Annotated in this window: 52 protein-coding genes, 2 tRNA genes and 1 pseudogene (2 of these 55 cut by a window edge); 29 read left to right on the forward strand and 26 right to left on the reverse strand. The window is 64.6% G+C overall.

Annotation, left to right across the window (positions count from 1 at the left end; translation table 11 throughout):
• Together CG51_RS06215 and CG51_RS06220 are read left to right on the forward strand one after the other, a co-directional pair.
• Positions 1-691: the 3' portion of a DUF1045 domain-containing protein gene (locus CG51_RS06215; RefSeq protein WP_035743289.1), read on the forward strand. It extends 11 nt beyond the left edge of the window; 691 of the gene's 702 nt are visible here — the last part of the coding sequence; its start codon lies beyond the left edge, outside the window; it ends in the stop codon at positions 689-691.
• Between the two features lie 62 nt (positions 692-753).
• On the forward strand, positions 754-1,239 hold the full coding sequence (locus CG51_RS06220) for a flavin reductase family protein (protein ID WP_035743191.1): 486 nt from the start codon (positions 754-756) through the stop codon (positions 1,237-1,239).
• A 6-nt stretch (positions 1,240-1,245) separates the two neighbouring features.
• Here CG51_RS06220 and CG51_RS06225 read toward each other — a convergent pair whose 3' ends face one another.
• Positions 1,246-2,493 carry a glycerate kinase type-2 family protein gene (locus CG51_RS06225; protein ID WP_051930129.1) on the reverse strand — a complete coding sequence of 416 codons (1,248 nt, stop codon included), beginning with the start codon at positions 2,491-2,493 and terminating at the stop codon, positions 1,246-1,248.
• A 101-nt stretch (positions 2,494-2,594) separates the two neighbouring features.
• Here CG51_RS06225 and CG51_RS06230 point away from each other — a divergent pair, with 101 nt between their 5' ends.
• A complete protein-coding gene (locus CG51_RS06230; RefSeq protein WP_051930130.1) occupies positions 2,595-2,891 on the forward strand; it encodes an ArsR/SmtB family transcription factor in 297 nt (98 codons plus the stop codon).
• Between the two features lie 786 nt (positions 2,892-3,677).
• On the opposite strand, the gene clpX is transcribed toward CG51_RS06230, so the two are convergent.
• The 3 genes from clpX to CG51_RS06245 form a co-directional block, all read right to left on the reverse strand.
• Positions 3,678-4,943: an ATP-dependent Clp protease ATP-binding subunit ClpX gene (gene clpX, locus CG51_RS06235; protein ID WP_035743193.1), complete on the reverse strand. Its 1,266-nt coding sequence runs from the start codon at positions 4,941-4,943 to the stop codon at positions 3,678-3,680.
• A 138-nt stretch (positions 4,944-5,081) separates the two neighbouring features.
• Positions 5,082-5,711 carry an ATP-dependent Clp protease proteolytic subunit gene (locus tag CG51_RS06240; RefSeq protein WP_035743195.1) on the reverse strand — a complete coding sequence of 210 codons (630 nt, stop codon included), beginning with the start codon at positions 5,709-5,711 and terminating at the stop codon, positions 5,082-5,084.
• Positions 5,712-5,903: 192 nt separating this feature from the next.
• Complete coding sequence (locus CG51_RS06245) at positions 5,904-8,015, reverse strand: TonB-dependent receptor domain-containing protein (RefSeq protein WP_051930132.1); 2,112 nt, start codon at positions 8,013-8,015, stop codon at positions 5,904-5,906.
• Between the two features lie 170 nt (positions 8,016-8,185).
• Between CG51_RS06245 and CG51_RS06250 the strand changes: the two genes are divergently transcribed.
• The 4 genes from CG51_RS06250 (at position 8,186) to CG51_RS06265 (ending at position 12,579) form a co-directional block, all read left to right on the forward strand.
• Positions 8,186-9,223, forward strand: a complete 1,038-nt coding sequence (locus CG51_RS06250; RefSeq protein WP_035743197.1) for a hemin-degrading factor — start codon at positions 8,186-8,188, stop codon at positions 9,221-9,223.
• A 614-nt stretch (positions 9,224-9,837) separates the two neighbouring features.
• On the forward strand, positions 9,838-10,734 hold the full coding sequence (locus CG51_RS06255; RefSeq protein WP_051930152.1) for a heme/hemin ABC transporter substrate-binding protein: 897 nt from the start codon (positions 9,838-9,840) through the stop codon (positions 10,732-10,734).
• A gap of 28 nt (positions 10,735-10,762) precedes the next feature.
• Positions 10,763-11,809, forward strand: coding sequence for a FecCD family ABC transporter permease (locus tag CG51_RS06260; RefSeq protein WP_051930154.1), 1,047 nt, complete (start codon positions 10,763-10,765; stop codon positions 11,807-11,809).
• Positions 11,806-12,579, forward strand: coding sequence for a heme ABC transporter ATP-binding protein (locus CG51_RS06265; protein WP_051930134.1), 774 nt, complete (start codon positions 11,806-11,808; stop codon positions 12,577-12,579). Before CG51_RS06260 ends, CG51_RS06265 begins: the two co-directional genes overlap by 4 nt.
• A gap of 1,321 nt (positions 12,580-13,900) precedes the next feature.
• On the opposite strand, the gene CG51_RS06270 is transcribed toward CG51_RS06265, so the two are convergent.
• A complete protein-coding gene (locus tag CG51_RS06270; protein WP_035743199.1) occupies positions 13,901-15,358 on the reverse strand; it encodes an amidase in 1,458 nt (485 codons plus the stop codon).
• A 188-nt stretch (positions 15,359-15,546) separates the two neighbouring features.
• Here CG51_RS06270 and CG51_RS06275 point away from each other — a divergent pair, with 188 nt between their 5' ends.
• The 11 genes and pseudogenes from CG51_RS06275 to typA all read left to right on the forward strand — a co-directional run bounded on the left by CG51_RS06275 (position 15,547) and on the right by typA (position 31,025).
• Positions 15,547-16,329 carry an adenosylcobinamide amidohydrolase gene (locus CG51_RS06275; protein ID WP_084695072.1) on the forward strand — a complete coding sequence of 261 codons (783 nt, stop codon included), beginning with the start codon at positions 15,547-15,549 and terminating at the stop codon, positions 16,327-16,329.
• Between the two features lie 440 nt (positions 16,330-16,769).
• Positions 16,770-17,489 (forward strand): purine-nucleoside phosphorylase, encoded by a 720-nt coding sequence (deoD, locus tag CG51_RS06280; protein WP_035743295.1) that lies wholly within the window; start codon positions 16,770-16,772, stop codon positions 17,487-17,489.
• A complete protein-coding gene (locus CG51_RS06285; protein WP_035743200.1) occupies positions 17,486-18,469 on the forward strand; it encodes an aldo/keto reductase in 984 nt (327 codons plus the stop codon). The genes deoD and CG51_RS06285 overlap by 4 nt, the downstream gene beginning before the upstream one ends.
• A 1,384-nt stretch (positions 18,470-19,853) precedes the next feature.
• Positions 19,854-22,949, forward strand: coding sequence for a formate dehydrogenase-N subunit alpha (gene fdnG / locus CG51_RS06295; RefSeq protein ID WP_088233401.1), 3,096 nt, complete (start codon positions 19,854-19,856; stop codon positions 22,947-22,949).
• Positions 22,946-23,932, forward strand: coding sequence for a formate dehydrogenase subunit beta (gene fdxH, locus CG51_RS06300; RefSeq protein ID WP_035743204.1), 987 nt, complete (start codon positions 22,946-22,948; stop codon positions 23,930-23,932). The genes fdnG and fdxH overlap by 4 nt, the downstream gene beginning before the upstream one ends.
• Before the next feature lie 67 nt (positions 23,933-23,999).
• Positions 24,000-24,695, forward strand: a complete 696-nt coding sequence (locus tag CG51_RS06305; protein WP_035743206.1) for a formate dehydrogenase subunit gamma — start codon at positions 24,000-24,002, stop codon at positions 24,693-24,695.
• Between the two features lie 55 nt (positions 24,696-24,750).
• A complete protein-coding gene (gene fdhE / locus CG51_RS06310) occupies positions 24,751-25,677 on the forward strand; it encodes a formate dehydrogenase accessory protein FdhE (RefSeq protein ID WP_035743208.1) in 927 nt (308 codons plus the stop codon).
• 9 nt (positions 25,678-25,686) lie between these two features.
• A complete protein-coding gene (gene selA / locus CG51_RS06315) occupies positions 25,687-27,060 on the forward strand; it encodes an L-seryl-tRNA(Sec) selenium transferase (protein ID WP_084695073.1) in 1,374 nt (457 codons plus the stop codon).
• A pseudogene (selB, locus tag CG51_RS19460) lies at positions 27,057-28,853 on the forward strand (selenocysteine-specific translation elongation factor); the annotation flags it as partial. The gene selA and the pseudogene selB, both read left to right, overlap by 4 nt.
• 144 nt (positions 28,854-28,997) lie before the next feature.
• A tRNA-Sec gene (locus CG51_RS06335) sits at positions 28,998-29,093 on the forward strand.
• Positions 29,094-29,207: 114 nt separating this feature from the next.
• Positions 29,208-31,025: a translational GTPase TypA gene (typA, locus tag CG51_RS06340; protein ID WP_035743296.1), complete on the forward strand. Its 1,818-nt coding sequence runs from the start codon at positions 29,208-29,210 to the stop codon at positions 31,023-31,025.
• Positions 31,026-31,207: 182 nt separating this feature from the next.
• On the opposite strand, the gene CG51_RS06345 is transcribed toward typA, so the two are convergent.
• Entirely contained in the window at positions 31,208-32,449 is a 1,242-nt protein-coding gene (locus tag CG51_RS06345; protein ID WP_051930138.1) for a TCR/Tet family MFS transporter, read from the reverse strand.
• 282 nt (positions 32,450-32,731) lie between these two features.
• Positions 32,732-35,221 (reverse strand): GcvT family protein, encoded by a 2,490-nt coding sequence (locus CG51_RS06350; protein ID WP_035743219.1) that lies wholly within the window; start codon positions 35,219-35,221, stop codon positions 32,732-32,734.
• A 277-nt stretch (positions 35,222-35,498) separates the two neighbouring features.
• Between CG51_RS06350 and infA the strand changes: the two genes are divergently transcribed.
• From infA to CG51_RS06380, 6 genes are all read left to right on the forward strand, one after another.
• Positions 35,499-35,717: a translation initiation factor IF-1 gene (infA, locus tag CG51_RS06355; RefSeq protein WP_035712727.1), complete on the forward strand. Its 219-nt coding sequence runs from the start codon at positions 35,499-35,501 to the stop codon at positions 35,715-35,717.
• Positions 35,717-36,292: a Maf family protein gene (locus CG51_RS06360; protein ID WP_035743221.1), complete on the forward strand. Its 576-nt coding sequence runs from the start codon at positions 35,717-35,719 to the stop codon at positions 36,290-36,292. Before infA ends, CG51_RS06360 begins: the two co-directional genes overlap by 1 nt.
• Positions 36,289-37,335, forward strand: coding sequence for a ribonuclease E/G (locus CG51_RS06365; protein ID WP_035743223.1), 1,047 nt, complete (start codon positions 36,289-36,291; stop codon positions 37,333-37,335). Before CG51_RS06360 ends, CG51_RS06365 begins: the two co-directional genes overlap by 4 nt.
• Positions 37,336-37,345: 10 nt before the next feature.
• Positions 37,346-37,537, forward strand: coding sequence for a DNA gyrase inhibitor YacG (locus CG51_RS06370; RefSeq protein ID WP_035743225.1), 192 nt, complete (start codon positions 37,346-37,348; stop codon positions 37,535-37,537).
• A gap of 76 nt (positions 37,538-37,613) precedes the next feature.
• Positions 37,614-37,689, forward strand: a tRNA-Phe gene (locus CG51_RS06375).
• A 292-nt stretch (positions 37,690-37,981) separates the two neighbouring features.
• Positions 37,982-38,464 (forward strand): thermonuclease family protein, encoded by a 483-nt coding sequence (locus CG51_RS06380; RefSeq protein WP_051930140.1) that lies wholly within the window; start codon positions 37,982-37,984, stop codon positions 38,462-38,464.
• A gap of 259 nt (positions 38,465-38,723) precedes the next feature.
• Here CG51_RS06380 and CG51_RS06385 read toward each other — a convergent pair whose 3' ends face one another.
• Genes CG51_RS06385 through CG51_RS06400 form a run of 4 tightly spaced genes read right to left on the reverse strand, consistent with a single transcriptional unit; the run spans position 38,724 to position 40,011 of the window.
• Positions 38,724-38,918 (reverse strand): hypothetical protein, encoded by a 195-nt coding sequence (locus CG51_RS06385; protein ID WP_035743227.1) that lies wholly within the window; start codon positions 38,916-38,918, stop codon positions 38,724-38,726.
• Complete coding sequence (locus CG51_RS19960) at positions 38,915-39,436, reverse strand: hypothetical protein (RefSeq protein WP_143412825.1); 522 nt, start codon at positions 39,434-39,436, stop codon at positions 38,915-38,917. The genes CG51_RS06385 and CG51_RS19960 overlap by 4 nt, the downstream gene beginning before the upstream one ends.
• The gene (locus CG51_RS06395) at positions 39,433-39,654 is read right to left on the reverse strand and encodes a hypothetical protein (protein ID WP_035743231.1); all 222 of its coding nucleotides are present in this window, start codon (positions 39,652-39,654) and stop codon (positions 39,433-39,435) included. The genes CG51_RS19960 and CG51_RS06395 overlap by 4 nt, the downstream gene beginning before the upstream one ends.
• A 54-nt stretch (positions 39,655-39,708) precedes the next feature.
• Positions 39,709-40,011, reverse strand: a complete 303-nt coding sequence (locus CG51_RS06400; RefSeq protein ID WP_035743233.1) for a hypothetical protein — start codon at positions 40,009-40,011, stop codon at positions 39,709-39,711.
• A gap of 104 nt (positions 40,012-40,115) precedes the next feature.
• Between CG51_RS06400 and CG51_RS06405 the strand changes: the two genes are divergently transcribed.
• From CG51_RS06405 to CG51_RS06415, 3 genes are all read left to right on the forward strand, one after another.
• On the forward strand, positions 40,116-40,352 hold the full coding sequence (locus CG51_RS06405) for a helix-turn-helix domain-containing protein (protein WP_035743235.1): 237 nt from the start codon (positions 40,116-40,118) through the stop codon (positions 40,350-40,352).
• Positions 40,352-41,257 (forward strand): hypothetical protein, encoded by a 906-nt coding sequence (locus tag CG51_RS19070; protein ID WP_143412824.1) that lies wholly within the window; start codon positions 40,352-40,354, stop codon positions 41,255-41,257. The genes CG51_RS06405 and CG51_RS19070 overlap by 1 nt, the downstream gene beginning before the upstream one ends.
• Positions 41,258-41,600: 343 nt before the next feature.
• Positions 41,601-42,386 carry a VPLPA-CTERM sorting domain-containing protein gene (locus CG51_RS06415; protein WP_035743236.1) on the forward strand — a complete coding sequence of 262 codons (786 nt, stop codon included), beginning with the start codon at positions 41,601-41,603 and terminating at the stop codon, positions 42,384-42,386.
• 80 nt (positions 42,387-42,466) lie between these two features.
• Here the strand turns inward: CG51_RS06415 and CG51_RS19075 are convergent, their stop codons facing one another.
• The 14 genes from CG51_RS19075 to CG51_RS06475 all read right to left on the reverse strand — a co-directional run bounded on the left by CG51_RS19075 (position 42,467) and on the right by CG51_RS06475 (position 53,341).
• On the reverse strand, positions 42,467-42,988 hold the full coding sequence (locus tag CG51_RS19075) for an HGGxSTG domain-containing protein (protein WP_051930144.1): 522 nt from the start codon (positions 42,986-42,988) through the stop codon (positions 42,467-42,469).
• Entirely contained in the window at positions 42,985-43,257 is a 273-nt protein-coding gene (locus CG51_RS06425; RefSeq protein ID WP_035743237.1) for a hypothetical protein, read from the reverse strand. The genes CG51_RS19075 and CG51_RS06425 overlap by 4 nt, the downstream gene beginning before the upstream one ends.
• A gap of 80 nt (positions 43,258-43,337) precedes the next feature.
• A complete protein-coding gene (locus tag CG51_RS06430; RefSeq protein WP_035743238.1) occupies positions 43,338-44,264 on the reverse strand; it encodes a helix-turn-helix domain-containing protein in 927 nt (308 codons plus the stop codon).
• A gap of 384 nt (positions 44,265-44,648) precedes the next feature.
• A complete protein-coding gene (locus CG51_RS06435) occupies positions 44,649-46,169 on the reverse strand; it encodes a YfjI family protein (RefSeq protein ID WP_035743239.1) in 1,521 nt (506 codons plus the stop codon).
• Positions 46,166-47,047: a DUF7146 domain-containing protein gene (locus CG51_RS06440; RefSeq protein WP_035743301.1), complete on the reverse strand. Its 882-nt coding sequence runs from the start codon at positions 47,045-47,047 to the stop codon at positions 46,166-46,168. The genes CG51_RS06435 and CG51_RS06440 overlap by 4 nt, the downstream gene beginning before the upstream one ends.
• Before the next feature lie 64 nt (positions 47,048-47,111).
• Positions 47,112-47,393: a hypothetical protein gene (locus CG51_RS06445; protein WP_035743240.1), complete on the reverse strand. Its 282-nt coding sequence runs from the start codon at positions 47,391-47,393 to the stop codon at positions 47,112-47,114.
• A complete protein-coding gene (locus CG51_RS06450) occupies positions 47,390-47,605 on the reverse strand; it encodes a transcriptional coactivator p15/PC4 family protein (RefSeq protein WP_035712759.1) in 216 nt (71 codons plus the stop codon). Before CG51_RS06450 ends, CG51_RS06445 begins: the two co-directional genes overlap by 4 nt.
• Positions 47,602-47,877 carry a winged helix domain-containing protein gene (locus CG51_RS06455; protein ID WP_035743241.1) on the reverse strand — a complete coding sequence of 92 codons (276 nt, stop codon included), beginning with the start codon at positions 47,875-47,877 and terminating at the stop codon, positions 47,602-47,604. The genes CG51_RS06450 and CG51_RS06455 overlap by 4 nt, the downstream gene beginning before the upstream one ends.
• A 107-nt stretch (positions 47,878-47,984) precedes the next feature.
• Positions 47,985-48,218, reverse strand: a complete 234-nt coding sequence (locus tag CG51_RS19465) for a helix-turn-helix transcriptional regulator (protein WP_084695070.1) — start codon at positions 48,216-48,218, stop codon at positions 47,985-47,987.
• A 107-nt stretch (positions 48,219-48,325) separates the two neighbouring features.
• Entirely contained in the window at positions 48,326-49,369 is a 1,044-nt protein-coding gene (locus CG51_RS19965) for a hypothetical protein (protein ID WP_143412822.1), read from the reverse strand.
• Positions 49,353-50,564 (reverse strand): tyrosine-type recombinase/integrase, encoded by a 1,212-nt coding sequence (locus CG51_RS06460; RefSeq protein ID WP_035743242.1) that lies wholly within the window; start codon positions 50,562-50,564, stop codon positions 49,353-49,355. Before CG51_RS06460 ends, CG51_RS19965 begins: the two co-directional genes overlap by 17 nt.
• A gap of 792 nt (positions 50,565-51,356) precedes the next feature.
• Positions 51,357-51,848 (reverse strand): pantetheine-phosphate adenylyltransferase, encoded by a 492-nt coding sequence (gene coaD, locus CG51_RS06465; RefSeq protein WP_035743243.1) that lies wholly within the window; start codon positions 51,846-51,848, stop codon positions 51,357-51,359.
• 99 nt (positions 51,849-51,947) lie between these two features.
• Positions 51,948-52,382 carry a CBS domain-containing protein gene (locus CG51_RS06470; protein ID WP_035743244.1) on the reverse strand — a complete coding sequence of 145 codons (435 nt, stop codon included), beginning with the start codon at positions 52,380-52,382 and terminating at the stop codon, positions 51,948-51,950.
• Positions 52,383-52,441: 59 nt separating this feature from the next.
• Positions 52,442-53,341 carry a LysR family transcriptional regulator gene (locus CG51_RS06475; protein WP_035743245.1) on the reverse strand — a complete coding sequence of 300 codons (900 nt, stop codon included), beginning with the start codon at positions 53,339-53,341 and terminating at the stop codon, positions 52,442-52,444.
• A 97-nt stretch (positions 53,342-53,438) separates the two neighbouring features.
• Here CG51_RS06475 and CG51_RS06480 point away from each other — a divergent pair, with 97 nt between their 5' ends.
• On the forward strand, positions 53,439-54,935 hold the full coding sequence (locus CG51_RS06480) for a CoA-acylating methylmalonate-semialdehyde dehydrogenase (RefSeq protein WP_035743246.1): 1,497 nt from the start codon (positions 53,439-53,441) through the stop codon (positions 54,933-54,935).
• A gap of 40 nt (positions 54,936-54,975) precedes the next feature.
• Here the strand turns inward: CG51_RS06480 and CG51_RS06485 are convergent, their stop codons facing one another.
• Complete coding sequence (locus tag CG51_RS06485) at positions 54,976-55,566, reverse strand: VPLPA-CTERM sorting domain-containing protein (protein ID WP_035743247.1); 591 nt, start codon at positions 55,564-55,566, stop codon at positions 54,976-54,978.
• 333 nt (positions 55,567-55,899) lie between these two features.
• Between CG51_RS06485 and CG51_RS06490 the strand changes: the two genes are divergently transcribed.
• On the forward strand, positions 55,900-56,719 hold the 5' portion of the coding sequence (locus CG51_RS06490; protein ID WP_035743248.1) for an acyl-CoA dehydrogenase family protein. 326 nt of this gene lie beyond the right edge of the window; only the first 820 of its 1,146 coding nucleotides appear in the window; it begins with the start codon at positions 55,900-55,902; the stop codon falls past the right edge of the window.

Consider the following 56,719-nt stretch of genomic DNA (forward strand, 5'->3'; position numbering starts at 1 on the left):
CAGGAAGCTTGCCATCTTTTACCTGCCGGGCCGCGGTGCGCTGGCGGATTTCGGAACGGCCTGGTCGGGTTGGGATCCTGTCGAGGCGATGGCGCTGCCACCCTTGGCAGTGCCGGGATTACCTCCATCGCTCGCAGAGCCCGGAGAGGCGCTGGGGAATTACGGGCTGCACGGCCGGATCACGGCACCGTTCCGGCTCATCGATGGAGTGCAGATTTCCACGATGATCGCCGCGCTGGATGCGTTGGCCGCAAGATTGGCCGCGGTGGAGGTCTCCAGCCTCGGCTTGGTGCGCGTGAACGGGATGTTCGCTCTCGCCCCCGCGCGGGAGGAGATCGCCCTTAACCTGCTTGCCGCCCGCATCGCACGAGAGGTCGACCACTTCCGCGCGCCTCTGTTGGTTGACGACGTGATTCGCCGCCACGCGGCGCGACTTTCGGGGTCGCAACGGTCATTGCTTGGCCAATGGGGCTATCCCTTCGCCTCGCCGGGCGAAGACGATGGCTTCCGTCTGCACCTGACCGGCAGCTTACCTGAGGATCTTTGCGATCAGGTGCAGGCGGTCCTGGAGCCACTCGTCCTGCCGCTGCTGCCGAAACCGTTCTGCTTCGACCGCCTGTCGCTCTGCGGCGAGGGAGAGGATGGACGCTTCCGCCTTATCCGCCAGTTTCCTCTTTCGGGGTCTGTCTGAGGGGTGGCATCGTCGCAGGGGACGTGCTTTGTGACGGGGTAGGATGACCAGAGGAACCCGCCATGCCGATCTTCACCCCCGACCGTGATCACGAACGCGACTTCCGGGATGCCCTCGGCAGATTTGCGACTGGCGTGACGGTGGTGACCACGAACACGGCGGCGGGTCCGATTGCCATCACCGCCAACAGCTTCGCCGCCGTTTCGCTCAATCCGCCGCTGGTGCTCTGGTCGCCCGCCCGAATGTCCAGCCGGTTCGAGGCTTTCGTCGGCGCCGAGCGGTTCGCGATCCATGTTCTGGCGGCGGGGCAGAACGAGATCGCACGCCACTTCACCAAGCAGGGCACCGATTTCACGGGCGTGCCGATAACGAACTCCCAAACGGGCATACCGCTGATCGAGGGCTGTCTCGCGCGTTTTGAATGCCGGCAGCACGCGATGCACGAAGGCGGTGATCACATCATCATCGTCGGAGAGGTGGAGCGTGCCGCCTATGATGACGGGGCACCGCTGGTTTTCCATGCGGGTCACTTCGGCAATTTCGTCTAAGGCAGGTCAGGAGCGGATCATCACCTGAAGATCCGCGACATTCGTGCCGGTCGACCCTGTAATCACAAGATCGCCCGACGCGGCGAGGGCAGGATTGCTGTCATTCCGGGCCAGCGCCTCCTCCGGATCAATTCCGGCGGCGCGCATCCGGGCGAGGCTCTCCCCGTCCACCAGCGCGCCTGCCGCCTCCGTCGGCCCATCGCGGCCATCGGTGCCCGCGGAGAGAAATACCCAGTCGTTCTTCCAGCCCGCCTGCTCCGCCAGAAGCGCGACACGAAGCGCCAGCTCCTGGTTGCGCCCGCCCTTGCCTTCTCCCCGTATCCGCACCGTCGTCTCGCCCCCCCAAAGCCAGACGCCGGACCCGTCCGCCTCCGCCATAATACGGGCGGCTGCTTCCGAGACATCACCGGTCAACGGCTCTCGCGCTAGGACAGCGTTGGCGGCAGCGCGGGCCATGGCCTCCCGCGAGAGGGTGTTCGAGCCGACCAGACGGTTGTCCACATGGTTGGACGCCGCCGCGGTCGGCTGATCCTCCCTTTCCAGGCAGGCCCGGATCGCAACCGGAAGATCCGGCCAGAGACCGCGCGCCCGGAGCCGCTCCCGCGCGTCTGAGCGTGTGCCGACAGGCGCCGCAGTCGGACCAGAGGCGATCACGGAAAGATCATCGCCGACGACATCCGACAGAATCAGTGCGACGACATCGGCAGGGGCCGCGGCGCGGGTCAGGCCGCCGCCTTTCAGCAGGCTGACCTGCTGACGAATGAGGTTCATCTCGCTGATATCGGCACCCGAGGCCAATAACAGGCGATTGAGCTCGCGCTTGTCGGCCAGCGTCACCCCGTCGGGTGGCGCAGGCAGCAACGCGGAACCACCCCCCGAAACCAGGACAAGCAGGTTCTGCCCGGCAGCAAGCGCGGACACCGCCTCCAACACCGCTCTGCCCGCCGCGAGGCCAACCTCATCGGGCACAGGATGCCCGGCTAGGAAAAGACGAACGCCCGGCGGAAGTTCGGCTTTCGCATTCTCCCGGTGCGTGATCACAATGGCCGGAACGGGCCCGAAGCGCGTCGCAGCAGCTCGCATCATGCCCGGCGCCGCTTTGCCCACTGCCACGATCAGATCAGGTTTGCGGTCAGGAAGCGTTTTCACAACCGCGGATTCGGGGTCCGCAGCGGCAACGCCCGCTTCAAAGAGGCGAAATGCCTCATCGCGCATGGCGGATACGGTAGGCGAACAACTTGTCCCTGACGGCATGGGCTCTACTTCCAGAAGATAGACGCGGCGCGATCCAAAAGCCGCGGGATTTCAGGCAAAAGTTGGGTATCGTGACGAGCAGGACCGCCGCGACGCAGGGAATGGACCCGTCGAAACTTGCGCCGCGCGCACCGTTCGCGGCCGCGCTGTTGAAGGCCTTTGGGCATGAGGGGCGGCTGATGATCCTTTGCCACCTCACGACGGGCGAAAAATCCGTAACGGAACTTGAGCAACTTCTGAACACCCGTCAGGCCGCGGTCAGCCAGCAGCTCGCGCGTCTGCGCATGGAAGGGCTGGTGGAGCCGCGGCGCGAGGGTAAGGCGATCTATTACTCGCTGGTTCCGGGGGAAATGGAGCATTATATCCGCGCTATCTGCAGGCTGTTCGCGATGGAGTGACAGCCACCTGTCCATGCGTTGGCGGTTCAACAGATCGAAGGAGCATCGTCCGGACATTCCATCTTGCGAGAAATCCAATGGTTGGGTGGTAATCTGGACGGCTTCGTGCCGGGTGGCAACGCTTTAACGGTTTCTCAAAAGGCTTTGAGGTCTATCAACGAAAATCGTCCGCAATCGCAAGAAGGTCAGCCGGGCCTCCACCCCTTCCCGCCATTCCCTATCATTTCGGAGCGGATTTCCGATATTGGCGCAGACCCGTGATCGTTAAATTCAGTGGATCGTCAATATAAGGCAATGGATCATGCATCTTGCATGTGAGGGAGCTACCGTTGCGGTAATCGCGCGCCAAGGGGGTCACGGCTTGTCCCATGCGGAGAATTTGGCAGGTGGCGTCTTTCGCCGCCAACAACTCCCGACTTGAAGCGCCCCGGTTTCCGCTTTTCAAACGAGCGTGCTTATCCGCGGCATGGGTATAATAACGAGGGGCATCATAACGGGCCTTGTCCGCTGAATGCCCGTGAATCCGTGGGACCGGTGTGTCCACCTTCGTGAAAGAGCGGAATCGGCCGAAGTCATGGAAGGCATGACTTTGAAGCCGGTTTCGCCTCGAGGGGTGAACGCGCAAAACTGGAAGGAAGGGAATCGATTGCCTTCAACACAGGATCGAAGGCGGTCCGGACGCGTTCGGAGCGAGGTGGGCACCCGAAGATTCTCGCGAAGATACGCGGTCTTGGAATGAAAAGGGGCGGATCCAAGGATCCGCCCCTTCTTCATTCTTAGCAGAAATCACCCGGCAGTGGCCGGTTCCTTCTTCGGCTCTGTATAGATGAGAAGCGGTTTCGCACCCGCGGTCACAGCTTCTTCATTCACCACGACCTCTTCCACGCCATTCATGCCCGGAAGTTCGAACATGGTATCGAGCAGGATATCCTCCATGATCGAGCGGAGACCGCGGGCACCTGTCTTGCGCTTGATCGCACGCGAGGCGATGGCTTTCAGAGCGTCTTCGGTGAAGGTGAGTTTCACCCCTTCGATGTCGAAAAGCCGTTGGTACTGTTTGACCAGCGCGTTCTTCGGCTCCGTCAGGATGGTGACCAGCGCCTCTTCATCGAGGTCGGACAGGGTGGCGATCACCGGAAGACGTCCGACGAACTCCGGGATGAGGCCGAATTTCAGCAGGTCTTCCGGCTCCAGCTCCCGGAACAACTCGCCTACGCCGCGTTCGTCGTTGGCCTTGACCTCGGCTCCGAAGCCGATGCCGGACCCCTTGTTCCGGTGGGCGATGATCCGGTCCAGCCCAGCGAAAGCGCCGCCGCAGATGAACAGGATATTCGTCGTGTCCACCTGCAGGAATTCCTGCTGCGGATGCTTGCGCCCGCCCTGAGGCGGCACGGAGGCGACGGTGCCCTCCATGATCTTCAGCAGCGCCTGCTGCACCCCCTCCCCGCTCACGTCGCGCGTGATGGAGGGGTTGTCGGATTTACGGGTGATCTTGTCGACCTCGTCGATATAGACGATTCCGCGCTGCGCCCGTTCCACGTTGTATTCAGACGCCTGAAGGAGCTTGAGGATGATATTCTCCACATCCTCCCCGACATAGCCCGCTTCGGTCAGCGTGGTCGCGTCCGCCATGGTGAACGGCACGTCGAGAATGCGGGCCAGCGTCTGCGCGAGCAGGGTCTTGCCCGTCCCCGTGGGACCGATCAGCAGGATGTTCGATTTCGAAAGCTCGATCTCGGACGACTTGGCCCCGTGGTTGAGCCGTTTGTAGTGGTTGTGCACGGCCACCGACAAAACGCGCTTCGCATGGATCTGGCCGATGACGTAATCGTCCAGAACCTTGCAGATCTCGCGCGGGGTCGGCACGCCGTCGGCGGATTTCAGGCCGGAGGTTTTCGTCTCCTCCCGGATGATGTCCATGCACAACTCGACGCATTCATCGCAGATGAACACAGTCGGGCCGGCGATCAGCTTGCGCACCTCATGCTGGCTCTTTCCGCAGAAGGAGCAGTAGAGCGTGTTCTTGCTGTCGCTGGAGGAGTTGTTCGCCATGTGATACCTCTGCGGCTCCTATGCCAAGACCCGGAGTAACGTCCCGGCTGGACGAGGGTTGCCCCAAAAGTCTAGGACAGCCCTGTTTTCTTCACAACGCCAAAATGGCTGCGGTGCAGCAATGTGCGCCGCTTCGCCTCATTTGCCGCTTTCCATCTTGCCCCGATCCGCCACGATCTCATCGATCAGGCCCCATTCCTTGGCATCTTCGGCCGACATGAAGCGGTCACGCTCCAGCGCATCCTCCACTTCCTTGAGGCTGCGCCCGGTATGCTTGACGTAGATCCCGTTCAGCCGGTCCTTCAGTTTCTGGGTTTCCTGGGCGTGGATCATGATGTCCGTCGCCTGACCCTGGAACCCGCCGGAGGGCTGGTGAACCATGATGCGGCTGTTCGGCAGGCTGAATCGCATCCCGTGCTCCCCGGCCGCGAGCAGGAGAGACCCCATGGAGGCCGCCTGCCCGATGCACACGGTGGACACCTTCGGCTTGATGTACTGCATCGTGTCGTAGATCGACAGGCCGGAGGTCACGACACCGCCGGGGCTGTTGATATACATCGAGATTTCCTTGTTCGGGTTGTCCGCCTCAAGGTACAGAAGCTGCGCCACGATCACCGTCGCCATGTCATCCTGCACGGGACCGGCGACGAAGATGATCCGCTCCTTCAGCAGACGGGAGAAGATGTCGTAGCGGATGGATCCGCGGGAGTTGGTTTCCTCCACGGTCGGGATGATGAAGTTGGTCCACGTGTCGATGGGGTCTCTCATTTTCCGCCCTGCCTTGGTCTGGAGGATTAATAGATCACGGATCTCTTTCTAGAGTCTTAGTCATGCGTTCGGACCCCCGCAAGGGCCGCGCTGCGAATGACGCGACTGCGGGTAATTCGAAAGGCCCCGGCGAGGGAACCCCGGGGCCTTCCGCCTGCCCGCCAGGCACCTCACCGGCGGCCGGGTTCGTGTCTACCAGTCGAACTGCTTGGTCATGGACAGCTTGAATGTGCGTCCGCGCCCGTTGTCCTGGTAGAGATTGTTTCGATAATCTTCGTCAAAGACGTTATCCACGGCGAAATCGACTGTGAATCCGGCGAGCGCGCCGGTATCCGGCTTCCAGCTCACGAACAGGCGGTGGACATCGTAGGAGGAGAAATGCCCCAGCGTCGTCGTGATGGAATCGACGTAGGTCGCGCGCCAGCCGTATTCAAGATTGTGCTCCGGCAACCGACCGCCGAGCGTGAGCGAGACCTGTTCCGCCGGAATGGTCGAAAGCGTCTCCCGCGTGTCCTTGTTCACGCCCTTGACCTGCGAATAGGCCAGCCTTCCGAACCACCGGTCCGCGGAATAGGCACCTTCCAGCTCCCCTCCCCAGATTTTCGCGTTGTCGATGTTGAGATACCGGGGAACCACTCCGTTCACGGACTGGTAACCGGTATTTGAAGCGATGAGGTTTTCGATATCGTTGTGGAAGAGCGTGCCCTTGAGCGCGAGGCTGTCATCCGCATCCAGCAGGCCCTGGGCAGAATAGGTCACGCCCACCTCCACCGTATCGGCCTTTTCCTTCGCCAGGTCGAGGCTCGGCACCCGGCGCGCGTCATGGGCGTAAAGCTCGTCCAGCGTCGGCATACGCTCCGTCCGTGCGTAGGAGGCGAAGATCCCCCATGCCTCCGTCAGCTTGTAGAGCGCCGCGATCTTCGGCGAGACGGCGGTGTCGGAGACATCTTCCGCCCCCGGAATGCCGGAGCCGGGTGAACGCTCGCCGAAATCGAAGCGGATCCCCGGCACGATGGCAAGACGATCCTGCCAGTTGAACTCCGCCTGCGCATAGACGCCGATCTTGTCGTCCGTGCCCTCCGGGTGGAAGTTCAGTGCACCGACGGCGCTGGTCGCCACGCGGTTCTGATGAGTGAACTGAAGCCCGGTCGTCAGGTAGTTCTGCCAGTCGCCAAAGGCGAATTCACTGACGTTTTCGACTTTCGCCAGCGTCGTTTCATAGGCGTATTCGCTGTCGCAGACCACGGCCAGCGTGCCGGGCATGCACGTCACGAAGCCGCCGGACGTATCGACGTGGTCGGACTGCTTCACCTGCGTCCTGGAGTAGGAGAGCTGCACCCTCAGGTCGAGCCAGGCGCTGTCCACGAAGGGGTTGGCATATTCGGCCACGATCGTGTCATCGGTCACGTCGCGGTTGATGTAGCCGAAGGTGTCGATGATCGGCGCCCCGCCGCCGGTCCGCACCAGGGGCGATTCGTTCATGTCGCTCTGCGTCCGCTGGTAGGAGAGGCGGACGGACTGGTCCAGATCCTGGCCGAAGTGATAGGTGCCCTTCACCAGCCCCGACCATGCCTCGGCGTCCGAGCCCTTCACCCTGTCGCCGTTGCCGTCCTTGTATTCATCCATCGTGCGGTAGTTGAGGTTGCCGATCACCTCGAACCGGTCATCGTATTTCTGCGCATAGATGACCGAGCCGAGCCAGCCCGAACCGTTCGAATCGTAGGATCCCTTGAACCGCAGCGCATGGGTGTTGCCGTCCGTCAGGAAGTCGGACGCATCCTTGGTCGTGAAGTTCACCACGCCGCCGATCGCGCCGGAACCATAGAGCGTGGAGCTGGCCGGGCCGCGCAGGACTTCCACCTGCTTGTAAAGCTCCACGTCCGAGAAGAACGATCCCATGCGGTACTGTTCGTAGAACTTCGGCACACCGTCCACATTGACGATGATTCGCGATTCGCTGGCCGTGGTTTCGGTGGCGCCGATCCCGCGGATGTTGAAGGCGAAGCCCAGCGGGTTGTCCGCCCCCGCGCCTTGAACGCCCGGCACATTGGCAAAGATCTGGTCGATGGAGCTGGCCTGCTCGCTGTCCAGATCCTGCTGATCGATGACGGTGACGGCCTGCGGCGTGTCTGTCGCCACTCTGGGTTGCCCTGCGCCGAGAACGATTCGGTCGAGCACGGTTGCCGGCTCTCCTGTCCGGGTCACTTCCGCCGCCTCCTGCGCGGGGGCGGGCAGCGCCAGAAGCGCGGCGACGGCCACGCTCATCATCAGGTCGCGCCTGAGGCGCCGGGGCAGAAGTCGCATCTTTGTCCTCTCGGAGATCGGCGAAAGGCTGGCTTCTGCTGGCAGCTCGCGTACGGCAATTCTTGACTTTATCGGTCAGGCATGTTGCCTCTAGAGTTGCTTATGATTTCTGTCAAGTATTACGACATCGTGATGGCCTTGCAGAAATGCCGATATCACAAGAGGTTGCCATGACCCTCCCCTCCGCCGAAACCATCCGCAAGGCGCGCGCAGACAATCCCAAGATGCGGGAGCGCGATCTCGCGGCCTCGCTTGGTATCAGCGAGGCTGCGCTGGTCGCCGCACATGTGGGCCATGGCGTCACCCGGATATCGCCGGTGCCCGGGCGACTGATCCCACTGGTCGAGTCGCTGGGAGAGGTCCTTGCCCTGACCCGGAACGAAAGCGCGGTGCATGAGCGCGTGGGCCGCTACACCGACTTCACCGACGGGCCGCATGCGGCGATGCTCACCGGGCCGGATATCGACCTGCGGATCTTCCCCTCCCGCTGGGTGCATGGATTCGCGGTGGAAAAGCCGACCGCGGAGGGGATCCGGCGCTCCGTTCAGGTGTTCGACGCCCATGGCGATGCGGTGCACAAGGTTCACCTGCGACCCGCTTCCGATGTCGCGGCCTTCGACCGGCTGGTTGCCGAATTGCGGGAGGAGGAGCAGGCTGACACGCTCTCCGCCACGCCACGCCCGCCCGTGGAGGGCCCGAAAGCGGACCCTTCCAAGGCGGATCGGCTGCGAGAGGAATGGATGCGCATGACCGACACGCATCAGTTCCTGTCGCTGACGCGGAAGCTCAAGATGAACCGGCTCGGCGCCTATCGCACCGTGGGCGCGCCTCAGGCGGTGCGGCTGGCCGATGACGCAGTCACGGTCACGCTGAAGGCAGCCTCGGCCAGCAAGACAGGCGTGATGGTATTCGTCGGCAATGAGGGCTGCATCCAGATCCACTCCGGGCCGGTCGACAATATCGTCGCCATGGGGCCGTGGATCAACGTGCTGGACCCGCTGTTCGACCTCCACCTGCGCACCGACCACGTGACCGAGGTCTGGCTGGTGGAGAAGCCCACCCGCCACGGCAAGGCGGTTTCCGTCGAGGCGTTCGACAAGGAGGGCTACCTGATCCTCCAGATCTTCGGACGGAGGGGAGAGGAGAATGCCCGCGCATGGGAGAGGCTCGTCGCCACCCTGCCGCGCGCCGAAACGGTGACGGCATGAGCAAAGGGCGAAACGGGCCGGAGAGGCGGGATCGGGAGCAGGCGCTGGCTCGCACTCAGGCTGCGCCCCAGACTCCGCCCCGTGCGCCTTTCCATTCTGGCGGAAACAGATATGCGCGCGGTTCCGAAGGCACGACGTGTCCCCAGGCACCGCAGGGCGCGTCCGGCTGGGGGATTGGCCCCGGAACTGACCCCGGGACTGACGCCCCGATTCGCCCCGTGACCGGTCCCGGGACTGGCCGGGTGATTGGAGCCGCGACTGACCCCGCGATTGGCCCGGTAACTGGACCCACGATTGGCCGGGTGATTGACCCCATGATCGGCTCCTTGACTGGCCGCATGACCGGCGGGCTGACCGGCCGAATGACTGTCCGAAAGAGTGCCGGAGCGACTGGCGGGGCGACTGGCGGGGAAACTCTCCGGGTGACTGATCCCCATCCTGCCCCGGGGAATGACGGCGCGGGAGCGGGCAACACGCCGGCGTGGTCTATGGACCCGCCCATCGCGCGCGGCAGCCCGGAGCGGGACCGCTTGTTTCACTGGGGCGCAATCCCCGTGCGGCCCGGAGGACTGAACCGGGGCGCCCTGCCCGCCGCCCCGCAGTCGGGAGCCCTGATGCCGAAGCCCGCAGCCCTGCGGCGGATCGCGGCTACGGCTCTCCTGGTGGTGGCGATGCCGCTGGCGCTCACGGTGATGACGGCGCCTCCGGCAAGCGCGGCGGAGACGGCACAGCGCATCGTTTCCGTCGGCGGTTCTGTGACGGAGGTGATCTATGCGCTCGGTGCTCAGGACCGTGTGATCGCGCGCGATTCGACGTCCACCTTCCCGCCGGAGGTGATGGACCTGCCCGACGTGGGCTATGTCCGTGCCCTGTCGCCCGAAGGGCTGCTGGCCGTGAACCCCGACCTGATCCTTGCCGAGGACGGGGCCGGCCCGCCGGAGACCGTCGCCCAGCTAAAGGCCGCCGCCGTTCCCTTCGTCACCGTTCCGAATGGCTGGACGGCCGAAGCCGTGGGCGCAAAGATCCGGGCCGTGGGGGCGGCGCTGGGTCTGGAGAGCCGGGCGGAGACGCTGGCTGCCGATGTCACGCATCAGATTGCCGCCGCATCTGATGCCGCCCTCGCCCGTCCCGGCCCGAAGCCCCGCGCGCTGTTCGTTCTGTCCACACAGGGCGGTCGCATCATGGTCTCGGGCACCGGGACTCAGGCGGCGGGGATGCTGGCGCTGGCGGGGGCGGAGAATGCCGTCACGGAGTTTCCGGGCTACAAGCCGCTGACTGACGAGGCGATCATCGCCGCCGCCCCCGATGTCATCGTGATGATGGACCGGGGCGGCGACCACGGCGCGACGGCGGAGACGCTCTTCGCCCTGCCGGCCATGGCGCTGACCCCCGCCGGCAAGACGCGGGCGCTGGTGCGGATGGATGGGCTATACCTGCTGGGCTTCGGTCCGCGGACGGGCGCGGCGGTGGAGGAATTGTCCCGCGCGCTTCACGCAGCGACGGAGGGCTGAGGTGGTCGTGGTGGGCGAGACGCGCCCGATGCGCGCCGATGGGGACCGGGGCCTGCGGGCGCGGCGGGTGTTCATGCTGCTCCTTCTGGCGCTCGCTGCGGCGGCGACGCTCGGGCTGACGCAGGGCGCGACAGCGGCCTCTCTGCCCGCCGTGCTGCGCGACTGGCTGGGAGGAGACGCCGCTCCGCTCCGCGACATGACGATCCTCCGCGACATCCGCCTGCCGCGCCTGATGCTGGGGATGCTGGTGGGCGCCTCGCTCGCCGTGTCCGGCGCGGTGATGCAGGGGCTGTTCCGCAATCCGCTGGCCGATCCGGGGCTGGTCGGCGTCTCCTCCGGCGCGGGTCTTGGCGCGATCGCGGCCATCGTTCTGCCCGGCGGGCTGGGAATTGCCCTGCCGGCGGTGCTGGGCTTCTATCTCGTGCCGCTCGCCGCCTTCTGCGGGGGCTGGGCGATGACCGTCGCGCTCTATGCCATCGCCACGCGGCAGGGGCGGACATCGGTCGCCACCATGCTGCTTGCCGGAATCGCTCTTGGCGCGATGGCGGGCGCCGTCTCGGGGCTGATCGTGTTTCGCGCGAACGACCAGCAGCTTCGTGATCTGACGTTCTGGGGTCTTGGCTCCCTGTCCGGGGCCACATGGTCCAAGGTGCTGGCGGCGGGGCCGATCATCCTCCTCGCGCTCGCCGCCGCCCCGTTTCTGGCGCGCGGGCTGAACCGGCTGACGCTGGGCGAGGCGGCAGCGCTGCACATGGGGACGCCGGTGCAGCGGGTGAAGCGGGCAGCGATACTGTCCGTCGCGGCGGCGACCGGCGCATCGGTGGCCGTATCGGGCGGGATCGGCTTCGTCGGCATCGTGGTGCCGCATCTCCTCCGGCTGGCCATCGGGCCGGATCACCGCTGGCTCCTGCCCTGCTCAGCCCTTCTGGGCGCGGCGCTGCTGGTGCTTGCCGACGTGGTGAGCCGGACGGTCATCGCGCCCGCGGAACTGCCCATCGGCATCGTTACCGCCGCGATGGGCGCGCCGTTCTTCTTGTGGATCCTGCTCCGCCAACGGGGAGTGATAGACCTGTGACCCTGACCGCGACCGACATCACGCTGCGCGCCGGGCGGCGTGTCATACTCGACCGGGTGAGCCTTTCCGCCCCCGCAGGCGCGTTGACGGCCATCGTCGGTCCGAACGGCTCCGGCAAGACCACGCTCATCCGCGCGCTGACGGGAGAGGTCCGTCATGACGGGCGGGTGGCGCTCGACGGGCAGGATATCGCGGGCCTTTCGCCTGCCGTGCTGGCGGGGTTGCGGGGGGTGCTGCCGCAGGCGAGCCTGCTGTCCTTCCCCTTCACGGTGCGGGAGGTCGTGCGGCTGGGCTGCGACGCGGCCATGACCCGGCCGCCTTCGGTGGAGACGGCGCTTGCCTCCGTCGGCCTGCCGGGGTTCGAGGGGCGGTTCTATCAGGAACTGTCGGGTGGAGAGCAGCAGCGGGTGCAGCTTGCCCGCGTTCTGGCGCAGGTGTGGGAACCGGTGCTGAACGGACGCCCGCGCTGGCTGTTCCTCGATGAGCCGGTGGCGAGCCTCGACATAGGCCATCAGCTCACCGTCATGCGGCTCGCGCACGATTATGCGCGCCGTGGCGGCGGCGTGGTGGCGGTGATGCACGATCTGAACCTCACCGCGCTTTTCGCCGACAAGGTCGTGCTGCTGCATGAGGGGCGGATCCTCGCGGCGGATACACCGAGGGTCGTGCTGACCAGCGAGGCGCTTTCCGCAGCCTACGGCTGCCACCTCCGGGTGGGAGAGACGCCCCCGCCAGGCGTTCCCTTCATATTGCCTCAGACTGCGGCATGACCGGCTTACCACGCGGCTGAAAAAGTCCTGAAACGTCATGCCCATGTAACGGAAATGGGAAAATCGGCGCGGAAATGCCCGGAAGCACGTCGATTTCCGGCTGGATTTCGTCAGATGGCAAACGATTTCCGCTTCGACACAGTCAAAAAAGTCTTTTCTCAGCAGCCTGTTAAAGGGCGTCGGCGGAAGGGGCAGCGGCAGGAAAATCCCCCGCCCACGACCACCGCCACGGAGATACGCCAACCCCAAAACCCGTCAGGCTCCAAAACCCATCGGACCCGGAATCGTAGGCACTAGAAGTCATAGGCCCCAGAATCGTTTGCCCGAAAAAATCGGGGGCCAAAAAATCCGTCATGTCCAAGTGAGATCGCCGCAGGCGGGCTGGCCCAAGATAGACTGACCCCAGCCAGGCTCACCCGCGTCAGGCTCCATGCGGCGGTCAGCGTGCCCCGCATGGAGTGGGGGCGGCCTGTCAGCAATCGGATGAGCAGATCATCTTCATTCCAAATAAGCTGTTAGGCATATTCTAGGAGCGTAAAGTCAGCCCATGACCCTCCTTCCAGAAAAGACGTCTGACTTCCTTGTGCGCGGGCGTCAGGTTCCGCTGCATCGTTCAACCTTATCCTCCATCTGCGGGACTGTGGATTTTCGCTAGCCTCCGTCGCATCGCAAAAGCTCCACCCCCAACGCGGGGACCGTCACATCGAGATGCGCGGCCCTCCGTCCGTGCCCACGAGAGACTGGCAGGTCACTGCAGGGGACTCGCCTTGCCTGTCACCTACGGGCCTGCGGGGGAGCGCCCCCAGTGAGGGTCGGCCTTCCGCGGGTCAGATGTAGGTGAAGTCGGCCAGCCACCGTTCTCGGCGATGACCGACCGTTCGCCGTCGTCCTTCGGCTTTCCACGGCGTCTCGGCCATAACCGTAAAGCATGATCCGCAGCATCAGCCGTTCGATCCGGTGAAGGCCGCTGGCTCGCCCCTCTTGCAAACATCGCCAGACGCGGCGCGCGCTACATGTCCGGTCACTGGCCTTGAAGTCCGTCTCGATCACTGTGAAGGCACCGCGAGGGTCGCGAGACCTCCCTGTTGCGGAGAGCGGGTTGCGTTTGTGTCAACAAAACCGGCAGCGCAGCTGGCACGGCACCTCGGGAGCCGGAGACGACATGGGGGTGGTCTCCCGACTGCTTTCGCCTTGGAGGCTCGGGCAGACCGGATCTCAAGGCCCGTCATTCTGCGCCGATTGGACTAAAGCTGTAGGCATGAGAGCGGGGAATATCCCGCTCCACAGGTGCCTTTCTCTGGCAGGTGCCCGGCCCCGACGGTCATCTCCCTGCGATCCCGGCGAGCGTGACGGGGGGGCGGCGATTGAACCACGGGCGCGCGGTTTCCAGTTCTGCGCAGAGGGAGATGAGCCGCTCGTCCTGCCCGAAGGCCGCCGCAAGCTGCACGCCGACCGGAAGCCCCTCCGGCGTCCAGTAGAGTGGGACAGAGGCCGCGGGTTGGCCGGAGGCGTTGAAGGAAACGGTGAAGGGCGAATAGGCGAAGATCCCGTCCGGCCCGGTGCGATAGCCCACGTAATCCTCCGTCGCATGGGAGAAGCGCCCGATCCGCGCGGGAGGCTCCGCCAGCGTGGGGGTGAGCAGGATGTCCCAGTCGAGGAAGAACCCCGCCATCTGCCGCCCATAAGCGTGGACGGTTTCCAGCGCCTCCAGATAGTCCTCCCCCGTGAGTGTGGCGGCGAAGGCCATGGCACCCCTGCTCACGCCCTCCACCTCCTCCGGCTCCAGCGCATGGCCCCGTGCGGCGACAGTCTGGCGGATGGAGAGCGCGGTGCCACAGGCCACGATGCGGGTCCACGCCTCCATCATCGCGGGCGTATCGGCGCGCGGCAGCGCGGGCTCGACGTGATGGCCAAGGTCCGTGAGCAGCCTTGCCGCGTCCTGCACGGCGGCGCGGGCCTCCGGGTGGATAGGCTCCCCCGTCAAGGTGGTATCGCAAAACGCGATGCGGAGCCGCTCCGGTGGGCGGGAGATGGCGTCGCGATATCCGGCGCCGAGCGGCGGCGGGAAGTAGGGCGCGCCGAGGTCCGGCCCTTCGCAGGCATCAAGCAGGACAGCCGTGTCCCGCACGCTCCGGGTCAGGAAACCGTCAATCGCCATCCCACCCCACGCCTCGCCGGAGGCGGGGCCATCCGGTAGCCGCGCCCGCGTGGCCTTGAAGCCGAACAGCCCGCAGGAGGAGGCGGGAATACGCACCGAGCCGCCTCCGTCAGAACCATGCGCGGCAGGCACGATCCCCGCCGCGACAGACGCCGCCGCACCGCCCGAGGATCCCCCCGGCGTGTGGTCGAGGCTCCATGGGTTCCGCGTAGGCCCACCATAGACCACCGCTTCCGTCGCGGCCCCGATCGCCCCTTCCGGCACGGTCGTCCGCCCGAAGGTGACAAGCCCGGTGCCCCTCAGACGCAGATAGATCTCCGAATCGTAGTCGTAGCTTGTGCCGCGATGGAGCCGGGAGCCGAGATGAGTCGGAAAATCCACGGCCTCCGCGCCCAGATCCTTCAGCAGGAACGGGACACCGGCGAATGGCCCGGAAGGCAGGCCCGCGCGGATCGACCGCCGCGCCGTTTCTTCCTGCACAAGCGTCACCGCGTTCAGGAGCGGGTTCAGCGCCTCCACCCGCGCGAGCGCCGCGTCCAGCAGTTCATCCGCCGAAACGGCTTTCCGCGCAACCAGACCTGCCAGCCCCACCGCGTCGTAATCCTCATATTCCGCGAACATCCCGCCCCCTGCACTGCCGGTTCTGCCCGAAGGTGGCTTCGATGCCGCGGCGGCGCAAGCATCCTATGCGCCTGCTTGACAGCGGCGGCGGCCCGGCTATCCCCAACTCCAGCCTCCTCCCTCGCGGGTTGCCCATGTCCTTTCCTCCTCCCGGCCCCCTTCACGGCCCCGACGCGGGTCCGCGGCTGATGACCGTGACCCTCGACCGGCCGTGGCTGCGCTGCGACCTCGGACGGATGCGCCGGGTGCTGAGCTGGTCATTGAACCGGCCGGGATTCGTCAGCGCGCGGCATATTCTGTGGCGGGAAGTGCGGGACGCGGACCTGACAACCGATCTGGACACCGGGCGCTGGTTCACCGGCGAACTCGCCCGGAGCGGAGATACGGAGGCGGTGGGCCTGCTCACCTCCCGCGATGTTGGCACCTGGCGCGGAGCCTCGGCGGAGGTGGAGGGAATCCGCGCGCAGGCGGTGGTGACGGCCGGCCTCTCCAACGCGGAACGCGTGGGCCGCAGGCGACCGGTCACGCCAGACTACAGGGCGGCAGGCGGGGTGGCGGGCACTGTCTCGACATCCGGTGTCACGGGAGGCGGTATCGCCGAGAGCGGCGTCGGGGCAGCGCGCTTCTCGACACCGGGTGCCATGACATCTGGCCTCGCGGCGGGCGGCCTCGCGGCAGGGGGATATGGCACGATCAACATCGCCGTCGCGGTGTCGGAGGGGCTGAGCGACGGGGCGATGGTGGAGGCGCTTTCCATCGTGGCGGAAGCCAGGACCGCCGCCGTGCTGGAAGCCGGTCTGGTCCTTGTCACCGGAACGGCCACCGGGACCGGAACGGATTGCATCGCGCTCGCCGCCGATCCCGGAGAGGCACGGCATGCGGGGCTGCACACACCTGCGGGCGAGGTTCTGGGCCGCGTGGTGATGGAGGCTACGGCAGCGGCCATCGCGGACTGGATGGCACTGTCCTAGGCTGCCTCCGGCAGCGCGGGGGACGCCCCCCGCGACCCCCGGCGGCGCCGTCGCGGCAGACCCGACACGTCTACAGAGCGGGCGGCCAGCAGGCTGCTGAAGAAGTCTTGAAGTGCCATGCTAAACCCCGGAAATCCGAAAAAATCGGCCCGGACATATCTGGATTTCGTCTGTAGGTGGCGAACGATTTCCACTCCAAAAACGCAAAACAACACAGGCAAAAGAGCCTTTTTCAGCGGCCTGCTAAAAGGCCAGGCACCGACAAACCCGTGTCCCTGGACCTGAGCCCCGCACGAGTGCCCCCGAAGCCGTGCCCACAGTCTCGCACCCACAGACCGGTGCCGACAGAGCTGCATCCGCCGGTTACAGCAACCGGGTTGCGGAGAGGCCCCTTTGCCATGCTAGACAGGGACGACAGCCTCCCCCGAACGGAAATCCACATGACCATCCACATCGGTGCCGCACCCGGAGACATCGCCGAAACCGTGCTGCTTCCCGGCGACCCCTACCGGGCCCGCTGGGCCGCCGAAACCTTCCTGGACAGCCCCCGGCTCGTCAACGACGTTCGCGGCATGCTGGGCTACACCGGCACATGGCGGGGGCATCCGGTGACCATACAGGGATCGGGCATGGGAATGCCCTCACTCTCCATCTATGTGAACGAGCTGATCCGGGACTATGGCGCACGGACGCTGATCCGCATCGGCTCTGCTGGCGCGATGCAGAAGCGCGTCAATCTGCGGGATCTGGTGCTGGCCCTGTCGGCCTCCAGCCTGTCCACCCCGTCGCGCGGCATCTTCCGGGAACTGAACTACGCGCCCACGCCGGACTGGGGCCTTCTCCATGCCGCATGGCAGGCGGCAAGCGCGCGCGGGCTGCCCACCCATGCGGGCGGTATCTATTCGGCGGATGTGTTCTATGACGAACGCCCCGACCTCAACGAGCAGATGACCCGTCACGGCATCCTTTGCGTGGAGATGGAGGCAGCGGAGCTTTACACGCTCGCCGCGCGCTACGGCGTGCGGGCGCTGGCCATCCTGACCATATCCGACCACCTGCTCCGCAAGGAGGCGCTGCCCGCCGCCGACCGGGAGAAGAGCTTCGGCGAGATGGTCGAAGTCGCGCTCGCAGCCGCTTTCGCCGGGGAGGACGCACGATGATCCGCCGCAGGCTGGGCCGGAACGGGCCAGAGGTTTCCGCCATCGGGCTTGGCTGCATGAGCTTCGCGGGCTTCTATGGTGCCACCGACCGGGAGGAGAGCTTCCGCTGTCTGGACGCGGCGCGCGATCTGGGGATCGACTTTCTCGACACGGCAGAGCTTTACGGGATGGGCCTCTCGGAGGAGGTGATCGGCGCCTATATGGCGGACCGGAAGGCTACCTTCCAGATCGCCACCAAGGGCGGAATCATCCCGAAGCCTACGCGGCATTTCAACAATTCTCCCAGTTACTTCCGGGATGCTCTTGAGAAGTCGCTGAAACGTCTCGGGGTGGAGCGGATCGCCCTTTACTACGCGCATCGCCACGATGCGGAAGTGCCGGTGGAAGAGGTCGCGGGAACCCTCTCCCGCTTCGTGGAGGAGGGCAAGATCGACGGGATCGGCTTTTCCGAGATCGCGCCCGCCACCCTTCGCCGCGCCCACGCCGCCCACCCGGTGACCGCGATCCAGAACGAATACTCGCTTTGGACGCGGCAACCGGAACTGGGAATGCTGCAGGCGACAGAGGAGTTGGGTGTGGCATTCGTCGCCTTCTCGCCGCTGGGGCGGGGTATATTCGCCGAAACACCACCTGACCCCACCCACTTTGCGGAAACCGACTTCCGGCGCGGCAATCCCCGCTTTCAGGAGCCGAACTGGAGCGCGAACCTAGGCTGGGTGGAGGGCTTCCGCAGCTTTTGCCACGCGCGCGGCTGGTCTGTTCCCGCCACGGCAGTGGCCTGGACTCTGGACCGCGCGCCGCACGTGCTCTCCATCCCCGGCACACGCTCGGCCGCGCATCTCGAAGAGATTGCCGGAGCAGCGACAATCGCATTCACCGAGGAGGACCGGCACGACATCGCGCGGCTGATGCCGCCCGGTTTCGCACACGGCCCCCGTTATTCCGAGGCGCAGCACAAGGGCGTGCCGATCTACGGCTGAAAGGCGCTTCCGCCAGTGGCGGCCGCCGCTTGTCTACGACGCAAGACCCCCGTTCCTGCACCCGGGCGCCGGGACGGTAAGGAGTTGCGAACCATGCCCGGATCGGCTGGCGGATATCCTATGACCGCCTGAATAGTGGTGTATGGCCCTGGCAAACAGCGACGCATCCAGCCGCGCCCCCCCGGGTGGGCGCACTCAAGGCAGGCGAAGGATCGGGTTGTTATCCCATGGTTTGCTGCGGTCCATACCTGGGAATGGAAGGCTGGCCTGCGGGACAAGGTTCGTCGCGGCGGCGCCCCAACCACATACGCCGTCCGACCTCCAATCCTTTGATCGTATACTTCGACCCGCGTTCAGCGGGGAACATCAACCCGAAACAGTCGCGAGGCGGCGAACCCGAGCAACGGTCCAGGATCTGACGAACGGGATTGGAAACCAGATTCGATGGTTCTTTCCGATGTCGAAGAGATGATCGTCTTGGCGGTCCAGCAACACACGCTGCTGCCAGTGGAATGGTTTTATGCCTTGCAGATCACCCGGCCGCAGCTGATGCGATCAGTGCAGCAGCGGTGTTTAAAGCGACATAGACGCTCGCGTCTCTTCACGAGGCCCACATCGATACTCCGGATACGGCTTCAAAACCGTACCGCAACAGGTCGATGGGCCAAAGCTGCGCGTCCGAGCAGAGAGGCTAGTGGCCATTTCAGAAAAGCCTGCCTTTTCTTCCGTTTTCAAACCACGAACTCCCCCCAGCCTGCCTGGGCGAATGGTGTTTCCAACACATCCTCAGCGGAACGCGAATTACCCCAGCCTTCGAACTATCCCACCCTGTTATCGCGGCTTGCGGAAATGCGTGGCGGGCCGAAAATCCACCATTCGACCAGGCCTCCCCGCCCGTAAAGAGCCACCTCAAGAGGAAATACGCTTTCGGCAAGGCTGGGCTGCGCCAGTCCTTGGGTAGGTTGCTCCAGTACCGGCTACAGAAGGCAGTGCTCCCAAACTGCCATGCGAGCGACGCGGGCTGGTGCTCACGACCGGGATGTCCGCAGCGCGGAAGGAGTGTGGCTTTGCCTGAAAGGTTGAACAGAGGTCGCTTCGCGCAGCCGCTACGGCGGAAGATGCTTCCCCAAAGGGGCCTCCACCCCAATTCGGGGAGCTTCGGGTAATTTCCGGGCAGATTTCCCGTGTTTCGACAGAAAACCTGCCGTTCCGCCACCGTGATCGGGCGCATCGCACCCGCAATCCGGAAAACGACGCCTTCGCGGTCGCGCCGCAGTGTCTCATCACAAACCCTCGCTCTTTCGGGCTTTTCCTTGACAGCCCCCATAGGCCGCTCCATCCTTCCATCACCCATCTTTACGGACAGGCAGAGGAGGAGGACCTCATGAACCTCGACCTCTCGCGCCGGGGCTTTCTCAAGCTGGCGGGCGCGGGTGTGGCGGCAACATCTCTCGGGGCATTGGGCTTCGGAGAAGCGGAAGCGGCGGTACGGGCGCATGTGCGACCCTTCAAGCTCGCTACGCTGACGGAGGTGCGAAATACCTGCACCTATTGTTCGGTGGCCTGCGGCATCCTGATCTATGCGAAGGGCGACGTCCGCAAGGGCGAGGCATCGGAAGTCATCCATATCGAGGGCGACGCCGACCATCCCACCAATCGTGGCACGCTCTGCCCGAAGGGTGCGGCGCTCAAGGATATCGTGAAGGCGCCGACCCGCCTGACCGAGCCGAAAATCCGCCGCCCGGGCTCGGATCGATTCGAGCCGATAAGCTGGAACGAGGCTCTCGACCGCATCGCCCGCGCGATGAAGGATGATCGGGACGCCAACATGGTCCTGACCAACGAGGTGGGCACTCCGGTCAATCGCTGGACGACGACCGGCTTTCTCGCCGCCTCCGCCACCACGAACGAAACCGCCTGGGCGACGCTGAAGGTCGTCAAGGGCTTGGGTATTGCAGGATTCGACAACCAGGCACGCGTCTGACACGGCCCCACGGTGTCCAGTTTGGGCCCAACATTCGGCCGTGGCGCGATGACCAACTCCTGGACGGACATCCGCAATACCGACCTCGTGGTCGTCATGGGCGGCAACGCCGCTGAAGCGCATCCGTGTGGCTTCAAATGGGTGACCGAAGCCAAGGCGCATCGCGGCGCCAAGCTGATCGTCGTCGATCCGCGCTATACACGCACGGCCTCCGTGTCGGACTATTACGCGCCGATCCGGCCGGGCAGCGACATCGCCTTCCTGATGGGTTTGATCCGCTGGTGCATCGAGAACGACAAGGTCCAGTGGGAATATGTCCGCAACTTCACCAACTCCGCCTATCTGGTGAAGGAGGAGTTCGGCTGGTCCGAGGGACTTTTCACAGGCTATGACGAGGAAAAGCGGGATTACGACCGCTCGAGCTGGGATTACCAGATCGGGGATGACGGCTTCGCGCTGACCGATCCGACACTTCAGCATCCGCGCTCGGTCTGGCAGCTGCTCAAGGCGCATGTGGAGCCCTACACCCCGGAAATGGTGGAGCGGATCTGCGGTACGCCGAAGGAGCGGTTCCTTCACATCGCGGAAATGATCGGCGAGTGTTCCTCTCCCACCAAGACGATGACGTCGATGTATGCGCTCGGGTGGACGCAACATGCCAAGGGGTCGCAGAACATCCGCGGCATGGCGATGCTGCAATTAATCCTGGGTAATATCGGGGTGCGCGGCGGCGGGATGAATGCGCTTCGCGGCCATTCCAACATTCAGGGTCTGACAGACATTGGGCTGATGTCCCACCTGCTGCCGGGCTATCTGAACATGCCGACGGAGAAGGAGGCAGACCTCGCCACATACATGTCCACGCGGGGCTTCAAGCCGCTCCGCCCCGGACAGACGAGCTATTGGCAGAACTACCGGAAATTCTTCGTCAGCCTCATGAAATCCATGTATGGCGATGCGGCGACGGCGGAGAACGAATGGGGCTACCAATGGCTGCCGAAGCTCGACGTGCCCTCTTACGATATCCTGCGGATGTTCGAGCTGATGAACGACGGGCGGGTGAACATCTATTTCTGTCAGGGGTTCAACCCGATCCTCGCCTTCCCCAACCGTGGCAAGACGACATCGGCACTCTCGAAGCTCAAGCTGCTCGTGACCATGGATCCCCTGGAGACGGAAACGTCGAGGTTTTGGGAAAACCATGGCGATTTCAATGATGTGGATACGGCATCCATCCAGACGGAGGTAATTCAGCTTCCCAGTTCCTGCTTTGCAGAGGATGAGGGCTCGCTGACGAACTCCGGACGCTGGCTGCAATGGCACTGGCCGGCCCAGCAACCGCCCGGACAGGCCAAGCACGATACCTGGATTCTGGCGCAGCTCTACATCCGCATCCGGGATCTCTATCGCGCGGAGGGTGGTGTCCTGCCGGAGCCGATCCTCAACCTGGACTGGCGCTATGCCGATCCGGGAGCACCGACGGCGGAAGAACTGGCCCGCGAAATGAATGGGCGGGCGCTGGTGGATCTTGCCGATCCGGCGGACCCGACCAAGATTCTCGTCCGGGCTGGGCAGCAGGTGCTGAACTTCAGCCAGCTCCGCGATGATGGGTCGACCTCGTCGGCGTGCTGGATCTATTCCGGTTGCTGGAACGAGCAGGGCAACAACATGGCCCGGCGCGACAATTCCGACCCGGATGCCACCGGCACCTATCTGAACTGGTCCTTTGCCTGGCCGCTGAACCGCCGAACGCTCTATAACCGCGCCTCGGCGGACATGCAGGGCAAGCCCTGGGATCCCACGCGCAAGATCATCGAATGGGATGGGGCGAAATGGTCGGGCTACGACATACCGGATATCGGCGTCACGGCTGATCCTTCCATCGTGGGACCTTTCATCATGAACCCGGAGGGATCGGCGCGGCTGTTCACCCGCGGGATGATGCGGGACGGGCCGTTCCCCACGCATATGGAGCCGTTTGAATCCCCGATCCCGAACGTGTTCAACGCGCGGATGCGGGGCAACCCGGTGGCGCGGGTGTTCCAGAACGACGTGGCGACCTTCGGCACGTCGGACGAGTTCCCCTTCGTCGCGACTTCCTACCGGCTGACGGAGCATTTCCACTACTGGACGAAGCACAACCGGATCAACGCCGCGTTGCAGCCCCAGTTCTTCGTGGAAATCTCTCAGCAGCTTGCCGACGAACGCGGGATCCGTGCGGGAGGCTGGGTGCGGGTGTGGTCCAAGCGGGGCGAGGTGAAAGCCAAGGCGCTGGTGACCAAGCGGATCAAGCCCCTGATCTGTGATGGCAAGACAGTGCATGTGGTCGGCATACCACTGCACTGGGGCTTTACCGGCGCGGCGCGCAAGGGCTTCGGCCCGAACTCGCTGACGCCATTCGTGGGGGATGCGAATGTCGAGACGCCGGAATTCAAGGCGTTCCTCGTGAATATCGAGCCCTCGACTGCTCCGGTGGATGGGAGACCCATGACATGACCGACAGTCCGAGAACCGCCGTCTCCAACCCGCCGGTGCAGCCAATGGAAGCGAACCTCGGTCCGGGCGACGTGATCCGCCGCTCGGCCACCCCCGCCTCCGACCTGCCGCCGCCGACACGCCAGCTCACGCCCGTGGCCAAGCTCATCGACGTGTCGAAATGCATCGGCTGCAAGGCCTGCCAGTCCGCCTGCGCGGAATGGAATGACACTCACCCAGAGATCGAGGAAAACACCGGCCACTACGAAAACCCGCATGACCTGACGCCCGAGATGTTCACGCTCATGCGCTTCACGGAGTGGGAAAATCCCGCGACGAATGAGTTGGAATGGCTGATCCGAAAGGATGGCTGCATGCATTGCGCCGACCCGGGGTGCCTGAAGGCCTGCCCCGCCCCCGGCGCGATCGTACAATATTCCAATGGCATCGTGGATTTCATTCACGACAACTGCATTGGCTGCGGCTACTGCGTCACGGGATGCCCGTTCAACATCCCCCGGATCTCCAAGACCGACCACCGCTCCTACAAATGCACGCTGTGTTCGGACCGGGTGGCGGTTGGACAGGGCCCTGCCTGCGCCAAGGCCTGCCCGACGCAGGCCATCGTCTTTGGCACGAAGGATGACATGGTTGCCCATGCGGAGGAGCGGATCGAGGATCTGAAATCCCGGGGCTACGACAATGCGGGTCTTTATGATCCGCAGGGTGTAGGCGGAACCCATGTGATGTATGTGCTCCACCATGCCGATCAGCCCTCGATCTATTCCAACCTCCCGACGGATCCGCAGATCTCTCCGGTGGTGAGCGGATGGAAGGGTCCGGCCAAGACAGCCGGCCTTGCCGTCATGGGGTTGGCGGCGGCGGGTGCGGCGCTGCACGGCCTGTTCGGCAAGGCGAACAAGGTCCACCCTGAGGATGAGGCGGAGGCAGAACGGCTGGTAAGAACGGGCACCACGCCTGCCGCGCCGGAGGAGCGGGGATGACCGTGTCACGCTTGCCGAGCTGGAGCAGGATCCTGGGCAGTTCGAAGTTGGCCGGGGAGGGTCGGCGATGAGGAAGCCAAGGCGCGTCTATTCGCAATCCGGCGACCGCATCGAGGAGATCGGCCCTCCGGTGGAGGTCCGCCGCTATGGACCGGTCACCCGCGCGAACCACTGGATTACCGCGCTGTCGCTGATCCTGCTGCTGCTCTCAGGGCTGGCTCTGTTCCACCCGTCGCTGTTCTTCCTGACCGGGCTGTTCGGCGGCGGGCAGACGACACGCTGGATTCATCCGATCATCGGCATCATCCTGTTCGTGAGCTTCTTCATCCTGTTCTTTCGGCTCGTCCGGCTGAACCTGCCCCGGCGGGAGGATGTGGTCTGGGTCAGCCACATCAACGACCTGCTGAAGGACGAGGAGGAGAAGCTGCCGGAGCTTGGCAAATACAACGCCGGGCAGAAATTCATCTTCTGGGCGATGTCGGGCCTGATCGTGGTGCTGATCGTCACCGGCCTGATGATGTGGGAGCAATATACCGCGCATTTCGTCTCCATCCCTGTGCGGCGGGTCGCGACTCTGGTTCACGCGGTGGCGGCCGTTCTCATCATCTGTGTCTTCATCCTGCACGTTTATGCGGCCTTCTGGACGCGCGGCACGCTTTCCGCCATGACGCGTGGCACGGTGACCGGCGGATGGAGCTGGAAGCACCACCGCAAATGGCTGAAGGAGCTGGCTCGACGGAGGCAGAGCGATCCGGCAGAGTAAACAGAGTAGAAGTAAACATATGTGAAGCCGTGGCCGGTCCGGCCCGGGAGGTAGAATGTCCGACCCCAGCCTGAAACCTGACCCCTCCGTCATCGGGGGGATCAGCGTAGCCGCGTTCGTCCGCCCTCTGGATCCGGTGGCGGAGTTCCGTAAACGGGCGGAACGTTTTGCCTTCCTTGCGCAGTCCAGCGATCTGGGGGCGTTTCTCGATTTCCTTGCCGGTCTGACCGTTGTGCAGGCGGAGGTGGCAGAGCGTCTGCCCGCGCAGAAACCGCTGCCCGCCGAAGATATCGCCCGCGCCCGGCAGGCGGCGATGCCACCGATCGACCGGCTCGCCCTCATCGACAGTCCCGAGCTGGCGGAAACGCTGGAGGCGACGCTCACCGCGCTCCGCGACGTGGCGATGCCAGAGCAGGCCCGCGTGGCGCTGGAGGCCGTGATCGAGGCCGATGCCGATGCACGGCGCTGGCTCATCGCGAATGTGATGGCGGAGACAATACCGGAGGAAGCGGCGGCACCCCTTCTGCTGGTGGCCGTCGGTGTGCAGGTGCATCTTGCAAGACTGGCCGCAACGCTGGACGGCGCGGCGCTGGTGCCGATCCGTACAGGCGTCTGCCCTGCCTGCGGCGGACGGCCCAACATCTCCACCGTGGTGGGCACGCCCGGGGCGGAGAATACACGCTATGCCCATTGCGCAAGCTGTGCGACGGCCTGGAACGAAGTGCGGGTGAAGTGCCTGTGCTGCGGGTCCACCAAGGGAATCGGCTACCGCACACTGGATGAGGGCGGCAAGACGGAGAAGGCATCCGTCCGGGCAGAGGTCTGCGACGAATGTCACCGCTGGGTGAAGATCCTCTATCAGACGCTGAACCCGACGCTCGACCCGGTGGCGGATGATGTGGCGAGCCTCGGTCTCGACATCGCCCTTCAGGACAGCGAATGGCGGCGGGGTGCGTTCAACCCGCTGCTGTCCGGGTTCTGAGCCATGGACATGCGCGGGCTGCGGGCCCTGCCCTCTGTCGATCGTCTGTTGGCCACCGCCACCGGCCGCGCCTTGCAAAAGGAGCACGGGCGGCAGCCGGTGACGGACGCGCTGCGCGCCCTGCTGGGTGAGGCGCGGGAGGCCGCCCTGCACGGGGCAGAAGTGCCTGCGGCGGAGGCGCTGCTGGACACGCTCGCCGAGCGGCTCCACGCGGCGGGGCGGAGCGCGCTCCGCCCGGTGCTGAACCTGACGGGGACGGTGCTGCACACCAATCTCGGCCGTGCCCTGCTGGCGGAGGAAGCGGTTCAGGCAGCGGCAGAGGCGATGCGGGCGCCCGCGGCGCTGGAACTCGACCTCTCCACCGGCAGACGGGGCGAGCGGGATGCGCATCTGCGACAGATGCTCTGTGAGCTGACCGGGGCGGAAGATGCGACCGTCGTCAACAATAATGCCGCCGCCGTGCTCATCACGCTCAACACGCTGGGTGCGGGGCGGGAGGCGATCGTGTCACGCGGGGAGCTGATCGAGATCGGCGGGGCCTTCCGCATGCCGGACATCATGGAAAGCGCGGGCGTCCGGCTGCGCGAGGTGGGCACGACCAACCGCACGCATCTGCGGGATTACGAGCGCGCCATCACCGAGGCTGCGGGCATTGTGCTGAAGGTGCATCCCTCGAACTACCGCATCGAAGGGTTCACCGCCTCCGTCGCCGCAGCGGAGCTTGCCCCGCTGGCCCGGCGATCAGGTATGCCGCTGGTCAATGACCTTGGCTCTGGCACGTTGATCGACATGGCGCGGCTCGGCCTGCCGCCGGAACCGACCGTGCGGGAGGCGGTGGCGGAGGGCGCGGATATCGTCACCTTCTCGGGCGACAAGCTGCTGGGCGGGCCGCAGGCGGGGTTCATTGTCGGGCGGGCCGATCTGATCGAGCGGATCAATCGCAACCCGCTGAAACGCGCACTCCGGCTCGACAAGATACGCATTGCCGCGCTGGCGGCGACCCTTCGGCTTTATAGCGACAGCGCGCGCGCTGTGGAGCGGTTGCCGACCCTGCGCCTCCTGCGGCGAGGCGAGGCGGAAATCCGGGCGCAGGCGGAGCGGCTCTGCCCGCAGGTCGCGGCCTTTCTGCCCGAGGGGTTTCAGGCGGCGGTGACGGGGTGCGAGAGCCAGATCGGCTCCGGCGCCCTGCCCGTCGAGACGCTGGCCTCCGCCGGGTTGCGGCTCACCGGGCCGGACGGCAAGGCGCCGGAACGGCTGGCCGCGGCGCTCCGCGCGCTGGATCGGCCCGTGCTGGGCCGGATCGCCGACGGGGCGCTGATCCTCGATCTGCGCTGTCTGGAGGATGACGGCGCGCTGACCGACGCCATGGCGGGTCTGCGATGATCGTTGGCACGGCGGGTCATATCGACCATGGCAAGACCGCGCTCGTCCGCGCTCTGACCGGCGTCGATACCGACCGGCTGAAGGAGGAGAAGGCCCGCGGCATCACCATAGACCTCGGTTTCGCCTATGCCGATCTGGGCGCGGGCGTCACGGGATTCGTCGATGTGCCGGGACATGAGCGGTTCGTTCATACGATGGTGGCGGGTGCCGGGGGCATCGACATGGCCCTGCTTGTCATCGCCGCGGATGACGGGATCATGCCGCAGACGCGGGAGCATCTGGCGATCCTCGACCTGCTGGGCATCCGGCGCGGCATCGTGGCGATCAGCAAATGCGACCTGGCGGAGGAGCCGCTGCTTGCCGCGCGACGGGCGGAGATCACCGCCCTGCTCGCACCCAGCGGGCTGGCGGGCGCGCAGATCCTCGCCGTATCGGCCCTGACCGGCAGCGGGATGGAGGAGTTGCGCCACGCGCTCATCCTTGCCGAAGCGGAAACGCAGACGCGCGCGGCGGAGGGGCGGTTCCGCATGACGGTGGACCGGAGCTTCACCCTGACCGGCGCGGGAACGGTGGTAACGGGAACCGTCCTGTCGGGCCGCGTGGCGCCGGGCGATACCGTCACGATCAGCCCCGCCGGCCTGTCCGGGCGGGTGCGGGGTGTCCATGCCCAGAACCGCGCGGCGGCAGAGGGGCGCGCGGGCCAGCGGTGCGCGGTGAACATCGCGGGCGACGGCATCTCACGCGAAGCGATCCACCGGGGGGACATGCTGATCGCCCCGGCCCTGCACGCGCCGACCCAGCGGATCGATGCCCGGATCCGCGTGCTGGGGGAGGAGCCGAAGCCGCTCGGCACATGGTTCCCCGCCCGCTTCCACTCCGGCGCGGCGGAGGCGGATGCGCGTATCGTCCCGCTCGATGGCCCCCTGCTGCCGGGAGCGTCCGGTCTGTGCCAGATCGTGCTCGACCGGCCGGTGGCGGCGACGGTGGGCGACAGCTTCATCCTGCGGGACGTGTCCGCGCGGCGGACAATCGGCGGCGGCAGGCTTCTCGACCCGCGCGCGCCGCAACGGCGGCGGAGCACGCCAGAGCGGCTGGCGTTGATCCGGGCGGCGGAAGCGGCGGATCCACTGGCGGCCATGCTGCTGACCGAGCCGGGGTTCGTCGCGGCGGAGACGTTCTTTCGGGACCGCGCCCTGCTGCCGGCGGAGACGGAGGCCGTGACAATCGGCAGCGGCGAGACGCGTGTCCTGATGCACCGCGAGCGGCGGGAGGCGCTTGTTACCGGGCTGATCGCGACGCTCGACGCATGGCACGCCGAGAACCCGGAGGCGCAGGGCATGGGGCGCGAGCGGCTGCGCCTCGCCCTGCCCGTCCGTTTGCCGAAGGAGCCGTTCCTTGCCTTTCTGCGGGACGAGGCGGAGGCAGGGCGTATCGTGCAGGACGGCGCTTTCCTGCGGCTTCCCGGCCATGAGATCCGGCTTGACCCCGCGGATGCGGAGCTGCTGGAGCGGTGTCTGGCGGAACTGACGGGGCCTGCCCGCTTCCGCCCGCCCCGCGTCCGCGACCTTGCGGCGCAGTTCGGACTGGATGAGAGGGAAGTGCGGCGCGTCCTGAAGCTCGGCCAGAAGACCGGTCGTGTGGATCAGGTAGCTCATGATCACTTCTTCACGCGTGAGACGGTGGCCGAAATGGTCGCCATTGCGCAGGATGTGAGTGCCGCGTCACCCGACGGTTTCATCGCAGCGGCCTTCCGCGACCGGATGGACAATGGCCGAAAGGTCGCAATCCAGATACTCGATTTCCTCGACCGGCACGGGGTCACCTTGCGGCGGGGTGATCTGCGACGTATCAATCCGCACAGGCTCGATCTTTTCGGGCCCCTGCCTGACAGACTGCCTGACAGACTGCCGGGCACGCCGCCGCAGGCGCCGGAACGCGGAGGAGCATCGTCCCCGGTGGGGCGGCCGGACTTCAACTCCGGTTGGGGCAGCGAGCCTGTCCCGGGTGGGTTCGACTCCCATTCTCCTCCGCCATCCGACCGGACCTGAGCGTCACGTCGCGCAACGTTATTTCCCGCGGCTGTCCTTTGGGCTGGCGTTTTCCACAGGGAAGCGGTAATGCCGCCGCGATATTTCCGGGAAATGTACATGGACCTTCGCAACATCGCGATCATCGCGCACGTTGACCACGGCAAGACGACGCTGGTGGACGAGCTTCTCAAACAATCCGGGGCCTTCCGAGAGAACCAGGCCGTCGCTGAACGGGCGATGGACTCGAACGACATCGAACGCGAGCGGGGGATCACCATTCTCGCCAAGGCGACGAGCGTCGAATGGAAAGGCATCCGCATCAACATCGTGGACACGCCCGGCCACGCCGACTTCGGCGGCGAGGTGGAGCGGATCCTGAACATGGTGGACGGTGTCGTGCTGCTGGTGGACGCAGCCGAAGGACCGATGCCGCAGACGAAATTCGTCACCTCCAAGGCGCTGGCGCTGGGGCTGAAACCCATCGTCGTGCTGAACAAGGTGGACAAACCCGACGCCGAACCGGACCGGGCGCATAACGAGGTGTTCGACCTTTTCGCCGCGCTGGACGCGACCGACGAACAGCTCGACTTCCCCACCATGTATGCCTCCGGCCGTGCTGGCTGGGCGGACATGGGGCTGAACGGGCCGCGCAAGGATCTCTCCGCGCTGTTCGACCTGATCGTGGCGCATGTGCCCGCGCCCGCACAGGTCGCGCGGCGGGACGAGCCATTCCGCATGTTGGCCACCACGCTGGGTTCCGACCCGTTCATCGGGCGCATCCTGACGGGCCGGGTCGAGTCCGGCACACTGAAGGCGGGCGATACGATCAAGGCGCTCTCCCGCACGAACGAGCGGATCGAACAGTTCCGCGTTTCCAAAATCCTAGCGTTCCGGGGCCTTTCGCAACAGCCGATCGACCTCGCGGAAGCAGGTGACATCGTCACCATCGCGGGCATGTCCAAGGCCACGGTGGCCGATACGCTCTGCGCGCTGGAGGTGGAAACCGCACTCCCCGCCCAGCCCATCGACCCGCCGACAATCTCGGTCACCTTCGGCATCAACGACAGCCCTCTTGCGGGCCGCGACGGCAGCAAGGTGCAGTCCCGCGTCATCCGTGAGCGGCTGATGAAGGAAGCCGAGCAGAATGTCGCGATCAAGGTCGAGGACACGCCGGGCGGCGAGAGCTTCGTGGTATCCGGCCGTGGCGAGCTTCAGATGGGCGTGCTCATCGAGAACATGCGCCGTGAGGGCTTCGAGCTTTCCATCTCCCGCCCCCGCGTCATCCTGCGCGAGGAAGGCGGCGAGCGGCTGGAGCCGATCGAGGAAGTCATCATCGACGTCGATGACGACTACACCGGCGCGGTGATCGACAAGCTGACCGGCACCCGCAAGGGTGATCTGGTGGAGATGCGTCCCGCAGGGGCCGGCAAGACGCGGATCGTGGCTCACGTGCCGTCGCGCGGGCTGATCGGCTATCAGGGCGAATTCCTGACCGACACGCGCGGCACCGGGGTTCTCAACCGCATTTTCCACAGCTGGGCTCCTTACAAGGGCGCGATTCAGGGCCGCCGTCAGGGCGTGCTGATCTCCATGGAGAACGGCACCTCCGTGGCCTACGCACTCTGGAACCTGGAGGAGCGCGGCAAGCTGTTCATCGGCGCGCAGGAAGCGGTTTACGAGGGCATGATCATCGGCGAACACAGCCGGGACAATGACCTTGAGGTGAACCCGCTGAAAGGCAAGAAACTCACCAACGTTCGGGCCTCCGGCACGGATGAGGCGGTGCGTCTGACCACGCCGGTGACGATGAGCCTTGAACAGTCCATCGCCTATATCGACGATGACGAACTGGTTGAAGTCACGCCGAAGATCATCCGCCTGCGGAAACGCTATCTCGATCCGCATGAGCGCAAGCGCCAAGCGCGAAGCGAGTGAGTGATAGAAAAGCCCCGCTTCTGCGGGGCTTTTTGCTATTTGGACCATCGCGCCGGCCCGGGGCACAAGTGACCGGAAGGATCAGCGCGGGCAGTTCGGATATATGCCCGATGCCGGCTCAAGGCTGACGGACCAGCACCCTTTGCGACCCGATTATTTGCCTCCTTCTGTCCAGCGCCAGTCTAGGATTCTCTGCCACCGTGCCGGGCGCGGTCCCCCGACGGCAACAACCGCGTCCGCGTGGTGAACAGAAGGACACATACCACCATCAGCGCGGCCGCCAGCAGGAAGGGCGCGCCCGGCAGATGGACGGATGTCCGCCCGGAGGTGAAATGCGCAAAGACCTGCGTCATCACCAGCGGTGAAATAACCATGTTGAGCGCGTTGAGACTGGCCAGAACGCCCTGTAGCTCCCCCTGCTGATCGTCGCGGGCCCGGCGGGACATCACGGCGGTCAGCGCCGGCCCCACCACGCCGCCGAGCGCGGTCAGCGGCGTCAGCGCCAGCGCCAGCGTGCCGCTGGTAATGAAACCGAGCGCCACGAAGGAGGCCACGTCTATGCACATGCCGATGACGACGGTCCGCCCGTCCCCGAAACGGCGGATCATCGGCGCGATCAGAAAGCCCTGCACCACCGCCATGCCGACCCCGAAAACGGCGAGAGAGATACCCACCATCCGGCTGTTCCAGCCGAACTGCGCCTCGCCAAAGAAGGGCCAGACGGCGGGATAGGAAAAGAGCGCGATGCAGTAGAGCAGATAGACGATCAGGAAGCGCGGCAGGCCCGGCAGTCGCCCGATGGCCCGGAACGCTCCGAACGGATTGGCGCGGCGGATGTCGAAGGGGCGGCGGATGCGGTCCGTCACCGTCTCGGGCAACACGAAATACCCGATCACCGCATTGAGCGCCGCGAGCGCCGCCGCGGCCCAGAAGGGCGCGCGTGTGCCGAACTCCGCCAGCCCTGCCCCGGCCAGCGGACCGAGCACGAAACCCAGACCAAAGGCCGCGTTGATGAGGCCGAAGTTCCGGGCCTTGTTCTCCGGCGCGGAGACATCGGCCATATAGGCCGCTGCCGTCGCATGGGTGGCGGAGGCCAGCCCCCCGATCGCCCGCCCGATGATGAGCAGCGTCAGCGTATGAGCCAGCGCCATCAGCATGTAGTCGAGCGCCACCACCAGCAGTGAAACCAGCAACACCGGTCGCCGACCGTAGCGATCCGACAGGGAGCCGAGCACTGGGCCGAACAGGAACTGCATCACCGCAAAGAGCGCGGCAAGCACACCGCCCCAGATCGCGGCATTGGCAAGCCCCTCGTGCGTTACCTCCCGCAGAAGCGCGGGGGTGACGGGAAGGATCAAGCCGATCCCGATCGCATCGATCAGGATGGTCACGCAGATTACCATGACCGGAAGGCGCGACGGCATGCCTGTCCCCGAATTGCCTCACCCACTCGGCCAAGGCCGATCACTCAGGCTTCTATGCGCGGGAGCAGGGACAAGCAAATGCCAGCATGGCGATTGCGCCCCGTTTGCGCGGAATGTGACCATCCGGTGCCGCTTCCAAAGGGAAAGGCATCAGCTCGCGGATATGGCGGGGGCACGAGGCAGGCATGATCCGCCCGCCTTCAGGTTTCATGCCCCTCCGGCAGATGTCGCTCACCGCTGCCTGGCGGCAACCGTCACCTCCAGCGGAAATGCCTCACACCATCAACCGTCGGCACGGATACGTGCGTTCGTCGGGTCGTAGGGACTGTCCTGCGTCACTTCGGCGGGCCAGAGCCTGCCCCCCATCCGTACTTCCAGCCGGGTACCGGGTGTGGCGAGAGCCGGCTCCACATATCCCATGCCGATGGATTTCCCGAAGGCCACCGACCAGCCGCCGGAGGTGAGTCGCCCCACAACCCTACCGTCCAGCCAGAGCGCCTCGCGCCCCCAAGGGTCCGCATCCTCCGGCCGGTCGATCAGAAGGGTGACGCAAGTGGCACGCAGAGGGGCTGCCTCCATCGCCTGCCTGCCCTGAAACTGCTTGGAGAGATCGACGAAACGCTCCACCCCGGCCTCAAGCGGTGTCGCGTCGCGACCGAGTTCCGTTCCGAAAGCGCGGTAGGATTTCTCCTGCCGGAGCCAGTTCTGGGCCCGGGCGCCGACCAGCTTCATCCCGTGCGGCTCGCCCGCCTCCATCAGCCTGTCCCAGAGGTAGGTCTGCATCTCGATCGGATGGTGAAGCTCCCACCCAAGCTCTCCGGTATAGGCCACCCGGATCGCGCGGACGGGGCACATGCCCAGCTCCACCTCTCGCATGGAAAGCCACGGGAACCTCTTGTTAGAAAGCGCGGTTTCCGGCTCCGCATCACGGATCAGGGTCTTGAGAATGTCGCGCGATGCAGGCCCCGCCAGCGCGAAGACACCCCATTGCGTCGTGATATCGTGAATGTCGATCCAGCCGAACTCCGCCCTCCTGTCCTCGGCGCATTTGCGCAGCCAGTCGCCGTCATACGCCGCCCAAGCCCCGGCAGAAACGAGGTAATAGGCATCCTCCGCAAGCCGCACGATGGTGTATTCCGACCGGACGGTGCCCGTGGGGGTGAGCGCGTAGGTCAGCCCGATCCGCCCCACCTTCGGCAGGCGGTTGGTGGTGAACCAGTCGAGAAACGCTGTCGCGCCGGGACCACGGACCAGATGCTTTGCAAAGGCGCTCGCGTCGATCAGCCCGGCGGCCGAGCGAATCGCCTCCGCCTCAGCTCTTGCATACTGCCACCAGCCTCCGCGACGGAAACTGCGCGCGGCATGATCGTCGAAACCGGGGGGCGCGTAGTAGTTCGGCCGCTCCCAGCCGTTGACCTGACCGAACTGCGCACCCGCCGCCTTCTGCCGGTCATAGGCCGGGGCGGTGCGCAGCGGACGGGCAGCTTCCCGTTCCTCATCGGGATGATGAAGGACGAAGACATGCTCATAGCATTCTTCGTTCTTGCGGACGGCATACTCGGTGGTCATCCAATCGCCGTAGCGTCGCGGATCGAGGCTCGCCATATCGATCTCCGCCTCCCCCGCCGTCATCATCTGGGCGAGGTAATGGCCCGTGCCGCCCGCCGCCGTGATCCCGAAAGAGAAGCCCTCCGCCAGCCACATGTTGCGCAGGCCCGGCGCGGGACCGACCAGCGGGTTGCCGTCGGGCGTGTAGCAGATGGGTCCGTTGAAGTCGTCCTTCAGCCCCGCCGCCTCGGACGAGGGAATACGGTGGAGCATGGCGGCGTATTCCTCCTCGATCCGGTCGAGGGCGAGCGGGAACAGGTCTGCCCGAAAGCTTTCCGGCACACCGTAGGCGAACCGCGCGGGGGCACCCCGCTCATAGGGGCCGAGGATCCAGCCGCCGCGTTCCTCCCGCACATACCATTTCGCATCCGCGTCGCGCAGGACGGGATGCTCCGGGTTGCCCGCCTTCCGCCACTCCACCAGCGCGCGGTCTGGCTCCGTCACGATATACTGATGCTCAACCGGAATCGCGGGGATCTTGATGCCGAGGAGCCGCGCCGTACGCTGCGCATGGTTGCCGGTCGCCGTCACCACATGTTCGGCGGTGATCTCCACCCGCTCCTCCGAGGGGATGAGGTTCCCGCCCCGCTCCACCATCTTCGTGGCGGTGACCACCCATTCCCGCCCCGTCCAGCGATAGCCGTCCACCTGCCAGCGCCGCTCGATCGTCGCGCCGTGCAGCCGCGCGCCCCGCGCCATGGCCTGCGTGACATCGGCAGGATTGATGTAGCCGTCCGTCGGGTGGAAGAGCGCGCCTTTCAGATCCTCCGCACGGACCAGCGGCCAACGCTCCGCGATCTGCTGCGGGGTCAGGAACACGTGTTCGATACCGACCGCCTCCGCCGTGGCAGAGTAGAGTCGGTATTCATCCATCCGCGCCTCCGTCTGCGCCATGCGCAGGTTGCCGACGATGGCGAAGCCGGGGTTCAGGCCCGTCTCCGCCTCCAGCGTCTTGTAGAAGCGGACGGAGTAGTCGTGGATATGGCTGGTCGCGTAGCCCATGTTGAAAAGCGGCAGAAGCCCCGCCGCGTGCCAGGTTGAGCCGGACGTCAGTTCATCCCGCTCCAGCAACATTGTGTCCCATCCCGCGCGGGCGAGGTGATAGGTGATGGCTGTGCCGACGGCGCCACCACCGACGACAAGGGCTCTGACATGGGTCTTCATGATACGCGTCCTGTGCGGGAAGATTCTGGCACCATGCGATGCCGCCGCGCGGACTGATGCCGTCGTCCCGACGCTTCTCGGTGGGAAAGCGACACTGCGCCGCCACGGGGCTGTTGACCGGCCGGCATCCTCCCGGCATCCTGACCCGAAATGCGCCGCTTCCGTGGGAAGCCGGTTTCTTTTCGCCTTGCCGCAACTCCCGGCTTGAAATCCGTCGCGAATGAGCGCATCTAAACCCTGCCCGCGATTTGTGCGGGCGATCCCCATTGGAGTGAACATGGCCAAGGAAGAACTGCTCGAATTTCCCGGCGTCGTGAAGGAACTCCTGCCGAATGCGACGTTTAGGGTCGAGCTGGAAAACGGCCATGAAATCATCGCGCATACGGCAGGCAAGATGCGCAAGAACCGGATCCGCGTCCTTGCGGGCGACCGCGTTCAGGTAGAGATGACGCCCTACGATCTGTCCAAGGGCCGGATCAACTACCGCTTCAAGTAATGCGCCTGATCCTCGGATCGGCCAGCCCGCGCCGGAAGGAACTTCTGGCGCAGCTCGGGCTTCGCCCCGATGCGATCCTGCCCCCCGACATCGACGAGACCCCTCGTGCGCGCGAACTGCCGCGGCCCTACTGCGCCCGGATGGCGCGCGAAAAGGTCATGGCCGTGACCGCCGCGCCGGAGGATGTCGTGCTCTGCGCGGATACCACTGTGGCGCTGGGCCGGCGAATCCTTGGCAAGCCCGCCGATGCGGCGGAAGCGGCGGCCTTTCTGGTCGCCCTTGCCGGGCGCAGGCACAAGGTCATCACCGCTGTCGCCGTGCGTCGAGGCGAACGGCTGTGGGAGCGGGTCGTGGAAACGACCGTGCAGATGAAGCGGCTCTCGGACATCGAACTGAACGGTTATCTTGCCAGTGGCGAGTGGGAGGGCAAGGCCGGAGCCTATGCGATCCAAGGCCGCGCGGGCGCGTTCATCCCTTGGATCCAAGGTTCATTTACCGGCGTCGTCGGCCTCCCCGTGGCGGAAACGGCGCAGCTTCTGACCGCCGCGGGCTGTTCGCTACGGGAGGCGGCATGAAGGGACGCGTGATCCTGCTCGACCATTGGCAGGGCCGGCCCGCCGCCGCCCTGCTCATCGACGGACGGCTTGAGGATTTCCTCGTCGATCCGCCGGAAGATGCAGGCCCGCAACCGGGCGCGATCTGCCGCGGCATCGTCGATCGCCAGATGAAAGGCCAGGGCGGAGTTTTCCTGCGCCTGCCCGATGGGCAGAAGGGGTTTCTCCGTCAGGCGGGCGGTCTCTCCCCCGGTCAGAGTCTGATCGTTCAGGTCTCTGGCTGGGCAGAGCCGGGCAAAGCCGTCCCTGTGGGTACGCGCCTGCTGTTCAAGAGCCGCCTTGCCATCGTCACCCCCGGCGCGCCCGGCCTCAACGTCTCCCGCGCCATCCATGATGCCGATGTGCGCGAGGCGCTGACAGCCATGGCGGAGACGGCTATGGGCGGAGCGCCGGAGGATTTCGGTCTCGTGCTCCGTACCGCCGCCGCCCGTGCGGAGGAGGCGGAGATCGTCGAGGATATCGCCGCGATGCGCAGCCTCGCCGAAGCTGTGATCGCCGATACCACCGGCGGCCCCGAGCTTTTGGTGGAAGGTGCAGGCGCCTGGGACATCGCATGGCGGGACTGGTCCGATCCTCCCGCCGACGAGGTGGACGATGCGGTCGGTGCCTTTGTCCGCTTCGGGGTGGAGGAACAGATCGCAGATGCTCTCTTGCCGACTGCCGTTCTTTCGGGAAGCGGCAGCTTGTATGTGGAGCCGACGCGCGCCCTCGTGGCCGTGGACGTGAATACCGGGGGCGACACCAGCCCCGCCGCGGGCTTGAAGGCCAATATCGCCGCCGCCCGTGAATTGCCGCGCCTGCTCCGGCTCAAGGGGCTTGGCGGACAGATCATTGTCGATTTCGCGCCCATGCCAAAGAAGGACCGGAGCGCCCTCGAACAGGTTCTGCGCGCCGCCTTCCGCGCGGAGGGCGGAGAGACCAGCCTTGCCGGATGGACGCCGCTGGGCAATTTCGAACTACAACGCAAACGCGAGCGCCTGCCCCTGGTTTCCGGCCTCGCCTGAGGAGGCTGCCATGCCCTGCCCGATCTGCGGAAAACCGGCGGTGGAGAAATACCGCCCCTTCTGTTCGCGCCGTTGCGCCGACATCGACCTTGGAAAATGGCTGACTGGCGCCTACACGATTCCGGCGACCGAAGAGGACGCCCCGGACGAGGATGACCTCGACACACGGTCAATGGCGGACCCAAAAGAAATCCGTCATTGAGCGGCATTTGCCTCTGGACAGTCTCTCCGGGCTCACTTAAACACCGCTCCACCGGCGGGCGAGCCCACCGGACGGTGCCCAGATAGCTCAGTTGGTAGAGCAGCGGATTGAAAATCCGCGTGTCGCTGGTTCGATTCCGGCTCTGGGCACCATAAAGATCAAAAAATATCAACAATATCATTGGTTTAAGCAGTGGATGATTTTTTCAGTCCACCCTTCAGACCACCTTTCGGCGCGCGCTTGGCCGATGTGTTTCGCTACCCTGTGAGACTTCGGACCGTGCCCGGACATCGGGATAGCTATCCCGAAGTCCGCAGTCCGCAATTTCAACCGGACGAAAAAATCTGCGCGTGAGAGGGAGGCGGGTCGGCAACATGTGCCCGAGCCGGAATCCGGACTACCCCCCCCTCCGTCGCCGCTTGCGGGAGCAATACCCTGCACTCTATGTGGCGGCATGAAATACGCCCTTGCCCTCATCGCCCTTCTTGCCGCGCCCATTGCAAACGCCGCACTGTCACCATCACGGGAACGGCGAGCGTCATCGACGGCGACACAATCGAGATACACGGCCAGCGCATCCGACTGCATGGCATCGACAGCCCGGAGGGGCGGCAGCGGTGCCAGCGAGCCGGGCAAGAATGGCGATGCGGGACAGAGGCCGCGAATGCGTTGGCCAGGCTCATCGACCGCTCACCTGTCACCTGCGTCGAGAAGGACGTTGACCAATACGGCCGCATCGTCGCCACCTGCTCTGTCCGGGGAACAGACGTGAACCGCTGGATGGTCGCGAACGGATGGGCCGTTGCCTATCGCCGTTACTCCCGCGCCTATGACGACGACGAGCGCGAAGCCCGCAGCGCCCAGCGCGGAATATGGGCCGGTGAGTTCCAGATGCCTTGGGATTGGCGCAAGGCACTGAGACGATAGGCTCTCTGCCTCAATGGCAGTGCACTTCGCCGCGCTTCTTGTCCATGTGGCAGCATTTGCCCGGTGGGGATGACTTCCTGCACCCGCCGCCATGGGCGGATACCGGGGTGGAAACGCCGACGGCGAAAACCAGCGCCAACGCGCATGCAAAAACAGATCGAATCAATTCGGTTCCTCATATATCATGGGGAACCTAACGGGCTGTCCACAATGGACAAAGCACCGCGCTGGGCGAGGCCGTCAGTCTGTGGCAGGGCAATTACGGAACCGTCTTGGTGGCGCGGTAGGATTGGATGGCTGCCATGAACTGGTTGAGACGGCGCGTCTCCCAGCTCCTGCTTTTGGCTTCCACTGTCAGGCGAAGCGAGTGCATCAGCATCAACCTTTCGACGGCATCCAGCCCGGCAAGCGCTGCGCACTCTGGTCGGAATTCCTCTGGGGTTTCATCGCTCATGGCTTCATCCCGGCCAGTTCCATACCGTCGATGACGGCACCCATGAATACCTCCGCCAGTTCCAGCGTGAGGGCGACAGCCCATTGGGCGCTCTCTCCTTCGCTGGCACCCGTATTGCTCTCCAGAGCCAGCCGTGCCGCCGTGACGAGGCCGGAGGCGGTGTAGGCAAAGCTGACGGCCCGTTCGGTCCTGTCGATATAGGCAATGTCGCTGTCGGTAATCATGTCCTGTCCTCCTGTGGATCGGCTTGGGCGTGAACGATGCAGCCGGTGCCGAACACCAAGGCGCGGGCCTCGGCCCAGAGCGCCGGTAGCTCGTTGTGGCTGGGCAACCGGCCCTCCCCGCGCAAACCACTGCATGACAGGCGTGTCCTTGCGCGGCACGGCAGCGCCGCCTTGGGGGTGCGGGTCCACCTCGGACGGTAACGGGCGGGCCTCCGCATCCGGGAAGGTATGGCGATGGATGAAGCCTGCCAGCGGCGCGGCAACGGCTACGTGAACGAGGGTGCGGCGCTTCATGACCGGGCCTCCTCACTGTGCGTCACCATCCCGCCCCCATTCATCAGGTTGCGCGTGTGACGCAGCGCGGTCCGCATGTAGCTTCGGGCCTCCCGGATCGGCTGCGGCAGCGGATGGCGGCTTTCGGTCGCGTCCAGCGCCAGCGCGAGGCAGTCGTGGATTTCGTGAAGGGCGGCAGCGGGCAAGCCGGGGCCGTTGCCCGGAATGGGGTTACGCATGGTCAGGCTCCTTTCCAGAGCGATGGTCTGGGATTGGGTGCGCCGGGGCGCTGGTCAGACAGTGGCGCGCAACTCTGCGCGCAAGGCATCGAGGCGGCGCCAGTCGCAGGGCTCCAGCCGGTCTTTGCATTCGATCAGGAAGATTTCCGCACGGACTTCCTCAGCCGGGCGCGCCGTGTCGGCGATGCGGGCCATTTCCGCCGCGACACTTGCAGCGATGGCAGCAACCCGCTTCACGTCCCACCAGGCGTAGCGCAGCGCACGGGCGAGCTTCTGGCGCAGCGGCTCCCGCGAACCGGCAAAGCGGCGCACGATGGTCCAGGCGGCTTTCATGATGGCAGAACGGTCGTAAGTCATTTAAGTAACCCCGTTTGCATATTCGCTTACTGTGTTATAGTTATGATACAGGGTTAGCGAATAGCCAATAACCATGTTAGCGATTTATCTAACGAGGTAGGCGAATGAGGCCGGAACAACTCAAAATGGCTCGCGTGGCGCTGGGCTTGGGGGTGAGGGAGCTAGGCGAGGTGGCAGGCGTGTCCTTCACAACCATCAGCCGCTTCGAGACGGGCAAGAGCGGCCTGCAACTCTCTACGGCAGACGCACTGCGGAAGGCCCTCGAAGCTCAGGGCATCCAGTTCCTCGAAAGCGGACAGGTTGCGACCGGGCCGGGCGTGGCATTGGGGGCGAAGCAATGATGCGCCGATCAGCCCTTTTGCTCGCGACAGCAATGCTTGCCTCCCCTGTCGGTGCTCAGGGCATCTCGCCGGGCGCCGCTATTGCGATGGGCCAAGCCGCGTTGGAGCAAGGAAAGGTCGCGGCGGAGGCTGCGAAAAATGCTGCGAAAAAGTTCGAGGAAATCACCGAAAAGGGGCAGGATTTCCCGTCTGAGGCCGAATGCCTAAGTGTCCTTCAGAGCGCTGCCAACGCGACGCGTCTGGTCGTGAACATCATGCCGTTCTCCTCCGTCCAGACGCTGGAGGACGAACGCGGTCCCGTCCTTCGGTATCGTCTCCTCCTGAATGGTGAGAAGCACGTCGGACAGGTTTACTGTCAGGGGAGCAAATTGACGGGAGAGCAAGCCGAGTGGGTGAACGGCTCCACTCTTTCGGATAACTCTCCGGCTTCGACGATCGATGCGGCCATGGGGGTCTTTGCCCTGAGCTATCTGCGAGGAGATTTCGGCTCGAAGTCCACGGAGGAAGGTCGCGGTGTCGAAGATAAGGGTGCGCTCTCCAATTCACCGCCGCCTGAATCGGCGCCTCCTGCATCATCCAGCCGACCACTGACGAGCGGAGAAAAGGATGCAGTTCGCGTCGCGGTGCAATCTTGCTGGAGCGCGGGTTCGCTGTCATCGGAGGCACAGCGCGTCATCGTGACTGTCGGCGTGAACATGACGCAGAGCGGCACTCCCGAAGGCGGCTCAATACGCATGATCGGGTATGAGGGAGGGTCGGAAGGCGCGGCGCGGCAGGCTTTCGAGGCAGCGCGTCGCGCCATTCTCCGGTGCGGGAGCAAGGGCCTTCCGTTGCCTGAGGGGGGCTATGAGCAATGGCGCTCCCTTCAGTTCGTGTTTACTTCGGAGAACATGCGGCTGAAGTAAAGCTAGACCGACTCCAAAAATCCGGCAGCCCACAAACACCCCATAGGGCGGGCTGCCGATGTTAGGGTAATCTCAGGGAGGCACCCGGCAGGCCCTGACAGTCCATGACAGGCGGGTGCACGGGCGCGTATCGTGCAGCGATGCCGCATTCTGGCTAACCCTCTCTCGCGCGCGTATTGGTCGCCCAGCGCAGGCTATCAGCCCATCCCCGCGCGGGCGCGTAGTGCTGCGAGAATGCGGCATGACCACGAAGGTTAGATACTCAAACATCACAATCTTTGCGCTTGCCCGAATCAGCGGAGTCACGCGACCGTGACAGCGTTGGTTAACGGGGGATTTGAGCATGAAAGCGTTTGCGCTGGCGGCTTTGGCCGGCATGGCGGCCATGGGTTCTGCGGGTCAGGCGGGAACAGTTTTACGCTACGACTATCAGGGGCATGATCTCGTACCGACCATCTGGTCAGAATGGGCGCAAGAAGAGGGAATCCTAATCTGCGAAGGCGAATGCACTACTCGCCCTGGCATGACAGGGTGGATCGAGATCGATGTGGATAAGATCGCCCCCTACTGGATCACCGACATGACGTTTCGTCAAACGGCAAGCAATATGCTCGGGGTGCAACAAACCATCGATTATACCATCTACGTTGATGAGAAGCCGCAAACGGTTACCTTCTCGAAGAACTGCGCAGATTTGGAATGGTCCGATTGCAGTGTTCCACTGCCCGACTGGCTAAACTTTGAATTCTATGGTCTGATGCCGTCTGACGTCGAAACGATCGGCACCCATGACTACGCTTACGAGTTCTCCTTCAGCATAGATAGCATGTGGAGGATATCGTCCTGGTTCGCGCTTGCGGGCGGAAACTACCACGTCTGCGGCGGGATACTCAGCTCAAACACCGGGGTCGAATCCTGCTACGATAGAGACGATCGACGCCTCTATGACTCGTATAATGATGCTGACGTGCCGCTCTTCGCCGCGGACCAACCGGGCACTTGGAAAGCAAGCGTTATCCCCGCTCCCGTTCCCCTGCCCGCCGGCGCCCCGCTCCTGCTGGCCGGGACGGCTGCCCTGTTCGGAATGGCGAAGCTTCGGCGGCGTTCATCGCGCGACCATCAAGCCTAGCTCATCGTTATTTCTACCTGCGCGCATGGGGCGTGGGCGCAACGCCTATCACCCCATGACGAGGCGCCGCTTCGGGCAAGTCAACTTTTGTTAACCCCATCCCGGCAAGCCTCGGCTCTCCACTGCGCCCAGCGCCGCCGCTGTGCTTCGCGGATGCGCTCCAGCCCTTCGGGCGTTCTGGCCCCGGTAGACATGCCGCCGTGAAACTTGCACCGCTTCTTGCCGGGCTCCGACTTGCACCGGCAGGACGTGCCTTTCCGTGTCTTGGCATTGCACCGCACCTGAAGCTTAGCCCGCTGCGCCTCGCGGCGCTGGGCGTCACGCGCCTGCCATGCCACCACCTGCGCCATGAAGGCGGCTTCCCGCGCCCTGTCCTGCGCCTCCATCCGCGCGCGCCAATCGTCAAGCCCAGCGCCCACGCGCGGTTCATCCGGCAGCGTCAGCACCTCGGCCATGCGCCGCACGGCCCATGCCCTCCGGTCCACCTTGGCCTTGCACTCCCAATAGCTGACAGCATGGCGACCGATGCCGACGCGCTGGGCGAGAGCCCCCTGCGACAGCCCGGTGCCCCTGCGGATGGCGGCAAGCTCGGCCCCGGTCATGCCTTGCGCTCCTGCATGGCACGCTTGCGGCAGCCGGTGGAGCAATAGACGGCATCGGCGCGACGATAGAGCGGCACGGGACGGCCGCAGCGTGGGCAGGTCCAGCCATCGCGCTTGAGGTTGGCCAGCACGGCACGGGCGCGGGCAAGGCGGGTTCTGGGGCAGCCCGTAAAGGGCGGCAGGCGGCTGGTCCACATCTCGGCAATCACCACAGGGCGACCGTGTTCGTTCTCGTCATAGGACAGGCCGAAGGGGTCAGGTCCGGGCATGATGCCTCCCGTCATCTAAAAATGGGGGTTAAAGGCGGTCGAAGGCATTGGTGCGACAGGCCCAGCGAGAACTAACCGGATCATGCCGCCCTCCTGCGCCAGTTGCCGACTGTCTGTGGGCTGCATCCCACGCGCCGGGCAATCTCCCGATCCGACAGGCCGGGTTCGGTCGCCAGAAGATCCAGCACGGCGGCGCGGCGCTGGGCCGGACGCTGGGGTTCGCCCCTCGCTGGGGACTGCATCCCTGCGGCTATGGCCTCGAAGTCGGCGCGCATGGTGGCAATCAGCGCCTCATCATCGTGAATATCGCGCGTGAAACCCCGGTCATTCAGATGCGCCAGCCAGTCCAGCCGGGCGCGCATCCCCTCGATGGTCGGGGCGGGCGTCCGGTCCATATGGCGCTCAAGCGCAGCCTGCCGGGCGCGGACATGGGGCGGCGGGTCATGGTATGGCTCGAAGGCGATGCGGTCGGCAGTCAGCTTTTCCCATGCCGCATGTTCGGCCCAGATGCCTTGCAGGGTATCGGGATGCGGAGAGGCCGCCTGAATGGCCTGCCACATGGCCGGGGTCGGATTGCCAGCTATCCAGCCCTTGAAGCTATCCCCACCCTCTCTGAGCGGGGCCAGAGCGCGGCGCAGGCGCTTTTCCAGATCGGTCGCGGCGAACACCGCCTTTTCTGATCCATATTCGGCAAGCAGTTCCTGACAGCGCGCCAGCCGCTTGGCCTCCCGATCTCCACGGCGGCGGGCTTGCTCGGCCTTGTAGCCCGGTTCCCGCTCCTCCATCCAATCCGCGAACCCCGCGAAGGGATTGCCCGCCTGTGACGGCGTTGCCGTCGCGGTGTCCAGTTTGGACAGGGCATCTTTCAGAGACAGCCCAGCGCGTGCGGCCAGCACCTCGGCCTTCGCCTTTGCGGCCAGCCGTTCCCCTTCGGTCTTTGCGCCGTCCATCAGCGCCCTGACCTTGCGCAGCTTCTCCATGTCCAATGTGAACGCGTGAACGGTCATGCCGCGCCACCGTTTCCGTCATGGCAATGAGGGAAGCTGTCTGGCTGCACCCACGCCCGGCAGATACCGCAGAACAACCGCCCGTCTGGCCCGTGGCGGCCCCATACCGAAAGCTGGCGCCAGTCATCGAGTCGGACGATGCGACCTGTCCATGTGACCGGGTTCCCCGCGATGGATCGGCCATGCCGGAACATGTCGTCATCATCCCGCGAAGGGGCCGGAGCGCTGGGCGACGGGGTGAAGGGCAGCACGGGGGCTGACGCCGGGTTTTCGGCCCGCTGCACCGCTACATCCGCTACTTTCGCTACATTCGGTCGATTTGTAGCGGGTGTAGCGATTGTAGCACGGGTGGTCGCGAGAATTTCAGAGAGTGCGGCTTGCACGTCAAACAGCATGGTCGGGCCTCACGATCCGATACGCCTCGCGCCGTGCGCCGCCGCGAATGATGGTCCCAGACGGTAGGGGAGCGAGATGGCCAGCCTTAACGAGCATCGCGAGCGGCGCAGCGAGCGCTTTGCCTTCCCGCAGGGCGTTTGGCCCAGACTGAACAATCTCGCGCGGCGTCACGTCATCATGCGGCCAGCTTTCCAGCAGCCATTTCCGCAGACGTTCCGCCTTCGCGGTTTCGTCCGATACGGCCCCGGCCTCGGCCAGCCTGCGCGCTTCCGACAGGTAGAATTGGGCTAGGTTGATACCCCATCCCATCACCTGTGGTGTCACCTCGGGCGCGTCCAGATCGGCCCAGAGCGTCAGCACGCCCGCAATGCGCGCCGCCTGCTCCGCAGCCTTGGAGCCATAGGCCCTGACATGCTCCATCTGCCTGCCAGCCGCCTGCGCCGCCTCCACGGTTTCATAGAAGCGCCAGAGCAATTCCTTGGCCCCCTGCGACAGCGGCAGGCGCACCGGGATAAGTTCCTGCGGGCTGTCGCCGGTCGGCATGGACGTTTCGAGAATGGCGCCCAGCCGGGCGGTGAAGGCGGCAATGGCCATGTCGCTCGCCACGCTGTGCCCCCGCCGCAACCGGGTGCCAATCGCGCTGGGCGGCTCGGTGATGAGGAAGCGGGCAAGAAAGCCCTGTCCCGATGCCTGCGGATCGGCCAGTAGCGGACGGGCGGCGATGGGCTGCGCCATCAGGTGCATGGCAAGGCGGCGGCCGGGATAGTCGCTGGCGCCGTCCCCGGAACGAATGCGGTTCACCGTGTCGCCGTTCCAAAGTTGGGAGAGCCCGGCAATGGTCTTGAGCCGGTTGTCCGAATTCATGGCATGGCCACCGATGAAGCCCCCGGCCTCGTCCGAAAACAGGCCCAGCGCCGGGCGGCCGATCTGGTAGAGCTTCAACAGGCCCTCAAGGGTCGGCTCCTGGGCCGTGAGGCTCGGATAGAGTGGCGAGCGGGGCTCCGGTCCAAGGGCGCGCAGATCGGCCTCCGCTGCCGTGGCCTTCATCTTGTCGGCCGCTGCGGCCTCGGTCATCAGCCGCTTGCGCTTGCCCTGCCAGATTTCGCGGGCAACCTCGAAGTCGGAGAATGCGGCCCGGAAGGTTTCGGCCTGCGCCCGCTCATGGTCGCGCACACCCTTCATGAGAAGCCGGTCGCAGGAGGATTTGCGCTCGCCGCTTTCCGCGATGGTCAGGCAGAACAGCGAACACGGCACATCGCCGCCCAACGTCTCCACATTGGCAAAGCCCTGCACCGCCAGCGAGGCGACGGAGAGCGCCGACTGCGCGGCGATGCCGACGGGCGCCTGCGTCACGTCCTGCACCGCCTCCACGGCTGCCGTGAGCGGGCCCAGCGCCGCGACCGGATAGGGCTCGCCGGGCGGAATCTCCCGCAGGAGGGGCTGCGGCCCTTCGGCCTTGAAGGGGATGGGTTCGGCCGCGAAAGCCGGAGTAATGCCGGGCGCGTTCATGCAGCGGCCCCTTTCGATTGGAGAATGTCGTTCCAGTCGCGCCCATCCGGCGCGGGAAGCAGGCTGACGGTCCAGCCCAGCGCGGTGGCGCGTTCGGCCAGCGCATGACCAGCAGTGCGGCCCGGCGTGTCGCCGTCCGTGGCAATGGTCAGGCGGCCCGGCACAGGCGGCAGGCGGAGCCCCGTCATGCCGGAGGTGGAGAGCGCGGCCCATATCGTCGCCGGAGCGCGCAGGAGCCCGCTGGAAAGGCTGAGTGCGGTTTCGACGCCCTCAGCCACCACAAACGGCCCTTGGCCCTCAGCGACTCGCACAGCGCCTCCGGTGACAGCCCCCAGCATGGCCTTGGCCGGGCTCACCTCCGCCTTGCCGCCGCCATCTGCGCGCAGGTAGGTGCGATGCACCGCGAAGCGGTCGGCCCCCTCCACCATCGCCACCAGCGCGGGCAAGCGCTGGGCGGTCGGATGCCAGCACGCGTGATGAAAGCGCAGGCTGCCCGGAAGGTCGCAGGTGATGCCCCGGCCGCGAAGGTAGAGTTCCGCCAACGTGCCACCGATCGGTTGCGCCTCCCGCCAGACAGTCAGCGCCTGACGTTCCCGCTTCTCGGCCTCCCGCCGCTGCTCTGCCTGATAACGGGCCAGCTCTGCCGGATCGGTCTGCGGAACCGTGCCGTTGCCCTCCACGATGCCAAGGCCGCGCAGGGCATCGAGCACAGCCGCGAAGCTGCATCCCGTCTTGCAGTGGGCCAGAAGCCGCCCGGATGGGCCGTCAGACAGCGAGAGGCTGGGGTGGCAGTCGCCATGTGCCGGGCAGCGGGCTAAGCCATAGCGGCCGTGCCAGCGCCCTTGCAGCGCAGCTGTGATGCGTTGGGCCTCGGTCATCGCAACCACCCGCACCATGCCAGCACGAGGAAGGCCAGCAGCAGGCCCAGAAGCTGGATCTCCGTCATGCCCGGCCCTCCGTTCCGCGAAAGGCGCGGAAGGCGGCGACGCGGGCCTGTCCTTCGGCAATCAACTTCCGCACCTCCGCCTCGCATCCCAGCCGTTCGGCGAGGGTGAGAAGCGACCCACCGGCAACCGCCAGATGGTCGTGCAGCGCGTCCAGTGTCTCGCTCACGTCCCGAAAGCTGGTGCGGTCAGTCCCGGTGATGAGCTTCCGCCCCGCAATGGCGATGGAAGCCGCAGCGGCCAGCAGTTCCGGGCTGGTGGGCTCTCCCTTGCCGGTCATTGCAGCACCGCCTTGCGGGCCTTGCCTAGCGCCTCCAGCACCTCGCCCAGCAGTTCCAGACGGAAGGCGATGCCCTGCCTGCCGGGGCGGTATTCCCCGGATGCGTGGAGATACCAGACGCGGGCGTTGACGAGTTCCACGCCCTTGAAGGTCTCCACCGTGAAGCGGATTTCCTCCCGTGCATTCTTGCGGATGGTGCCCAGCTCGATCATGCGGCACCGCCTTTCACCACGCGGGCTTTCAGGATGTAGCGGGCATGGTTGCCTGGATACGGGCCACCGTGGGCCTCGTGCCGGGTCTCGATGGGAACGCCCATCTTGCGCAGCTTGTGGATATAGGCGCTCCAGCGCGGCCCCGGATCGGAAATAGGCGTGCAGCCCTTTTCCCCGGCGCGCATAAGGTTCTCCATCGCCCACAACTCGCGGCCTTCGATGAAAGCCGAGAAAGGCGGGGAGCCTTCGGGATAGATCGTGAAATGAGCCATGCTCGGCCTCGAATATTGCGGGCCGGGGCGCTGAGCGCTATACTTGGACTGTTCCCACAGCCGCATCAGAATATCGCCGCCGCCCCATACCTCGGGGTGGCGGTTTCTCAGGCGGCAGTGCGAGCGGCTTTTGCCTTCTCGATTACGGCTAGGATTTCCGACTGAGGCCAACGCGAAAGCGCACCCAGCTTGATCGGCTTCGGAACCGTGCCATCCGCCACGCGCCGCCAGAACGTCGGAACGCTCACCCCAAGGAGCGGGGCAGCTTCTCGTGCGGTGAGAAGCGGGTCAACAGGGGTGGCCGTGCTATCGCGCAGGGCCTGAGTTTCGATGCGAGCCATTGGTCAGCCTGTATTCTGGTTGATACTGGCTGAGAATTGATCGGTGCGGGGTGGTTGGTGAATAGGTATTCAAGCCCAATATTCCACATGCGTGCCCAAATTTCTGGTTAGTATTGGGCGTCCAACAAATCAAAGGCCGTAGAAAGATAGCGTTGAGCCGTGGCACGACCGATATCCTGACCCAAGATATTGCGAGCCCATTGCTGAGCGTCAGCACAGATCGACTCGCGTTTGTCTCGACGCGTAATCTCTCCATTTTGAACGCGGCGCGAAAACTCATTTGAGATTGCCAACTCTACCAAGCCACCTCCCTTTTTTGGCCTCCCTGGTTTATTTGGCGGGGGGGCTATTTGGGCATCTTCCTCCAAAGAAGGAAGGCTCAGGTAGGTGCTCGGCTCCAGGCTACCTTCCACATGGACCCTCCAACCCTCTATCGGCTCGTAGGCTTTCAGCGTCGCCTGAATTCTTGGAAGGTCACGCGGGTATCTATTCCACGAATAGGTCGGCACTAGGGCGCTAGCCAAGCGGCTACGCCCTTCACTTGCAAGTCGGTAGGCTGACTCTACAGCCCTAAGTGGACTCAAGTCCACCACGCCATTTCTAATGTCAATTAGCCTCTCTGGATTAGGCGAAGCTATATGCTCCCTTTCGGAAGCTTCAAACACTTCACCTTTTATGAAGGCATCCACCCAGACCGTGGTCGAAAAAAGATCAACCGTATCAATTCTTCTTGCGTTCACGCTACTAAGCCCAATACCTGCCCAAAAAGCAAGAATCGCAGGGGGCGTCTCGCCCGGAACCGTCACCCTCTCGCCATTCTTATCCAGCTTCGTCTTTTCACGCGCTGGCCATCCAGACATATAGCAGGCGGAAGTCCACGAGAGACCAACCTTCTGTCCCTGCGAGCTTGTGGCAAAAACTATAGGTGACTTGGATCGCTTCATCATGTCCCTCAGCAGAGAAAGCGCACCAAGCCTCGCGTTAAAATCAAGATGACTCTTTGCTTCGAAGTTCGTTCGTTCCGAAAAAGGAAACGTTAGATCAATAGGCGGATTCCGTGAAATCAGCTCCTCCACTGCGCGACGTGTGATGTAGCGTCGAAGTATGCGGTACGCGTCTTCGAGCGGCACTCCGTTAAGAGGTAGCCACATACTCTGACCCTCCGACAAGATTTAACGCCTGCCCCGATCGACCGACGACATGTTGCGCCCAGCGCGCCAGCAAGGCCCGGCGCTGCTCAAGGAAGTCAGTGCGCCGATAGGCCCGCTCCACGGAGCCGCCCACGACATGCCCCAGCATCGTTTCCGCCACATCGTGCGGAGCATCCGTCGCCTCGGCCAGCCAGTCGCGAAGGCTGGATCGGAATCCATGCGGCCGCTCTGCCATTTCGCGGCGCTCCATCATGCGGGACATTGTGGCATCGGAGATGACTCCCTTGCGCACACTCGGGAACAGGAAGCCATCGCGCTCATGGCGGCGGGCCTCACCGATGACGGACAAAGCCTCCGGCGACAGCGGCACCCGGAAATCTGCCGTGGCATCCTTCCGTCCCTTCATTGCCTCGGCTGGCACCGTCCACACATCTCCGTCGATCTGGCTTTCGTGAAGGAAGCGCAACGGCCCCGACCGAACGCCCGTCAGGATCAGCAGCCGCAGGGCGAGGTGCGTGACGGTTCCGTCATCAAGGCTTTGGTAGAAGGCCGGCACCTCCTGCCAAGGAAGCGCGGGGATATTCCCGGCCTTGTGGCGGGGTTTGCCCAGCAGCGCGCGCGCTTTCTCGGGGGCTTGCAGGTCCACGTTCAAACCCAGCGCAGCCGCATGACGCAGGCAGATGTGCAGGCGGTTGAGCGCCTTCCGCGCGGTCTCCGCCTTGATGTGCCAGATCGCGGCGAGGCAGTCGCGAATGTCCACCTGGTCAATGTCAGCAACCGGCACCTTGCCCAGCTTCGGCAGCACATGAATGTCGAGCGGGCTGAACCAGCGCCCGGCAGCGCCGTCGCCTTTCAACTCCGCCTTCCTCGCCTCGAAGGCATCAAGGGCAATGTCTTTCAGCAGGTGGAGATTGCGGGCAGCCTCACGGCGGTTGCGCTCGCGCTCCTTGATCGGATCCAGTCCCGCCCGCACCTTGGCACGCTCCGCCTCGGCATTTCGCCGCGCCTCCGCCAGAGACACCGCGGGGAACGCTCCAAGTCCCATTTCGCGGCGTCGTCCATGGATTGTCACGCGCAGCACCCACTTGCCGCGCGAGGGTTCATCCTTGAACAGCCACAGCCCTGCCCCATCGGCATACTTGCCGGGAGCAAGGGCCGCCGCCCCTCTTGCACTCAGTCGGTTTGAGGCCCGCACCAGTCCACCTTTCAGTCCACCCCTAGATTTGGTATTCAGTGATACTAATTGATTGTGCGTGAGGCTGAACGAAACAGCAACACCCTTTAGAATCAATACCGATGATTTCAACTGATACGGAACGATTCCCAGATATAGAGCCATTCAATGCCGGCTCTGGGCACCACTGATTTCAATAGAAAATCTTGCAGACATAACGAGTTCTTGAAGCTGCGTTTCAGCATTCCCGTTCTGGCTCGTTCTGTTCAAGTTCCCTCTCTCATGCTCCCTGCGAGCCCTGGACCCGGCTGACTGTGGCGGCGCGCCAGCTTTGTCGGAACGTAGCAGCAGTGTTTCTTCCGTCATCGTTCCAGACGACAGCCTCCGCCCCGTCCGTGGCCCGGTTCAATGCGCAGGGGCAGGAGAAATGCGGTGGGGAGCGGATGTCGGGCCCGCGCCGCCGGAAGCTGCGTCCCGGCGCGGCGGTCGCGAGGGCAAGGTGCATAGCCTGACTGCGGCACTGGCGCTATGGCATTGAGCCATGGCTGTCTTGTGCGGGCTTGTTCGGGCCTGTTCGGCCCGGCGAACGGGATTTGCGACGGGATGCGGCGTTCTGGCGCCACGTTACGGCGGAGCCAGGCATGTTCCCATCGGATAGAGGACTGTGGCTCGCGCCGTTCTCGCGGCGCTTTGCAGTCACCATGACGGCCGGAGGGGATCCTGCGGCATTTGCGCGAAACCATGACGGCAGAACTGTGCAGGCAAGGCAACACCTGAGCCCGCAACACAGCTTTCCCGCTAAAGGTAGTTCTGTCAGGCGAAACGTTGTTTCAGCGCGTCCGACACGGCGGGCGGAACGAAGCGGGACACGTCGCCGCCAAGCTTTGCGATCTCTTTCACCAGTTTGGAGGCGATCGACTGGTGACGCGCCTCCGCCATCAGGAAAACCGTTTCGACCGACGGATCGAGCACCCGGTTCATCCCGACCATCTGGAATTCATATTCGAAGTCGGAGACAGCGCGGAGGCCCCGCACGATGATGGAGGCTCCCACATCCCTCGCGCAGTCGATCAGCAGGTTTTCGAAAGGATGCACGACGATTTCCGCCCCATGCAGTTCCGACAAGTCGGCGCACTGGGATTCGATCATCTCTACCCGCTCCTCCAGCGTGAAGAGCGGTCCCTTGTTTCGATTGATCGCAACGCCGATCACCAGCCTGTCCACAAGGGCGGTCGCGCGCTTTATAATGTCCAGATGTCCATGGGTAACGGGGTCGAACGTCCCCGGATACAGGCCGATGCGCATGCTGTCCCCTCCGCTTTCGGGGCAGAAGCAACAATATCACAGGCCCGGACGCAAGAGGGACGCCGAAGGTTTGCCGAAGTTTTCTGCTCGGACCGCAGCCTAGTAGCCCATGATCATGCCTTCGAGCGCCTCTTTCTCCATCGACAGCTCCGAAAGCCGCGCTTTCACCATATCGCCGATGGAGATGAGGCCGACCATTGCGCCATCCTCCAGCACCGGCATGTGGCGGAAACGGCCTTCCGTCATACGAGAGAGGATGACGACACCTTCGTCGCCGGGCGCGCAGATAACGACCTTCGTCGTCATCATGGAGCGGACGGACGCCTCAAGGCAACGGGGCCCCTGACGACCGATCTCTCTCACGATGTCGCGCTCCGACAGGATGCCATCCAGCTTCCTGCCATCCGCCGATACCACGAGGCAGCCGATCTTGCGCGACGACAACTGCCGCGCGGCCTCCGCCACCGTCATGTCGGGGTCAATCGTCGCGACGTTGCCCGAACCCTTCGCCGAAAGAACTTGCCGCACAAGCATGGACATTCCTCCTCTGTCACGGCGCTCGCCCGAATAGCCTGACACGTCTCGACCGTCTGTCAAGCGATCGCCTCCAATCTCGAAAGTTCCCTCCGAAGTCCTGCGGCAAGCAAGTCGGCAAAACGATTGAGACGCTCCACCCGCCGATCATCGGCATGTCGGATGAGCCAGAAGCTTCGGGTGAGACCGAAGGCCTCCGGCAAGACACGCACCACGTTCGTCGTGGAAGGAATGGCGAAGTCATGCACCACGCCGATCCCCGCCCCCTGCCGGACCCAGTTGAACTGAACGGCCACGGAGTTGGAACCGAGGGAGACGGTCTCCGCCCCGATCTCCGCAAGATAGTCGATCTCCTTGTCGAAAATCATGTCCGGGATATAGCCGATGATCCGGTGGCCCTTCAGATCGGCGAGGGTGTGGATCGGCGGCGCATTGTCCAGATAATCGCGCGACGCGGCGAGGTGGAGCTGGTAATCCGCGATCCGCTGCACGGAGAGCCGACCCGCCTCCGGGCGGCTGACGCCCACGGCAAGGTCGGCCTCGCGCTTGGAGAGGTTGAACACCCGCGGCAGGGCGACGATCTGCACCTCCAGATCCGGATGTTCGGCACAGATTGCGGCAGTCACCTGCGGGAGAAGGTAGTTCGCGCAGCCGTCCGGTGCCCCGATGCGGATGGCCCCCACGAGCTTGCCCGGCGTTCCCCGCGCCTCCTCCATCGCGCCACTCACGGCCTGCTCGGCCCTGATGGCATGAGTGAGAAGGCCCTGCCCCCCCTCCGTCAGCGCGTAACCCTGCGGTGACTTGGCGAAGAGTGTGGCGCCCAGCCCCTCCTCCAGCCGGGCCACACGCCGCCCCACAGTCGCGGGATCAAGCCGCAGGATGCGCCCCGCAGCCGAAAGGCTCTCCCCCCGTGCAACGGCGAGGAAGATGCGAAGATCATCCCAATCGGCGACTTCCATACCGGCATCCTTGCAAAACGCTTTTGGGAAACTGCCCCTTCCGCCGATAAAATTGCAAGACTAAGGTGACGCCGGCTCTGACGAGAGGGAGAATACCGTGAAGGAACTCGGTCACTGGATCAACGGCAAGTATGTGCCCGGCACTTCGGGCCGCACCGCCGACGTTTACAACCCTGCAACGGGCGAGGTGCAGGCAAAGGTCGCGCTTGCCTCCAAAGCCGAGCTTGACGAAGCCATCGCCGCAGCCGCCAAGGCACAGCCCGGCTGGGCCGCGACCAACCCGCAGCGCCGTGCCCGCGTTCTGATGGAATTCGTGCATCTCATCAACCGCGACATGGACAAGCTCGCCACCGCCCTGTCCTCCGAGCATGGCAAGACGCTGCCGGATGCGCGGGGCGACATTCAGCGTGGTGTGGACGTGGTGGAATTCTCCATCGGCGCCCCGCACCTGCTGAAGGGCGAGTATATGGACAGCGCGGGAACGGGGATCGACCTCTACTCCATGCGCCAGCCGCTGGGCGTCGTGGCCGGAATCACGCCGTTCAACTTCCCCGCGATGATCCCGCTGTGGAAGATCGCGCCTGCCCTCGCCTGCGGCAACGCGATGATCCTGAAACCGTCCGAACGCGACCCCTCCGTCCCGCTTATGCTGGCAGAACTTCTCACCGAAGCGGGGCTTCCGCCGGGCGTGTTGCAGGTCGTCAACGGCGACAAGGATGCGGTGGACGGTATCCTCGACAATCCAACGATCCAGGCGATCGGATTTGTCGGATCGACCCCGATTGCGGAATACATCTATTCCCGCGGCTGTGCGAACGGCAAACGTGTGCAGTGCTTCGGCGGTGCGAAGAACCACATGATCATCATGCCGGATGCCGACCTGGATCAGGCGGCGGATGCGCTGGTCGGCGCCGGTTTCGGCGCGGCGGGCGAACGTTGCATGGCGATTTCCGTTGCCGTCCCGGTGGGCGAGGAAACCGCAGACCGACTGGTGGAAAAGCTGGTTCCGCGTATCGAGAAGCTGAAGGTCGGCCCCTATACAGCAGGCAACGACATCGACTATGGCCCGGTGGTGACGAAGGCTGCGCAGGAGCGGATCTTCGGCCTCATCGACTCGGGCGTGAAGCAGGGCGCGGAACTGGTCGTGGACGGGCGCGGATTCAATCTTCAGGGCTATGAGAACGGCTTCTACGTCGGCCCGACCCTGTTCGACCGCGTGACGCCCGACATGGAGATCTACAAGCAGGAGATCTTCGGGCCTGTCCTGTCCACAGTGCGCAGCGAAACCTATGAGGAGGCGCTGAAGCTCACCATGGAGAACGAATACGGCAACGGCACCGCGATCTTCACCCGCGATGGCGACACCGCACGCGACTTTGCCAGCCGTGTGAATGTGGGTATGGTGGGCGTCAACGTGCCGATCCCGGTGCCGCTGGGCTATTTCACCTTCGGCGGCTGGAAGAAATCCGGTTTCGGCGACCTGAACCAGCACGGGCCGGATGCGTTCCGGTTCTACACGCGGACCAAGACCGTGACGGCACGCTGGCCGAGCGGCATCAAGGAAGGCGCCGTGCTGAACTTCCCGACCACCTGAACGCAAAAAGGGGGAGGCCAACCCTCCCCCTTCCACGGGATCAGGACTTGCGGCGGCGCACGGCAGCCAGTGCCGCGATGCCGCCCAGCAGCACAAAGCCTGCCGCCGGCAGCGGAACCGGAGCCGGAGCGTCGGTCGCCGTCGCCTCCAGCGAGGTGATGCGGAAGGACGACAGCGGGTTGATCGTGCCGATGCCGAACACGGTCCCGGTGTAACCCGACAGGTCGAAGTTGGAGGCAAGGGCAGCACCCGAGAAATCCCAGGGCGTGTTCCCGCCCGAGAAGAAGGAGAAGGTGTCGAACCAGCCGACGTTCGAGAAGGCGACATTGCCCAGAGTCACTTCCTGATCGAAAGTGAAGACGAGCACTTCATTGACGCCAAACCCATCCAGCTCATTGCTGTCGAAAGGGCCGGAATTCACGCCATGCCCTCCGCTTGCGCGGGTGACGGTAAGCGGCGCCTCCACAAGGTAGGATTGCGCAGTGATGGTGAGGCCGATCCCGTCCACGTTGTAGCTGTAGGAAGAGGCGGAGCCGGCCGGACCGGAAAAGTCGAAGGTCGCGGCCTCGGCCCCGGCAAACGGGATCAGCAGTGAGGCTGCGACGGTAGAGGCTTTAAAGAATGCGGTCATGTTTACACCTGTTTCAAGAACAAACTTCTAAAGGTTGCATGGCAGCGGGCCATTCGCCGTGGCCCTGAGAAGCGGGGTAGGACGTAAATTGTTCAAAATCAAAAACTTTTTTATCTTTATGCCAGAAAGTATATATTAATACTAATATTAATATGTATCCGGTGAATGATAGCTGAACAACCGGAGGTTTTGTTTTCCCTTTTGCAACGGTTAGTAATTTCAAGAGGAATGCCGGGTATCCTTTCGCTTTGAAAGCGAGACGCCCCCTTGTGAAGCCACTTGCAGTCCCCCGCGGCGCGGGGTTCTGTGAATCAGAAGACCGGAGGAGGAGCCATGGACTTCGCATTGACGGAAGAGCAGCAGGCGATCTACGACATCGCTCGCGAATTCGCCGCCGAGCATATTGCGCCCTTTGCCCATGAATGGGAGCAGGAGGGCACGATCCCGCGAGATCTGTGGACCAAGCTGGCGGAACTTGGCTTCGGCGGGCTGTATGTCGGGGAGGAATGGGGCGGCTCCGGCCTGTCGCGGCTCGATGCGACGCTGGTGTTCGAGGCCCTTTCCACTGCCTGCCCCTCCGTCGCCGCGTTTCTCTCCATCCACAACATGTGCTGCGGAATGCTGGCAAAATTCGCCTCAGACGACGTCAAGGAGCGGATCCTGCGGCCCGCGGTGACGATGGAAAAGGTGCTCTCCTACTGTCTGACCGAACCCGGTTCCGGCTCAGACGCGGCGGCGCTCCGAACACGGGCGGAACGCACCAACGAGGGCTGGAAGCTCAACGGAACCAAGGCTTTCATTTCCGGCGGCGGCTATTCTGATGCTTACGTCGTCATGGTCCGCACGGGCGGCGATGGACCAAAGGGCATCTCCACCGTCGTCGTCGAACGCGATGCGCCCGGCCTTTCCTTCGGCAAGCTGGAGGACAAGATGGGCTGGCGCGCACAGCCGACGCGGCAGGTGCAGTTCGACGATTGCCTCACGCCCCTCGGCAATCTCGTCGGGGAGGAAGGCCGCGGCTTCACCTACGCCATGGTCGGGCTGGACGGCGGGCGTCTCAACATCTCCGCCTGCGCGCTCGGCGGAGCACAGGCAACCCTGGACCACACCCTGACCTACATGGGGGAGCGCAAGGCCTTCGGCAAAACGCTGG

Source organism: Haematobacter missouriensis (assembly GCF_000740775.1).
In the GTDB taxonomy this organism is placed as follows: Bacteria; Pseudomonadota; Alphaproteobacteria; order Rhodobacterales; family Rhodobacteraceae; genus Haematobacter; species Haematobacter missouriensis.

Bases quoted from the DNA above. Each gene is read 5' to 3' on its own strand.
- CG51_RS06240 (WP_035743195.1), bottom strand. From the start codon at position 5,711: ATGAGAGACCCCATCGACACGTGGACCAACTTCATCATCCCGACCGTG.
- infA (WP_035712727.1), top strand. From the start codon at position 35,499: ATGGCCAAGGAAGAACTGCTCGAATTTCCCGGCGTCGTGAAGGAACTC.
- CG51_RS19465 (WP_084695070.1), bottom strand. From the start codon at position 48,218: ATGGCTCGCATCGAAACTCAGGCCCTGCGCGATAGCACGGCCACCCCT.
- CG51_RS06275 (WP_084695072.1), top strand. From the start codon at position 15,547: ATGACCGTGACCCTCGACCGGCCGTGGCTGCGCTGCGACCTCGGACGG.
- CG51_RS06430 (WP_035743238.1), bottom strand. From the start codon at position 44,264: ATGACCGTTCACGCGTTCACATTGGACATGGAGAAGCTGCGCAAGGTC.
- CG51_RS06440 (WP_035743301.1), bottom strand. From the start codon at position 47,047: ATGACCGAGGCCCAACGCATCACAGCTGCGCTGCAAGGGCGCTGGCAC.
- selA (WP_084695073.1), top strand. From the start codon at position 25,687: ATGCGCGGGCTGCGGGCCCTGCCCTCTGTCGATCGTCTGTTGGCCACC.
- CG51_RS19965 (WP_143412822.1), bottom strand. From the start codon at position 49,369: ATGTGGCTACCTCTTAACGGAGTGCCGCTCGAAGACGCGTACCGCATA.
- CG51_RS19960 (WP_143412825.1), bottom strand. From the start codon at position 39,436: ATGAAGCGCCGCACCCTCGTTCACGTAGCCGTTGCCGCGCCGCTGGCA.
- CG51_RS19070 (WP_143412824.1), top strand. From the start codon at position 40,352: ATGCGCCGATCAGCCCTTTTGCTCGCGACAGCAATGCTTGCCTCCCCT.
- CG51_RS06405 (WP_035743235.1), top strand. From the start codon at position 40,116: ATGAGGCCGGAACAACTCAAAATGGCTCGCGTGGCGCTGGGCTTGGGG.
- CG51_RS06385 (WP_035743227.1), bottom strand. From the start codon at position 38,918: ATGAGCGATGAAACCCCAGAGGAATTCCGACCAGAGTGCGCAGCGCTT.
- CG51_RS06450 (WP_035712759.1), bottom strand. From the start codon at position 47,605: ATGATCGAGCTGGGCACCATCCGCAAGAATGCACGGGAGGAAATCCGC.
- fdxH (WP_035743204.1), top strand. From the start codon at position 22,946: ATGACCGACAGTCCGAGAACCGCCGTCTCCAACCCGCCGGTGCAGCCA.
- deoD (WP_035743295.1), top strand. From the start codon at position 16,770: ATGACCATCCACATCGGTGCCGCACCCGGAGACATCGCCGAAACCGTG.
- CG51_RS06250 (WP_035743197.1), top strand. From the start codon at position 8,186: ATGACCCTCCCCTCCGCCGAAACCATCCGCAAGGCGCGCGCAGACAAT.
- CG51_RS06225 (WP_051930129.1), bottom strand. From the start codon at position 2,493: ATGCCGTCAGGGACAAGTTGTTCGCCTACCGTATCCGCCATGCGCGAT.
- typA (WP_035743296.1), top strand. From the start codon at position 29,208: ATGGACCTTCGCAACATCGCGATCATCGCGCACGTTGACCACGGCAAG.
- CG51_RS06445 (WP_035743240.1), bottom strand. From the start codon at position 47,393: ATGACCGGCAAGGGAGAGCCCACCAGCCCGGAACTGCTGGCCGCTGCG.
- CG51_RS06360 (WP_035743221.1), top strand. From the start codon at position 35,717: ATGCGCCTGATCCTCGGATCGGCCAGCCCGCGCCGGAAGGAACTTCTG.
- CG51_RS06380 (WP_051930140.1), top strand. From the start codon at position 37,982: ATGTGGCGGCATGAAATACGCCCTTGCCCTCATCGCCCTTCTTGCCGC.
- CG51_RS06475 (WP_035743245.1), bottom strand. From the start codon at position 53,341: ATGGAAGTCGCCGATTGGGATGATCTTCGCATCTTCCTCGCCGTTGCA.
- CG51_RS06455 (WP_035743241.1), bottom strand. From the start codon at position 47,877: ATGGCTCATTTCACGATCTATCCCGAAGGCTCCCCGCCTTTCTCGGCT.
- CG51_RS06400 (WP_035743233.1), bottom strand. From the start codon at position 40,011: ATGACTTACGACCGTTCTGCCATCATGAAAGCCGCCTGGACCATCGTG.
- CG51_RS06365 (WP_035743223.1), top strand. From the start codon at position 36,289: ATGAAGGGACGCGTGATCCTGCTCGACCATTGGCAGGGCCGGCCCGCC.
- clpX (WP_035743193.1), bottom strand. From the start codon at position 4,943: ATGGCGAACAACTCCTCCAGCGACAGCAAGAACACGCTCTACTGCTCC.
- CG51_RS06395 (WP_035743231.1), bottom strand. From the start codon at position 39,654: ATGCGTAACCCCATTCCGGGCAACGGCCCCGGCTTGCCCGCTGCCGCC.
- CG51_RS06245 (WP_051930132.1), bottom strand. From the start codon at position 8,015: ATGCGACTTCTGCCCCGGCGCCTCAGGCGCGACCTGATGATGAGCGTG.
- CG51_RS06345 (WP_051930138.1), bottom strand. From the start codon at position 32,449: ATGCCGTCGCGCCTTCCGGTCATGGTAATCTGCGTGACCATCCTGATC.
- CG51_RS19075 (WP_051930144.1), bottom strand. From the start codon at position 42,988: ATGACCGGGGCCGAGCTTGCCGCCATCCGCAGGGGCACCGGGCTGTCG.
- CG51_RS06415 (WP_035743236.1), top strand. From the start codon at position 41,601: ATGAAAGCGTTTGCGCTGGCGGCTTTGGCCGGCATGGCGGCCATGGGT.
- CG51_RS06350 (WP_035743219.1), bottom strand. From the start codon at position 35,221: ATGAAGACCCATGTCAGAGCCCTTGTCGTCGGTGGTGGCGCCGTCGGC.
- CG51_RS06220 (WP_035743191.1), top strand. From the start codon at position 754: ATGCCGATCTTCACCCCCGACCGTGATCACGAACGCGACTTCCGGGAT.
- CG51_RS06305 (WP_035743206.1), top strand. From the start codon at position 24,000: ATGAGGAAGCCAAGGCGCGTCTATTCGCAATCCGGCGACCGCATCGAG.
- CG51_RS06370 (WP_035743225.1), top strand. From the start codon at position 37,346: ATGCCCTGCCCGATCTGCGGAAAACCGGCGGTGGAGAAATACCGCCCC.
- CG51_RS06435 (WP_035743239.1), bottom strand. From the start codon at position 46,169: ATGAACGCGCCCGGCATTACTCCGGCTTTCGCGGCCGAACCCATCCCC.
- CG51_RS06260 (WP_051930154.1), top strand. From the start codon at position 10,763: ATGCGCGCCGATGGGGACCGGGGCCTGCGGGCGCGGCGGGTGTTCATG.
- CG51_RS06425 (WP_035743237.1), bottom strand. From the start codon at position 43,257: ATGCCCGGACCTGACCCCTTCGGCCTGTCCTATGACGAGAACGAACAC.
- CG51_RS06285 (WP_035743200.1), top strand. From the start codon at position 17,486: ATGATCCGCCGCAGGCTGGGCCGGAACGGGCCAGAGGTTTCCGCCATC.
- fdhE (WP_035743208.1), top strand. From the start codon at position 24,751: ATGTCCGACCCCAGCCTGAAACCTGACCCCTCCGTCATCGGGGGGATC.
- CG51_RS06255 (WP_051930152.1), top strand. From the start codon at position 9,838: ATGCCGAAGCCCGCAGCCCTGCGGCGGATCGCGGCTACGGCTCTCCTG.
- CG51_RS06470 (WP_035743244.1), bottom strand. From the start codon at position 52,382: ATGCTTGTGCGGCAAGTTCTTTCGGCGAAGGGTTCGGGCAACGTCGCG.
- CG51_RS06270 (WP_035743199.1), bottom strand. From the start codon at position 15,358: ATGTTCGCGGAATATGAGGATTACGACGCGGTGGGGCTGGCAGGTCTG.
- coaD (WP_035743243.1), bottom strand. From the start codon at position 51,848: ATGCGCATCGGCCTGTATCCGGGGACGTTCGACCCCGTTACCCATGGA.
- CG51_RS06230 (WP_051930130.1), top strand. From the start codon at position 2,595: ATGGACCCGTCGAAACTTGCGCCGCGCGCACCGTTCGCGGCCGCGCTG.
- CG51_RS06485 (WP_035743247.1), bottom strand. From the start codon at position 55,566: ATGACCGCATTCTTTAAAGCCTCTACCGTCGCAGCCTCACTGCTGATC.